The organism is Pantoea dispersa (assembly GCF_035783935.1).
Classification (GTDB): domain Bacteria; phylum Pseudomonadota; class Gammaproteobacteria; order Enterobacterales; family Enterobacteriaceae; genus Pantoea; species Pantoea dispersa_C.
The window spans coordinates 1-47042 of record NZ_JALKOV010000016.1 but is presented as its reverse complement, the minus strand read 5'-3'; the positions used below and the strand labels follow the sequence as shown (position 1 = coordinate 47042).

Sequence of the window (47042 nt, the reverse complement as noted above, 5' to 3'; positions counted from 1 at the left end):
ATCTACGAAGCAGGCTTTATGCCCAGGGGGCGCCCCCATCTCACCAGCAACTTCCCGATGATCAGTCGGGGATCATCATACCCGGAGGAGAATGATCGGGATATAAGGGGCGCCATTTATGGCGACCTGGTTACAGGGCGCCCTGGTTCAGGGCGACCGCCACCATCACTCGCGCAGTTTCGCCATGACGATAATGTCGTGGTACTCGCCCTCGCGCAGGCAGGCTTTGCGCTTCACGCCTTCCTGCTCAAAGCCCAGGCGCTGATACAAGCGCAGCGCGCGCTGGTTGTCGTGAAACACCTCCAGCTCAACGCGGATCACGCCCAGCCAGTTAAAGGCATAGTCGATGCCGGTGCGGATCAACCGCTCGCCGATGCCGCGCCCGCTAAACGCCGGATCGACGCCAATACCAAAGCTGAGGCTGTGGCGTGTACGCGGTCGCTGTTCGGTAAACAGCGTCAGTTCGCCCACCATCTGTCCGTCGATCTCCGCCACAAAGCCGATGAAGCCTTCACTGTCCATCCGCTCGAATTTTTTCTGCCAGGTGGCGACGCTGGGAAACGGCAGCTGCGTGGTCCAGCGATACACCTCAGGATGACTGTATAAACGTTGATAGGCGGCGGCATCGCCCGGCTCACGTCCGCGAATCTGCAAATCCATGTCGATAATCCCTGTTCAGTTGCACTAAGCTGTTAACTCTCACCGATCGGAAAGAGTGGCCTTATGTTGTATCGTCGTTTTGAACGTTTTATCAATATTTTTCAGGATGCCCCCACCGATTCCCCACCCGCCAGCGTGTGGCCGTTTTACCTCTATTATCTGCGTCAGGTGTGGCCGAGTTTTGTCGCGCTGCTGATTGTCGGACTGGCGCAGGCGCTGATCGAAGTGGCGCTGTTCAGCTACCTCAGCCGTATTATCGATCTGGTCAATCACACCACGCCCGCCACGCTGTTCAGCGATAACTGGCCGATTCTGCTGTGGATGGCGGCGGTGGCGCTGATTCTGCGGCCGGTGGTGATCGCCCTGCACGATATGCTGGTGCATCAAAGCATTAACCCCAGCATGACCAGCATGATCCGCTGGCAGCATCATAACTATGTGCTGCGGCAGAGCCTCAATTTCTTCCAGAATGATTTTGCCGGCCGTATCGCTCAGCGCATCATGCAAACCGGTAACTCGCTGCGTGACTCGGCGGTCCAGCTGGTGGATGCGATCTGGCACGTGGTGATTTACGCCGTGACCTCACTGGTGCTGTTCGCGGAAGCCGACTGGCGGCTGATGATTCCGCTGATCGTCTGGATTGTGGCGTACAGTCTGTCGCTGCGCTTCTTTGTGCCGCGCGTCAAGCAGCGCTCGGTGGTGTCATCCGAGGCGCGATCGAAGCTGATGGGCACCATCGTTGACGGTTACACCAACATCGCCACCCTGAAACTGTTTGCCCATAACGATCTGGAAAAACGCTACGCGCGCGACGCTATTCAGGAGCAGACCGACAAAACCCAGCATGCCAGCCGCATGGTGACCAGCATGGATATCACGCTGTCGACGCTCAATGGCCTGCTGATTGTCAGTACCTCCGGCCTCGCGCTGTGGCTGTGGAGCCAGTCGCTGATCAGCGTAGGTGCCATCGCGCTGGCCACCGGGCTGGTGATTCGCCTGGTGAACATGTCCGGCTGGATCATGTGGGTGGTGAACGGCATCTTCGAAAACATCGGCATGGTGCAGGATGGCCTGAACACCATTGCGCAACCGCTCAGCGTGCAGGATGCGCCGCAGGCGAAAAAGCTGCAGGTGACGCGCGGCCAGATTCGCTTTGAGGATGTGCGCTTTGACTACGGCGGCGGTCGCCAGGTGATTAACCGCCTGAATCTCAACATCAAGCCTGGCGAGAAAATCGGTCTGATTGGTCCGTCCGGCGCCGGTAAATCGACGCTGGTAAACCTGCTGCTGCGGCTGTATGACATCAACGGCGGGCGCATCCTGATTGACGATCAGGACATCGCGCAGGTCACGCAAACCAGCCTGCGCGGTCAGATTGGTATGATCACCCAGGATACCTCGCTGCTGCACCGCTCGATTCGCGAAAACCTGCTGTACGGTCGCCCGGACGCCAGCGAAGCCGAACTGCAGGCGGCGATTGTACGCGCGCGCGCCGACGAGTTTATCCCGCTGCTCTCTGATCCGCAGGGCCGCACCGGGCTGGATGCGCACGTCGGCGAGCGCGGCGTCAAACTCTCTGGCGGCCAGCGCCAGCGTATTGCCATCGCCCGCGTGCTGCTGAAAGATGCGCCGGTTCTGATTATGGATGAAGCCACATCGGCGCTTGACTCGGAAGTGGAAGCGGCGATTCAGGAGAGTCTGGAGACGCTGATGCAGGGCAAAACGGTGATCGCCATCGCCCACCGCCTGTCGACCATTGCAAAAATGGACCGGCTGGTGGTGCTGGAGAACGGCGGCATTGTTGAGATGGGTAACCATCGCGAACTGCTGGCGCACGGCGGGCTGTACGCGCGCCTGTGGCAGCATCAGACCGGCGGATTTGTCGGCGTCGATTAATCGCCGCGCCGGTAAGGCAGGGCGTCGCGCGCTTCCTGTGCCCAGGCGCGCACCCCTGCCCGTTCCTGCTGCAGAAAATCCCCGACCGCGTCACGCAGCCCCGGATGACACAGATAGTGCCAGGAGTGAGTGATGTGCGGTTCAAAGCCGCGCACCAGCTTGTGCTCGCCCTGCGCACCGGCATCAAAGCGTTGCAGCCCTTCAGCGATGGCGAAATCCATGCCCTGATAGAAACAGGTCTCGAAGTGCAGCCGGTCGAACTCCGCCAGACAGCCCCAGTAGCGGCCATACAGCGTGTCGTCATCCACCAGACAGAAGGCCATGGCGGCGGGCTGCTGCTGTAGCGTGGCGATCACCACGCGAATCGCCTGCGGCATCCGCTCCGCCAGCAGGCTGAAGAAGGAGCGTGTCAGATAGGGACGCTGGCCGCGCACCGCGTAAGTATTGGCGTAGCAGGTATAGACAAAATCCCACTGATCTTCACGCAGCTCATCGCCGCGATACCAGTTAAACGCAAAGCCGCTGCTGGCCACCTGCTCGCGCTCTTTGCGCAGCTGCTTGCGTTTGCGCGACATCAGCGTGTCGAGAAAGTCGTGAAAATCGCGGTAGCCGCGATTGTGCCAGTGATACTGCACGCCGAGACGCGCCAGCCAGTCCGGCTGGGTTGCCAGCAGCGCGTTGGCGTGCGGCGTGGTGAAGTTGATATGCGCCCCGCTTAAGCCGTGCCGCTGCAACGCATCGGGCAGCGCTTCCAGCATCGGAATAATGGCCGTCTCGTCACCCAGCAGACGCGCGCCGGTCACCGGGCTGAACGGAATGGCGCCGAGCCATTTGGGGTAATAGGCGATGCCGGCACGCTGGCAGGCATCAGCCCACGCGTGGTCGAACACATATTCGCCCCACGAGTTGCGTTTACGGTAGCCCGGCAGCGCCGCCCGCAGCCGGCCGCCTTCGCGCCACAGCAGGTGATCCGGCTGCCAGCCGTTTTCCGCGCGCACGCTGCCACTCTCTTCCAGCGATAACAGGAAGGCGTGACGCAGAAAAGGTTGATTGTCAGGTAATAGCGCATCCCATTCGGCAGCGGTAATCTCCGCCAGCGATGACAGGTGAAGCAAAGGCATTGGTGGCTCCCGGCCAGCTTGAGGCGAATGCCTAGTTCAGCAGGTTTTGCCGCCGTGCGAAAGGTGCAGCGCACTGAATGTAAAGCGGGTCGTTGCGCCATCCAGCGCACGTTGCTGTCGCGGTGCGTGCCACGATTTTTCACTTCGCCTGTGTATACTCACCCTTTTCCCTTGCAGGAAATGCCATGGATCGTCTTGATTGTGATCGCATGTTTGTCGCGGTACTGGAAGTCGGCAGCTTTGCCGGTGCCGCCGCCCGGCTCGGTACCAGCAGCGGCCAGGCGTCGAAGCTGGTGTCACGTCTGGAGCAGCAGCTTGGCGTGCAGCTGTTTAAGCGCAGCACGCGGGCGCTGTCGCCCACCGAGATCGGCCGCGCCTATTACGAACGGGTGAAAACCCTGCTGGAGGCGTTCGACGCGCTGGATGCCACGGTGCAGGAGAATGCCCGCTCGCCTACCGGCCGCCTGAAGATCAGCGCACCCGGCACCTTTGGCACCGCGGTGCTGGCCAGCGTGCTGGTGGCGTTCGCGCGTCACTATCCACTGATTGAGCTGGACGTCAACTTCTCCGACCGCGCCGTGAATATCGTCGATGAAGGCTTCGATATGGCGATCCGCATCGGCAAGCTGGATGACAGCAGCCTGATTGCGCGCCGTCTGGGCGAGGTGCCGATTCGCCTCGCCGCCGCGCCCGGCTATCTGCTGCAGCACGGCACGCCGCAGCACTGGCGCGATCTGGCGACGCATCAGTGCATCAGCGATACCAACTTTCGCGATCCGTGGCACTGGCCGTTCGTCACGCCGTGCGGCGACAGCGTCAGCATGCCGATTCGCGGCCGCCTGTGCTTCTCCAACACCGAAGCCTGCCTGCAGGCGGCGCTGGCTGGCCTCGGCATTGCGCGCCTGCCCGGTTTTATCGCTGCGCCGGCGCTGCAGCGGGGCGAAATCGTTACGCTGCTGGAGGACTTTGCGCCGCCAGCGATGGGCCTGTTTGCGCTGTATCCGCCCGCGCGCCATCTGGCACAGAAAACCCGCCTGCTGATCGATTTTCTCGCCGAGCACTTCCGCCTGCATCCGCCCGGCTGATTCCTTCCATTCTGGAAACAATCAAAGCCGTTTTGCCCGGATTATCAGCATAACGGCAGCACGGTAAGCTGCTGACATCACTTCAGAGGAGCAGAGCGATGTTGGTAAACGGTAAGTGGAGCGCAGAGTGGCATCCGGTTCAGGCCACCGATAAACAGGGCGGCTTTGTGCGCCAGACTTCCAGCTTTCGTCACTGGATCAGTGCCGATGGCAGCAGCGAATTTGCCGCCGAGCCGGATCGCTATCACCTGTACGTCGCGCTGATTTGCCCGTGGGCCTCGCGCACGCTCATCGCGCGCAGCCTGAAAGGGCTGGAGCAGATCGTCAGCGTGTCGGTGGTTGAGCCGCAGCTTGGCGCGCAGGGCTGGCGCTTCGGCGATTATCCCGGTGCCGATCGCGACCCGCTGAACAACGCTGACTATCTCCACCAGCTGTATACCCGCGCCGACGCCGACTTTACCGGGCGCGCCACCGTGCCGGTGCTGTGGGATAAAAAAACCCAGACCATCGTTAACAATGAGTCGGCGGATATTCTGCGCATGTTCAACAGCGGCTTTGGCGATCTGGCAGACAACCGGCTCGATCTCTATCCTGAGGATCTGCACCCGGAGATCGACGCGCTGAACGCAACGATCTATCCGCGCCTCAACAATGGCGTCTACCGCACCGGTTTCGCTACTACCCAGCTGAGCTATCAGCAGGCGTTCAGTGAGGTGTTTGAGCAGCTGGATGAACTGGAGCTGCGGCTGAAAGATGGTCGCACTTTCCTGCTGGGCGAACGGCTGACCGAAGCCGATATCCGCCTGTTCGTCACCCTGATACGCTTTGACGTCGCCTATCACGGCCTGTTCAAATGCAACCTGCGCCGCCTGCGCGATTACCCGCTGCTCGATCGTTACCTGAAGAGTGTGCTGGCAGTGTCCGGCGTGCGGCAAACGGTGAACATCGACCACATCAAACAGGGCTATTATTCGATTAAAGCGCTGAATCCCAACGGCATCGTGCCGGCCGGACCGGATATGGCGGACTATGGTTTTTAAGGAGCAGGGCAATGGCAAAAGCGTTAGTGGTGTTTTTACATGGCGTCGGCAGTAACGGCGCGGATTTGGCGGTGCTGGGGCAACACTGGTCAGCGCTGCTGCCCGACGTGGCATTTGCCGCGCCTGATGCGCCCTTTCCGTTTGAGCACGCCATGGGCTATCAGTGGTTCAGCCTGACCGGCATCACGCCGGAAAACCGTCCGGCGCGGGTACGGGCTGCGCGCGACGCCTTTGACGCGACGCTGCAGCAGCTGATGGCGCAGCACGCGATGACTGGCGCGTGGCAAAAGGTGATTCTGGTAGGGTTCTCGCAGGGTTCGATCATGGCGCTGGATGCGCTGGCCTCCGGACGCTATCCGCTGGCTGGCGTGGTGGCTTTCTCCGGTCGCCTGGCCTTTGACGAGGCGCTGACGCCGCCGCCGCATGCCTCCGCGCTGCTGATTCACGGCAAAGCCGATGAGGTGATTCCGTTCAGCGAAACCGTCTCCGCCGCGCAGCGCCTGCAGAGCGCGGGCGTGGCGGTCACCGCCCAGTATGAACCGACCACCGGCCACACCATTTCCAGCCACGGCGCGATGCAGGCAGCGGCCTACATCGCCCAGTGCCTGCAGGATTAAGGCCAGTAGCGCTGCAGCGCCTGCCACGCCTGACGCGCGGCCGCTTCCGGCGGCTGTGCTTTAAGGCGATCGTTAAACACTTCGATGCCCACCGGACCACGATAGCCCGCGCTTTTCAGCTTATCGACAAAGCGTTCCACTTCAATGATGCCGTCGCCGGGCAGTAAGCGCTGATGGCGCGCATAGTCGCTCAGCGCCTGCTTTTCCTGCGGAGGCATCTGCGCCATATCGCACAACTGCACTTCATAAATACGGTCGGCCGGAATACCGTCGAGCTGAGAGGCATCGCCACCGCGTGCGCAGATGTGGAACAGATCGACCACTAGCCCGATATTGGGCTGATCCAGCCGCTGCAAACGCTGCCACGCCAGCGGCAGCGTATTGTCGACGCTGCACCACGCCATCGGTTCATACATGATACGCATGTTATAGCGCGCGGCTTCCGAGGCCAGCCAGCGCAGATCCTCATCAATACGCTCTGCAACGCAGTCTTCGCGCGTGGTCGCCGGCGCCTGAATAGTATCGCAGCCCAGCGATTGCGCGACGCGAATGAAATCACGCAGTTCGGCGCGCTTTTGCAGCCGTTCGCTGTCCGGCGCGCCGGTAAAATCACGCAGTACCTGCAGATTGGTAAAGCCCAGATTCAGCTGCGCGGCCAGGCCCGCCGTGTGCTCCGTGACCTCTTCCCGCCACATTTCAACCTGATCGAACCCGGCGGCGCGCGCCGCCTGCAGCTTATGCGCCGATTCACCGTTTAACAGCACCAGGTTAAGGAATTTCGGGTTAGCAGACATCAACGGCTCCTTAATCGTCCGGATAAAGCGGTGATAAATGCTGTGCGCCACCCGCACAGCATGCTGATCAGTATCCCCCTCTTCAGGGTGATTTCAAGCGTGTCGTTTATCCCAGCAGGTTCACCACGGCGAAACCGGCAAAGGTCATCAGCAATGAACCGATGACATGCACCATCACGCTCGACATTGCCCACAGGTATTTTCCGGATTGCAGCAACATCACGATCTCGGCCGAGAAGGTCGAAAACGTCGTCAGCCCGCCGCACAGGCCAGTAATAATCAGCAGCTTCCACGTGGGATCGATGTGCGGATTGCGTACAAACCACGCCATCGCCGCGCCGATAATAAAGCCACCGACCAGATTGACGATCAGCGTACCTGGCGGCAGATTAGGAAATAACGTATTGAAACGTAATGAGATAAGCCAGCGCAGCGTGCAACCGATGGCACCACCGATCATGACCGCGAACAGCGACTTCAACATAGTCTGGAGCTCCTGAATTGGGTTACGCGCAGGGCCGCGGCAGGACAGAAAAATACACCTGACACACCGCCGTCTCCCGCGCAGGGATAAGCAAGTTGTCAGGCGTCATCAGCCGTCTGTGACCAGAAGGCGGTTGGGTAAGGTGGCACGCCATCACCTCAGAGGCACGATAATACGCTGGCGCATCGGAGGTGACAATATTGACCTGCCGCCAGCGTATCGCCGCGCAAGATTATGCTTTAACGTGGCAGACATCATCAGCAAGGAGATTCCGATGCGTACCCTGATTTTTGATACTGATATCGGCGTGGATGACGCCTTTGCGCTGGCGTATGCGGCGCGCACGCAGCGGCTGCTGGGCATCACCACGGTGTTTGGCAATGTCGCGGTTGGCCAGGCGGTAAAAAATGCCCGGCTGTTCTGTGCAAAGATGAACATCAGCGCACCGGTGTATCGCGGCTGTTCGCGTCCGCTGGCGCTGGCCCCTTCCGCACCGGCGAGCCTGCACGGCGCAGACGGTCTCGGCGATGCCTTCGACAACCCGTATAGCGATGCTGCCGACAGCGCGGTGCAGTTCATCATCGACAGCGTACGCGCGCAGCCGCACGCGATTACCCTGGTGGCAATCGGGCCGCTGACCAACATCGCCTGCGCCATCAACCAGGCGCCGGATATCATTCCGCTGGTGAAAGAGCTGGTGATCATGGGCGGCGCGTTTGGCACCGACGGCCACGCCGGTAACGTGACGCCGTTCGCCGAGTTTAATATCTGGAAAGATCCGCATGCCGCCGATCAGGTGCTGGCCTCGGCGCTGCCGGTGGTGATGCTGCCGCTGGATGTGACGCACAAGGTGCTGATCAGCGGTGAAGAAGTGCGCCAGCTGAATCAGCCAGTATTGAGTGCCATCTGCCGGCCTTATCTGGCTTACAGCCTGCAAAAAGAAGGATTCGATGGCATGGCGCTGCACGATACCCTGACGCTGTCGTGGCTGGCGCTGCCGCAGGCGTTCCGCGTGACAACAGCGCCGGTGCGCGTGGTGACCGACGGCATCAGCCGCGGCCAGACGCTGCAGCGCGTGAGCACCCTCGCCTCGCGCGATGATCCGTTCGCCGGCCTGCGCGCCCAGCGGTTGTGCCTGGGCGTCGACGCCGACGCGGTACGGCAACATTTTTTTGCCACGCTGCGCGCCTGACGGCATTCCTATCGGGCGAAATGGATGACGCCTTTGATCAGCTCGCGGTTGTTGATCACCTCCGGCTCAAAAGTCTCGGCCAGCGTCGAAAAGTCATAATGGCGGTTGAGCATCATGTCGGCCCGCAGCTGACCGCTGGCCATCAGGGCGCGCACTTTATCGAAGTCCTCGCGCGTGGCGTTGCGGCTGCCCAGCAGCGTGGTCTCCTTTTTGTGAAACTCGGTGTCAGGGATCACCAGATCGCCTTTGTGCAGGCCGACAAACACGATGGTGCCGCCGTGACGAATCAGCTGCACGGCGCTGTTCATCGCCGCCGGGCTGCCGGTGGCATCAATCACTTTGCCGGCCAGCCGTCCGCCAAACTCTGCGCGCAGCGTGGCCGTAAAATCCGCCGCCAGCGGATCGATCGTCGCCAGCTGCAGCTGCTGCGCAACGTGCGTGCGCCGCTGAGCGCTGGTATCGGCGACCACCACCTGCGCACCGGCTGCGGCAGCAATTGCCGCGACGCCCAGGCCAATCGGTCCGGCCCCGACCACCAGCACCTGCTCATCGGCGACCAGCGCCGCGCGCCGCACCGCATGGGCGCTGATGGCAAAGGGCTCGATCAGCGCCGCTGCTTCGGGCGCCACATCGTCAACTGCCAGCAAATTAGTATCCGGCACGCTGAGAAACTCGCAAAAACCGCCGTCCTGATGCACACCAATCACTGAAATCTGTTCACAGCAGTTGGTTTTGCCGCTTAAGCAGGCGTCGCAGCGCTGACAGGCCACGTAAGGGATCAGCGCCACGCGCTGCCCCGGCTGAAAACCCTGTGCCGCCGCCCCCAGCGCCACCACTTCACCGCACAGCTCATGACCGAGTACGCGCGGATAGGAGAAAAACGGCTGATTGCCAGCCCAGGCGTGAATATCGGTGCCGCAAATGCCGGCGGCAATCGGTTTGATCAGGACTTCGTGCGCGGCAGGCGTCGGTACGCTGCGCTGCTGCCACACCATGCTGCGCGGTTCAGCGACCACCAGCGTTTTCATGTTCGTCATCGTTTCCTCCTGGGCTGTTCCCGCAGTTATGGCGAAAATCGACCACGACGGGAGGTTGCGCTGTACGAAGTGTGAGTCAGCGCGATTTTTTTGGGCTTTGTGTGGTTTTTAATGCATAAAAAACCGGAGGGCTGTATGAGCCGAAGCCAGAATCTGCGTCAGAACGTCATCAATCAAATGCTGGAAGCCATTGCCCGCCGCCATGTGCGCTCGCCGCTGCCCCCGCAGGCGGCGCTGGCCGAGATGTTTAATATCAGCCGCACCACGGTGCGCCACACGCTGCAGCATCTGCATCAGCGCGGCGTGCTGGAAAAAGTGGCTGAAACCTACGTGATCGTGCGCGATCCCTGCGAGGAAGATGGGTTTAGCGTGCTCAGCCCGCCGATCGACCAGCAGGCGGTGCAGTTTGAGCAGGCGTTTTTCAACCTGATTAACCAGCGTTTGCTGATGCCGGGCGACAGCTTTACCGAGCTGCAGCTGGCGCAGCAGGTGCGGGTCAGCCCGGTGGTGGTGCGCGAGTTCCTGCTGCGCTTTATGCGTTATAACCTGCTGGAGCCGGTTAAGCGCGGCCACTGGCGGATGAAGAAATTCGATCAGGAGTACGCCGAAAAGCTGTTTGAACTGCGCGAGATGCTGGAAACGCACGCGCTGACCCGCTTTCTTAACCTCGCCGCCGGTGATGAGCGCTGGGTGCAGGCGCGCGATCTGCTGGATCGTCATCGCGCGCTGCGCGACACCATCGCCAGCAACTATCGCCAGTTTGCCGCGCTGGATAAAGAGATGCACACGCTGATCCTCTCCGCCGCTAACAACCCGTTTTTCAATCAGTCACTGGAAATTATCTCCGTGATTTTTCACTCGCATTATCAGTGGGATGAAAGCGACCTCAAGCAGCGCAACATCGTCGCGCTGGAGGAGCATATGGCGATTCTCACCGCGCTCATCAGCTGCCAGGATGTGGACGCGCTGTGTGCGCTGCATGCACATCTCAGAACCGCCAAACACTCAATGATCCGCTCTATCCGGCAGTACAATTAAAAACCGATTAAAAACCACAAAGCATAAGCGCCCGCACGAATCAGAAACATGTTTGCAACATCTCCCGCGGTTTACTTCTAGTCTCGAAGGCAGCCCCTTAGGGCAGCCCGTTTCGCTGCCGCAGGAACCCCAAGACTGATAACGATAAGTACCCGAACCTGGGAGGTTGCAATGGAAAATACATCAACGCGCGGCGGCACCAACGCGCCAGCACCCGAGCACGCCGGGCAGGATTATGTGCCGGCGCGCGCGGACGTGGTGCGCTCACCGCGCATCCGTAAGATTCAAATCACCGCCATGCTGCTGCTGCTGTTCGCCGCCATCATTAACTATCTTGACCGCAGCTCGCTGTCGGTAGCCAACATGACCATCCGCGAGGAGCTGGGCTTATCGGCCACCGAGATTGGCGTGCTGCTGTCGGCGTTTTCGCTGGCTTACGGTTTAGCCCAGCTGCCGTGCGGCGCGCTGCTCGACCGCAAAGGCCCGCGCATCATGCTGGCCATCGGCATGTTCTTCTGGTCACTGTTTCAGGCGGCGGCCGGGCTGGTGCATAACTTCACCCAGTTTGTGCTGGTGCGCATCGGGCTGGGCATTGGCGAAGCGCCGATGAACCCGTGCGGCGTCAAGGTGATCAACGACTGGTTCAACATCAAAGATCGCGGTATGCCGATGGGGATGTTTAACGCGGCGTCGATGATTGGTCTGTCGGTGGCACCGCCGATTCTGGCGGCGATGATGCTGGTGATGGGCTGGCGCGGCATGTTTGTCACCATCGGCGTGCTGGGCATGTTTCTCGCCATTGGCTGGTATCTCACCTATCGCGACCGGGATAACAACAAGCTGAGCGGTGAAGAGATTCACTATCTGCAGGCGGGCAGCGTGGCGTCACGCAAAGAGCCGCTGAGTTTCGCCGAATGGCGCGGGCTGTTTAAGCAGCGCACCATGTGGGGCATGATGATTGGCTTTAGCGGCATCAACTACACCGCGTGGCTGTACATCGCCTGGCTGCCGGGCTATCTGCAGACCACCTATCATCTGGACCTGAAAAGCACCGGTCTGCTGGCCGCCATTCCTTTCCTGTTCGGTGCGGCGGGCATGCTGCTCAACGGTTACGTGGTGGATGCGCTGGTGCGGCGCGGCTTCGACGCGGTGAAAGTGCGCAAGGTGTCGATTGTCAGCGGCATGCTGCTCTCCGCGGCCTTTACCACCTTTGTGACGCGCGCCACCGAAACCAGCAGCGCGGTGACGCTGATTGGTATGGCGCTGTTCTGCATTCACTTTGCCGGGACCTCATGCTGGGGCCTGATCCACGCTAACGTCACGGCGCGCATGACGGCGTCAGTGGGCAGTATCCAGAACTTTGCCAGCTTCGTTTTCGCCTCTTTTGCGCCGATAATTACCGGCTGGGTGCTGGATACCACCAAATCGTTCAGCCTCGCGCTGATGATTTGTGCTGGCGTCACGGTGGTCGGCGCGCTGGCTTACCTGCTGCTGGTCAGAAAGCCGATTACCGATGGGGTGTAAATCCTCTTTCCCCGCTTAATATTCGTTCTCCGGGTGCGCAGGCCATGCGCACCCTTTCTTTATCCGCCCGCCAATACGTTTCCGCCTCTGCGTTATCGCCTGATCACTCGTCCTGCCGGATGAATTAAACGGCATAATGACGATAAATAATCAGAACGATTAGGCCATAAATAGGGAAATTATCGCGTTCAGCATGCTGGTTATAGTTATTAATTCAAGACAAAACTTAAAGACGGATATTATTAATTAAAGCCCGAAATCCGTTATTAGCAATAAATGCATTAGCGAAGATGAATTAATTAGCAGTAGTAAACTTTTGTGGATTAGATCAAAGTTTAACCGGATAATTTAACTTACCGTTCAGTCACTGTTAATGTTCAGGTATGAGCGTGGTGACCAAATGGATTTACAACGCAAGGCCCTTTTTATCTCTTTTGATGCCGTGGCATTATCGGGTATTACGGTAGAAGCCACTAAAATCGCCGTTCGTTTACGCGAGCAGGGAATTACCGCCTTTCTTGATATCGGCTACGACATAAAAATAGATAAAGGAAACTTCGGACGGCCCTATTCCGAAAATGAAATCAATTCGCTGCAGCACCATTTTACCTTAGTCCGGCACGATGAAATTCGTCAGGTTGACGGTTATAACCCAGCCTTTCTGCAATATGTTCATGACGTACTGATTAATCATAGCCAGACGCTGGATGCCGCGGCAGAAAAAATTCTGGTGCAGCGGACGGAGAAAATGGCGCAGGCAGTGGCCAGCGCGCTGTGCGCAAAATGGCAGGCACTGGATATCAATTATTTAATCATTGAGAACGGGACGCTGCCGGATAATATTATTTTTACCCGCGCGCTCTATCTGGCGATTGCACAATACGGTGCCGCAAAACAGCTCGGCCGGTTTGTGTTGTGGCGCGACCATGACCTGATGTGGAACAGCGAATCCACCTCATCGCGCTACGGCAGCGCGCCCTGGCCACATGCGGTCCGCCCGCAGCCCTCGCCGCATATCACTTATGTCACGCTGAACCAGGCCCTGGCCTCACAGCTGGCAGCCTGGTGCGAACATCAGGTCGAAATCGAGGTGATGCGTAATACCTATCCTTTTGACCCGAGCCATCCGCGCAAAGATTTACGCCGCCAGTTTGGCTTGCTGGCGCAGGACAAGGTGATTGCCCGCACTACGCGAATTATTCCGGCTAAGCGGCTCGATCGCGATATTCACCTGTTGCATGCGCTGAACAGTGAACTTGTTGCGCAGCATCAGCCGCAGCGCGTTTATTTAATGGTGGCCGGCGATCCGCTGGAAGACAGCGTACATTACCACGCGTTAAAGCAGTTAATTAGCCAGTTTCAGCTGGAACGCTACGTCATCTTTTTTGGCGCGTTAAATCACGACTTTATGGAGCGCAATCCACACGCCACCACCATTCAGGATCTTTATCACGCCTGCGATGTGGTGTCGTTTTTAACCGCATGGGATTACGACAGCTACGGTAATCCGATTGGCGAGGCGATTAGCCATCAGCGATGCTATATCGCCACCCGCTATGAATATTATCAAGAGGTGTATGGCCAGTACGGTTTTGAAGGTGAATTGATGGCTATTTCCGCTCACCATGATGGCCTGCCCGATGCCGGGTTTATTCAGCGCGTCAATGCGTTGTTACGGGATGACGCACGCCGCGACGCCATCGCCATGCGCAATTATCAGAAAGGCAAATCCCTGCTGTCGGATCACATCTTCCGGCAGATATTTAATGTGTAGTTAAGGAGTGACTATGGATAACCGTTGTTTTATTTCGGTGGTGCTGCCGGTTTATAACGAGGCGGCGCGTATTAACGCGGTGCTGGAATCAATATTGCAGCAGCGTTCGCCCGGCGGATTGTTTAATTTTGATAATCTGGAAGTGATCATGGTGGATAATAATTCCACCGATAACTCGGTCGCGCTGATCGAGGCCTTTGCCGCGCAGCATCCGCAGTTGACGATTCATCAGTTGCAGGAAACAGTGCAGGGCGTCTCTTCGGCGCGGAAAAAAGGCATGGATTTCGCCTCGCAGCGCGCGGGACTGCGCGACGAAGCCAGCGGTTTTCAGCGCAAACATTACATTCTCTCCGCTGATGCAGACTGCACGGTTGACGCACTGTGGATCGACGAACTGGTCGGCACCATGATTGCGCAAAACGGCGATCTGGGCACCTGTAACTACTACTACGAAACGGCAGATTTCCACGAGCGTCCACGGCTGTATGCGGAAATTGATAAGACATTGCGCTGCCGCCACGCTTCCTTCTCCCTGTTTGGTGGCTTCCCGGATGGCAAAGGCTTTGGCGTTGAAAAGCAGCTGTACGATGACGTCGGCGGCATCGAGATTTTTTATCAGCTGAAAAACGGTGAGTTTGTTGAACATCTGTCAGACGACTGGGATTTTGGCATCAAGGTGATCGCGGCCGGCGGTAAGCCGGTGTATGCGCCCAACTCCCGTGTGCAGATTAACAGCCGCCGGGTAGATAACCTGCTGCACGAAGTGATTGAAGGCGTGGCCTACGGCCATAACGGCACCATCATCATGAAAGATGTGCGCCCGGCGCTCACCGCACTGACGCCGTTTACCGATGTCAGCGCAGTGCAGGCGCAGCAGGCGTGGGAATACTCGATTAAAGATTACGTGCCGAAAAATCTGGTGCTGCCGGTGCTACTCAACCCGTCGCTGCTGCGCGACGATGCCGCAGTGATTGATTTCTTCACGCCAGAAGTGGCTGAACGCCTGTTCGCCCGCATCCACAGCATGATGCTGGAGATGAGTGTGACCGATTTCCTGCCGATCCACAGCTATAAAACCCCGGCGTTTCGCCTCTATTTTGAATTTCGCCATGCGCTGTTCGCCGCGCTCCGGCGCGCCGTCGGCGCAGAGATTGGCGAGCCACCGCCGCTGCCGGCCTGCTTTGCTCAGGTGAAGGAAAAGGATTTCGCCCGCTTTGTCTGGTATTACTGCGAAGATCGCGAATCCGGTGAGGCGCATAACTACTTTGCAAATGGCGGGGTGTTCTGATGCGTGCTGCCTGGCTGCAATCCCTGCAGGATATCGATCGTCACTATCCTCGCCCGGCCATATGCGAGGTGCTTAGCCGGCCGGAAAACGCTGATTTGCTCGAATACGTGGTGCACGATCCGTTCGGCTGCCATGTGTTTCCCGGCGATATCGACGATTTTCCGCTGCCGAACTTTTTCCGTGCCATGCAGCACAGCCTGAGCCACGCGCCGCAAATTCATCTGTGGGCTTACATCCCTACCTGCCGCTACAAGTGTCACTTCTGCCAGTTCCCAACGGTGATTGTGAATCCGCAGTCAACGCGCGCGCCTGAGCTGTTCCGCAATATCGTCGATCACAACATTCAGGAGGCAAAACTGTGGCTGGCGCAGCTGCCGGCGCTGGGTGAAGTGCCGGTGGGTGAATTTAACCTGTTCGGCGGTACGCCCTCGCTGTTGCCGCCCGATGAGCTGCGGCGCCTGATGGATTTTTACCGCAACCATTTCAACTTCCGTGAGGCCACGCTGCGCTTTGAAGGTGAGCCCGGCACGCTGACGCGCGAGTTTCTGGCGCAGCTGCGTGAGCTCGGCTTCAGCAAACTGTCGTTTGGCGCGCAGTCATTCTCGGACCGCCTGATCAAAGGCTGTGGTCGCCTGCACAGCGCAGATGCCTGCTACAAGGTAATTCGCGCTGGTCAGCGTCGACCTGATGTACGGCCTGCTGGGACAAACGGTGGACGACGTGCGTGACGATTTGCAGCAGGCGCGCGCGCTCGATCTGTCGCATCTGGTGTTTACCAAGCTGCACATGAAGCCGTTCGCTGAAAGCCGCACCGGCGTGTCGGCGGAGGGAGAAAATGCCTGGCAGCGTAAGAACGCGGCGATGCCGAGTCTGGGTCAGCAGTATCAGATGCGCGCGCTGGCCGAGCAGTGGCTGGATGGTGATTACCTTGAGCATCCCACCATGTATTTCCACCATCGCAGCGCACCGCCGGAGAAGTGGAAAGCGATCATTACCGACCTCGACCAGCAGGCACCGGAAGTGGCGATTGGCCTTGGCGGCAGCTCCAAGTGTGCCGGCGCCGAGCTAATCAACCTGACCGATTACGCCGACTATCAGCGCGCGCTGGATAACGGTGAACTGCCGATCGCTTCGGTGCGCGGCATGTCGCCGGATCAGCAGGCCATCAACGGCTGCAAAATGGCGCTGTCGACGCTGATTCCGCTCGACGATGTGCTGTTTCAGCAGAAGTTTGGCGTCAGTCTGTTTGACCAGCCGACCATCGCCCGGGCGCTGCGTGAGCTGCAGCAGCGCGAGTTAGTGCACAGCGATGGCCGCTACGTCACGCTCACGCCTGCCGGCCGCGTGCTGGTGGAAGCCATCATCAATACCCAGTTCGATTAAACCTCTTTGATCCCGCAACGGCACGCGACGGCGTGCCTGGAGCCTGTTATGTCCCAGTCTGTTTATAGCTTTTTTTATATCGCCATCGACACCGAAGCGGGCGTCACCCCTGAACAGTTTGAAAGCTTCGTACGGGAAAAAGGCGTGCACCTGCCCTGCTATCCCGGCTGGCGCTGGACGCTGTTTCGCGGTCTGCGCGGTGAGCGCGTCGATCAATACCTGATGCTGTTTGAAATGAAAGATGCGGCACAGCGCGCACGCTTTATGCAGGATGACGGTGAGCTCACCGCCGAGGCAGAGCACTTCTGGCATCTGCACCCGGAAGCAGACGCGCTGCTGAGCGAATGGCGTCAGCTGGCCACCTTTGCGCGGCGCCCGACGATTTTCACCCATTTCGATCTGCTGGCCGAAAATCCCCACAGTACGCTGCCGGGCGGCCCGCGCTTTGACGCCCACAGCGGCACCGCTCGCATTCTCGGTACGCACTATCTGGCGTTGCGCCCGGGCGTGCAGCCGCAGGAGTTTGAGCAATTTATCATGCAGAATGCCGCGCGCATTGTGGATTATCCCGGCTGGAAGTTTCATCTGCTAAAAGGCCACAGCGGCAACCGGCTGGACGGCTATGTAGTAATGATGGAGATTGAGAGTGAAGCGGCGCTGAATGTGTTTTATCCGCAGCCGGATATCGCCACCGCCAGCGCGGCAGATTTTGCCCGCGCGCACCGGGATACCAAACAGATGTATGAAGAGTGGAAGCAGCTGGCGTCCTTTTCCGGTTCGCCGCAGCTATACACCGATTACCTTGCCGTGGCGGAATGCGGCACGCTGAAGTAACGCCTTCGGCGCGCTCCACAGATCGCTGAAGCGCGCCATCCGGTTTCTCCGTTACGACTGGTAGTAATACACCGCCTCAAAAGGCCGCAGGTGCGTCAGCGCACCAGGCTGCGATACCTCACCGTAATGACTCATCAGCACCTGCCAGTTGCCCTCAATTTCCGGCAGCAGCAGCGGCTGCGTGTTGTGAGTCAGGTTCGCCACCACCAGCAGGCTTTCACGCGGCGAATTGCGGCGATAACACCAGATGTGCGGCGCTTCCGGTGCCAGATCCTGATAATCCCCGTCGGTGAATATCGCGTAACGCTTGCGCAGCCGAATCAGCGTTTGGTAGCCGTAGAACACTGAGTTGCTGTCGAGCAGCGCGTTGGCGGCGTTGATCAGCGTATAGTTATCCGCCACGCCGATCCACGGTTCACCTCGCGTGAAGCCGGCATTGGCGCTGTTGTCCCACAGCATCGGCGAGCGGCTGTTATCCCGCGATTTGCTGGCGAGAATCGCCATGATCGCCGCTTCCGGTTTACCCTGCGCCAGCCATGCCGCATGGATGTTATGGCTCTCGATGTCCTGATACTGCTCAATACGGGTGAAATGCGGATTGGTCATCCCCAGCTCTTCGCCCTGATAGATATAGGGCGTGCCCTGCATACCGTGCAGCAGCATCGCAAAGCATTTTGCCGAGGCGACGCGCAGCGCGCCTTCATCACCAAAGCGCGTGACGATGCGCGGCTGATCGTGGTTACACCAGAACAGCGCATTCCACGCCACGTTGTGCATCCCGCGCTGCCACTCTGCAAAGATTGCTTTGAGCTGAACGAAGTCCGGTGCCGCCAGTGTCCATTTGTCGCCCTGCGGATAATCCACCTTGAGATGGTGGAAATTGAAGGTCATCGACAACTCGGTGTGCGCCAGCGACGCATAGCGCTGGCAGCTGGCCAGCGTGGTCGAGGACATTTCCCCCACCGTCATCAGCCCGCGCGGCGTAAACACATCGCGGTTAAACTCCTGCAGATAATCATGGATGCGCGGGCCATCGGTGTAGAATCGCCGTCCGTCGTGACCGGGCAGATCGTCGCTGAAATCCTGGTGCTTTGACACCAGGTTGATCACGTCGAGCCGCAGCCCGTCGACGCCTTTGTCCGCCCAGAAGTGGCACACCTGCTTTAACGCCTCGCGCACCGCCGGATTTTCCCAGTTGAGATCGGCCTGCTCCGGCGCGTACAGATGCAGATAGTACTGCTGACGCCGTTCATTCCACGCCCAGGCGCTGCCGCCAAACTTGGACTGCCAGTTATTGGGCGGCGTGCCGGGCACACCGTCGCGCCAGATATAGTAATCAACATACGGCTGTTCACCGGCTTCGGCACGTTTAAACCAGGCGTGTTCCGTCGAGGTGTGGTTGAACACCATATCCAGCACCATGCGCATGCCGCGCCGGTGCGTCTCCGCCAGCAGGCGGTCAAAGTCGGCCATGGTGCCGTAGGCGGGATCGATGGCGGTGTAATCCGCCACGTCGTAACCGTTATCAATCTGCGGCGACACATAGATCGGCGTCAGCCACAGCGCATCAACGCCCAGCTGCTGCAGATAATCCAGCCGCTGGATCACACCGTTGAGATCGCCGGTACCGCGCGCCCCGCTGTCCTGAAAGCTTTTGGGATAGATTTGGTAGATCACCGCCTGGCGCCACCAGGGATATTCAGCGTGCCTGTTCATGTTGCACCTCTGCCTGGCTGATGATGGCGGTTGCCGCTTTGCGTTTAGTGATAATGATGGTCAGCAGCAGCGGAACGATAATCGCCACCAGAATCGCCAGCGAGTAAACCGTCCAGAACTGCGGCTGAATCGAAAGAATGCCCGGTAAACCGCCGACGCCGATGCCGTTGGCCATCACGCCGTTGAGGCCGCACAGCAGCGCCGCCAGCGCAGAGCCAATCATCGCGCACAGCATAGGGTAGCGGTACTTGAGGTTGACGCCGTACATCGCCGGCTCGGTTACGCCGAGCCACGCCGAAATGGCGGCCGGCACGGTGAGATCGCGTTCAGCGCGATCTTTGTTCGCGATGATGATGCCGACGACCGCCGCGCCCTGCGCAATATTGGACAGCGCAATCAGCGGCCACACCGGCGTGCCGCCCATGCTCTGAATCATCTGCAGATCGACAGCCAGCGTGGTCTGATGTACGCCAGTAATCACCATCGGCGCATACAGGAAGCCAAACAGCGCGGCACCGATCGGCGCGAAGCTGCCGGTCATCAGATGACGCACCCCAAAGGCAATGCCGTCGCCAATCAGGCGGCCAAACGGACCAATCAGGCTATGGGCGAGGAAGACCGCCAGCAGCAGCGCACATACCGGCACCACCACCAGCGTCAGATAGGCAGGTACGATACGTTTGAGCGCCAGTTCAATTTTCGCCAGCGCCAGCCCGGCCAGCAGTGCCGGAATCACCTGCGCCTGATAGCCGACCCGATCGATGGTGAACCAGCCGAAGTTCCACACTTCCGGCACCTGGCTGCCAATCAGATACGCATTCATCAGCTGCGGCGATACCAGCGTAATGCCCAGCACAATGCCGAGAATCGGCGTGCCACCCAGCTTACGCACCACCGACCAGCAAATCCCTACCGGCAAATAGAAGAAGATCGCTTCACCAATCAACCAGAGAAAATCATACAGGCCTTTCACGCCCGGATAGAGCTGCACCAGCGTTTTATCGTCGGCGACGACAATATCGCCGAGCACGTTACGAAAACCGAGAATTAAACCGCCGCTAATTAACGCGGGTAATAACGGAAAAAATATCTCAGCAAAGTGGGATAATAATGACTCGTGCCATTTCATCTGGCTGCGCGCTGCGGATTTAATCTGTTCCTTTGAGGTTTCGCTAATATTTAGCGTTTCAACTAACGCGTTATAATAAGAGTCAACTTCGGTTCCAATAATTACCTGAAACTGTCCGGCCGCGTTAAAACATCCTTTAACGCCCGGCGTGGCGCGGATGGCTTCCGGATCGGCCTTGCCGACATCCTGCAGCACAAAGCGCAAACGGGTAATACAGTGTGAAAGTGACAGAATATTTTCCCGACCGCCCACGCGGTCAATGAGATCGTTAATGATCTCGCGACTGATGGTTTTCATTATCATCCCTTATTTCCATGCCGGAATCGGCAGTGGACGATAATACGCCGCTGGTTTTAATTTTAACTATGGCAAAGCGAGGGAATTAGTTGGCGATCACAAAAATATTTACTCTATACATAGCAGGAAAATTAACTTAACAATAATTATTTAACCTGATAACTAAATCTGCGCTATCTCAAAATAAATTCGGGACATTTCGTATTGTTGAATATTTATTTAACCGGTAATGCACGGTGGCTGTGCTGCAGCAGCCACCGTGCAACGCTGGCGTCAGACAATGCGGTGGCGCAGACGACCAATCTTCTCAATTTCCACTTCGATCTCATCGCCCGGGAACATAAACAGCGGTGGCGTTCGCTTTTTCCCCACGCCGCCCGGTGAGCCGGTAATGATCACATCGCCCGGTGACAGCGGACTGAACGCCGAGATGTATTCAATGATTTTGGCTACCGGATGTACCATGCTGGCCGTGGTATCGTTCTGCACTTCGCGCTGATTCAGCCAGGTTTTAATCGCCAGCTGTTGCGGGTCCGGAATGTCGTCAGCGGTGGTCATCCACGGGCCAAAGCCGCCGGTCTGCTGCCAGTTCTTGCCGGCGGTAAACCAGGTGAACTGCATGTCGCGTACGGTGGCATCCATAAAGCAGCTGTAGCCCGCCACATGCTGCAGCGCATCGGCGGCTTTTACCTGATAAGCCGCTTTGCCGATGATCACCGCCAGCTCACCTTCATAATCAAATTCAGCCGTGGTGGCCGGTTTCAGCAGCGGCTGCTGGTGCGCGGCCAGCGAATCGGCGAAGCGCACAAACAGCGTCGGTGCGTCGAGCGTGGCGGCAAACTCCTGACGCTTGTCGGCATAGTTCATGCCGACGCAAAAGACTTTGCCTGGGTTTTCCACCACCGGCAGGAAGCGAATCGCGCTGAAGGCATAATCCACCGGCTCGTCCAGGTACGCCTGCAGGTCGTTCAGGCCACCGCGCTGCAGCAGAGTTTTCAAATCCGGACAGCTGTCGCCCAGCCGCGCCCCGAGATCGATCACGCCTGCGGGTTGCACGATGCCATAACTTTTTCTTGCCTGGTCAATAAGAGAAAAACTGCACAGCTGCATGATGACCTCAATGTTAGAGAAAATTTGCGCGCAGGTTATCAAAAGCCAGACGGAAAAGCGGTATGACCTGAGGGTAAAGTAATTAATGTTTGTGAGTTTTGGTGACAGGAAAAAGCAGAGCGGAACAGCGCAGGATGATAACCACAGGTCGATCCCTGACCGCGATTATCGAGGGTTTCTGGCAGAGCGCTTAGTTAAGAGCGCCCGGCGGCACGTGTTTGAAGGTCTCAACATAAGAACGAAACACGGAGCGGAAAAAACGTTTCATGGTGCACCTGATACAAAAATTGTTGAAGAATTACGCGAAAAGTATAATGTCCGCGCGTTTTTCACGCAATTATTTTTGAACCAGATCACAAAAACGCGCCTGACTCATCGTGCCAGGCGTTAACGGAACAGCCCTAAGTGCTCAATCAAAATGGTACAGCCAATGCTGATCAGCACCACGCCGCCCAATACTTCCGCCCATTTGCCCATCACCGGACCGATAAAACGGCCGACCAGCACACCGGTGGTGGCCATGATGGTGGTAGCTGCACCGATGGTGAGCGCGGTCAGCACAATGTTGACCTGCAGAAACGCCAGGCCAACGCCCACCGCCAGCGCATCGAGGCTGGTTGCCACCGCCGTCAGCGCCAGCACCATAAAACCGTGGCGCTGCGGCGCTTCACACGGCTCATCGGCCGTCTGGCGAAAGCCTTCCATGATCATCCGGCCGCCAAGAATACCCAGCAGACCGAACGCCACCCAGTGATCCCACGCCATAATGTAGTGGCTGGCGGCGAGTCCGATAGCCCAGCCCACCAGCGGCGTCAGCATCTCTATGACGCCAAAAATCAGCCCTGTGCGTAATGCTTCTTTGAAGCCCGGACGATACAGTGATGCGCCTTTGCCCAATGCTGCAGCGAAAGCGTCCATCGACATACCAAAGGCCAGAATCAGGGTTGCGATAAATGTCATGGTTTTCAGTCAATGCGGTGAAATAAGCCGATTAAGCCTGCACTTTGTCCGCATATCAGGTTCAGTAATGAAAAAGTGCGCGCAGTCTAGCACGGGAAATCATCAAAAAAAAGACAACAAAATCATGGGTTTAAGTATAGCAAAGGCTATAACTCTTAACTGGCGCTATTTTTGACGCTAAGTGAATGGAATAGAAGAAATTTCTGAGTGCGCGCCGCTGCGGGGATTGCACCGCGTCGCGGTTTTATGCGCTAATGCCCGCGCTAACTGATTTGGAATGATGCGATGAAAAACCCGTTTGAAACGCTGATCATCCCGGGCGGCATTCTGCTGCTGGGCTTTCTTTCGGCACTGCTGCTGCCCGCCCCTTCGTTTGGCGTGGCGCTGGCGAAACAGTTGCAGCAGAGTCTGCATCTGCAGGATGTGAATCAGCTCTATACCATTGTGTTCTGCGTCTGGTTTTTGCTGCTCGGCACCCTTGAGTTTTTCATTATTCGCTTTATCTGGCGCCGCTGGTTTCAGGTGCGCTGAGCGGTGCGCATGATGCATTTTTCTTCTGACGGGCGCCTGACGCTGCGCCCAAATTCAGATTCACACAAATGTAACATTATTTTTACACGATCTGGCGAAACATCAGGCAACATAAAATCCGCATAAAAAATCAATTCTGCTCAAATCCATTATTTTCAATCAGTTAATTTGTGATCCATCTCACCGTATGAAGCTTACCCATTCTTTTCCCCTCACATCGATGCAACAACTGCGTTACTATAACTGTCTGATTAGGGGATAAAAATCCCTTATGACAGCGCCGCCGGCCTGATTAATTCTTATGCTGAATCATTTCTGCATTTAAAAAATAAACAAACGTTTAATTCCGATACGAGAATGTTATATTCGAATGCATATGCATAACGTGCAGTTAACCGTTATCACACCTATGGCTTAAACCTGAGTCTTAACCTTTGAGAGATAGCGCAACGCGCTTGCAAAAAGCGTGGCTGTTTCGCCTGCGAACCTGTTGAGCTTCAGGGCAACAGAGAGGAGATGTCGCCTCATGAGCAACACTGCGGTAAATCTGGCGCTAGCCGCCGCTGGCATGGAAAGCACACACCTTCAGGAACGAAAAGACGTGGATGTCCTGCTGATCGGCGCGGGCGTGATGAGTGCTACCTTAGGCACCTGGCTGCAGGATCTGGAGCCAGACTGGTCGATTGAGATGGTCGAGCGGCTGGATGACGTCGCGGTCGAGTCGTCGAACGGCTGGAACAATGCCGGCACCGGCCACGCGGCGCTGGCCGAGCTGAACTATACGCCCGAAAGAGCGGATGGCAGCATCGACATTGCTAAAGCCGTAGCGATTAACGAATCCTTCCAGATTTCCCGTCAGTTCTGGGCGTATCACGTGCAGAAAGGCAACCTGCGCAATCCAGCCAGCTTTATCCACAGCACGCCACACATGAGTTTTGTCTGGGGTGATGCCAACGTGGACTTCCTGCGCAAACGCTTCCAGGCGCTGCAGAAAAGCACCCTGTTCCGCGGCATGAACTATTCCGAAGACCGTGACCAGATTGCTCAGTGGATTCCGCTGGTGATGAACGGGCGCGACCGCAAACAGAAGGTGGCCGCCACCTGGACCGACATGGGCACCGACGTCAACTTCGGTGAGGTGACGCGTCAGCTGATTGCCGCGCTGGAGAAGAAAGCGCATTTCCGCCTGCGTCTGCGTCAGGAAGTGCGCGATATCAAGCGGCTGAGCGATGGACGCTGGCAGGTGAGCCTGCACAATCTCGCCAGCGGCGAGTCGCGCGTGCTGACCGCGCGCCAGCTGTTTATCGGTGCCGGCGGTGCGGCGCTGCCGCTGCTGCAAAAAACCGGTATCCCGGAAGTGAAAGGCTACGCCGGGTTCCCGGTCGGCGGCTCATTCCTCGTCACGGAGAATCCGGACGTGGTGGCGCAGCACATGGCGAAGGTGTACGGCAAAGCCAGCGTGGGCGCACCGCCGATGTCGGTACCGCATGTGGATACCCGCGTGCTGGATGGCAAGCAGGTGCTGCTGTTTGGCCCGTTTGCCACCTTCTCCACCAAATTCCTTAAACAGGGTTCGCTGCTGGATATGTTCGGCGCGATGAACAGCAGTAACCTGCTGCCGATGATGCAGGTTGGGCTGAAAAGCTTCGATCTGGTGAAATATCTGGTCGATCAGGTGCTGCAGAGCGATGACGATCGTATGGAAGCGCTGCGCGCTTATGTGCCGCAGGCTAAACAGGAAGACTGGAAGCTGGTCACGGCCGGTCAGCGCGTGCAAATCATAAAAAATGATGAGAAAGAGGGCGGCGTGCTGCGTCTCGGCACCGAAGTGGTGACCTCAGCCGACGGCTCGATCTCTGCGCTGCTGGGCGCGTCACCGGGTGCATCCACCGCAGCGCCGATTATGCTCGAGCTGATGGCGAAGGTGTTCCCGGAGCAGATGCGCTCGCCTGAGTGGCAAACCAAAATCCGTGCGGTGATTCCGTCCTGGGGCCGCAAACTGAACGGCGACGTGGCGCTGACCGAGAAAGTGCTGGCCGAAACCAGTCGCGTGCTGCAGCTGGATTACGCGCCGGTCATCACGCCGGAAGCCGCGAACGACGAAGGCCGTGAAACCGCCCATGTGGTCGGCAAGTAAACGGCGACGCCCGCCCCTTCACCGTTGATGACTAACCTGCATGAGGCCGCAATAGCGGCCTCTTTTTTTTGATTACGGTGTCGCCTTTTGGCTGACGCAATCCCTGACGGTTAAGCCTGGAATTTATTCACCAGGAAGCGCACGTTTGTTAGCGGCACAATACATTGCACATTGCGCGATAAATCGCGCCGCTACATCAGGGTGCGTCTTACGGCTTCGTTAACTGACCAGCCCCCTATATGGTGCCCGTGCTTACCGTGCCATCAAACGCCGTAATCAGCTTCACAGCAGCGCGTCATACAGCATCCAGCCGGTGGTTGCCACCAGCGACAGCGCCATCAGGGTGTTAAACGCCTGGCGTTTCCACGCAATCTGCAGGTGATGGCGCAGCCGGTCGCCCAGCGCTGCCCAGATCAAAATGCACGGCAGGTTGAGGGCGGCAAAGCCGAGCAGCACCGCCAGCACGCCGTTGCTGTTGGCGTACATCAGCGCCACGTTGGTGACCATCAGCCAGGCTTTGGGATTCACCGCCTGGAAACACACACCGCCCAGCAGGGTCATCGGACGCGGACGTTCGCGCAGCTGCGGCGCACCGGCGCGGAAGATTTTCCACGACAGCCACAGCAGATAGCTGCATCCCACCACCGTCAGCGGCAACCGCACAGACGCCATCCAGTGCAACAGCATTTCCAGCGCCACGCTTGCCAGCAGCATCTGTAGCGCACAGCCGAGCAGGATGCCAAACAGCATCGGTAGCGTGCGCCGGAAGCCAAAATTCACGCCGGACGTCGCCAGTAACAGATTGTTAGGACCCGGCGTAATCGACATGACTGTGACATAGCTAAAGAAGGATGGATCGAGCATGGTGCGTTTCCCTGAGAATCAACGAAGCTCCATGCTAGTGCGCAAATTACAATGGAAACAGAGACACAAAATCACTATTGTGATGGATACAGTTGAAGTAATTTTAAATTGTACCTATCGCGCGCGGAGGCTTTTGTGTCCCTTCCTCTTTCATCCGGCCAGACGCTGTACCAGCAGCTGGCGGACAGCTTTGCCGAATCAATCCATCAGGGCACGCTGAAGCCGGGAAAACGCCTGCCGGCTATCCGGCGCGTGGCGCAGTCGCATCAGGTCAGCATCAATACCGTGCTGAGCGCCTGGCATATTCTTGAAGATCGCGGCCTGATTGAGGCTCGTCCGCAGTCTGGCTACTACGTGCGCGGCGTGCTGCCGGCGGTGACGCAGCCGCTTAAGCCAATGAGCGCCAGAATCAATGATCCCAGCACGCAGAAACTGGAACTGATTGAGCAGGTGTTCGCCGCGCAGCATCATCCCGATTACACCAATATTTCGCTGGCCTGCCCGCAGGATAGCGAGCTGTTCCCGGCAGCGAAGCTGGGGCGCATTACCGCCTCCATTATTCGTCGCGATAATGACATCATTGGTCGCTACGCGCTTCCGCCGGGTAGTGAGCGCTTACGGGAGGAGATTGCGCGCCGTAGCCTGCACACCGGCCTGAACCTGACTGTCGCGGATATCACCCTGACCCACGGCTGCATGGAGGCGCTGCAGCTGGCGCTGCGGGCGGTGACGAAGCCGGGCGACTGCGTCGGGCTGGAATCGCCGACCTACTTCTTCCTGTTTCCGCTGCTGGCCTCGCTCGGGCTGAAGGCGCTGGAAATCCCTACCGATCCGCAAAACGGCCTGTCGCTGGACGCGCTGGAGATGCTGCTGCAGGAGCAGCGCATTCAGGCGCTGATCGCCATGCCGGGCGCGCAGAATCCGCTGGGCTACGTGATGCCGCTGGAGAATAAAAAGCGTCTGGCGAAGTTAGTGAATACTTACCACGTTCCGCTGCTGGAAGATGGGCTGTATGATGAATTGCAGTTTGACTGGCCGCTGTCGCCGCCAGTTAAAGCCTTTGATCATGATGGCTGGGTGATTTACTGCACCAGCTTCACCAAAACCGTCGCGCCCGATTTCCGCGTGGGCTGGACGGCGGCCGGCCGCTTCCACCCGGCGATTGCGCGGCTGAAGGCGGTATCGTCGATGACCGAATCAAAACTGCTGAGCGAAACGCTGGCCGAATTTCTCGCCAGCGGCGGTTACGATCACCATCTGCGTTCGCTGCGCCGTCGCTACGCTGCCAATCTGGATGCGGCGCGCGGCATCATCGCCCGCCACTTCCCGCAGGGCACGCGCGCTACCCTGCCGCGCGGCGGCTTTGTGTTTTGGGTCGAACTGCCGGGCAAAGTAGACACGGTTGAGATGTTCCATCGCCTGTTGCAGGAGCAGATTTGCGTCACGCCGGGCGCGCTCTATTCGCTGAGCGACCGCTATCGCCACGCGCTGCGTCTCTCCTGCTGTTATCCGTTTGATGAGCGTTATACCTGGGCGCTGAAACGCACCGGCGCGCTGGCCTGTGAAATCACCGGTATCGCGCCGGGCCAGGATCAGGGCTTACCGTTGCGGCCCCAGGTGGTGTAGCCCTCGCGTTCCGTCAGGCGCTCGTAATAGGTTTGCACGGCGGGGAAATCCGGATGGTCGAGCGGGGTTTCAAACCAGCGGTTCACCGCCAGGCCAACCGGAATATCCGCCAGGGTAAAATTACGGCCCGCGACGTAGCGCCCGGTTTTTTCCAGCTGCTGGTTAAGAATACCCATGGTGTGGCTCCAGCCTTTAATGGCGGCAGCCAGCAGGCGCGGATCCTGATGGGCTGGCGAATTGCGCACCAGCGACATAAAAGCATAGCGCCATGAGGTATTGAGCTCGGTCGCCTGCCAGTCCATCCACTGATCGACCGGCGCGCGCGCGCGTGGATTATCCGGATAGAGCCATTCCCCGCCGTTGCTGTTGGCGAGGTAGCGCAGAATCGCGTTCGATTCCCACATCACGAAGTCATCTTCGATGATCACCGGCACCATCGCGTTGGGATTGAGCGCCATAAACTGCGGCGAGTGCAGCGACTGCGGGTCTTCGCCCCACGGCTCGTGCTCCCAGGCAATATCCAGCTCTGAACAGAGCCACAGTACTTTACGGACGTTAATTGACGAGTTACGGCCCAGAATTTTTAACATAGCGGACTCCGCTGGCAGAATTGTTAATCTATTCATAGTCCTGTTAGACGCCTTAAGCAATCAGCAGGATGTAAATCCGGATTTCAGACAACCTCAACGAGGAAGGAGCGAACATGCAGGTGGCGTTTAAACAAGTGGATGTGTTTTCCACTGGCGCGTTCAGCGGTAATCCGCTGGCGGTGATTATGGATGCCCGGGGCCTGAGCGATGCACAACTGGCGGCCATCGCGCGATGGACCAATCTGTCGGAAACCACCTTCGTGCTGCCCCCACAGGATGCCACAGCCGACTATCGCGTGCGCATCTTTACCCCTGGAGGTGAACTGCCGTTTGCCGGACACCCCACGCTTGGCACAGCGCATGCCTTGCTGGCAGCGGGCTGGCCCGTGAAAACAGCGGGTAAGATCGTACAGGAGTGCGGCGTGGGCCTGGTTGAGGTACAGATTGGCGCTGACGGCACGCTGGCCTTTGCCGCGCCGGACGCCAGTCTGACGCCGTTCAGTGATGCGCTGATGAGCAGCGCACTGCACAGCGACGCGTTCGATCTCAGCCAGACGCCAGCCGTGGCGGATATGGGGATTCGCTGGCTGTTGATCCCGATGAGCAGCGCACAGGCGGTGCTGGAGGTGGTCACGCAGGCGGACGATCTACTGCGCCTGCAGCAGCATGCGGGTGTGAATGGCGTCGCGCTGTTTGGTCCGCTGCCGCAGGACGCAGAGGCGCAGTACGAGGTGCGCGCGCTACTGGTCGAGAACGGTAGCCTGGTCGAAGATCCGGTCACCGGCAGCGCCAACGCCTGTCTGGCACGCTATCTGGCGGCGCAGGGCCAGCAGCAGGATTACTGCGCGCGTCAGGGCAGCGCCATCCAGCGCGCCGGCCGCATTATGGTGCGTTTTGCCGGTGAGACGATCTGGATTGGCGGGCAAACCCGGACCCTGATTGATGGCACGATTGAGGTGTAAAACGGGCGCTGCTCCGTTAATTCGGTCGCAGCGCGATGTTTTTACAGTGCCTGGCCGCCGGATGCCTCAATGCGCTGGGCGGTAATCCAGCCGGTTTCCTCGCTCAGGATCGCGCTGATGGCATCACCGATGTCATCCGGCAGACCAACGCGGCCCAGCGCGGTCACTGAAGCGATATGTGCGTTCAGATCTTGCGTGTCGCGCACGCGGCCGCCGCCAAAGTCGGTTTCAATCGCGCCCGGCGCCAGAATGTTGACGCGAATGCGGCGCTCGCCCAGCTCCTTCGCCTGATAGCGCGTCAGCACTTCCATCGCCCCTTTCATGGCGGCGTAAGTGCCTGAACCCGGCAGCGTCATGCGCGTCAGACCGCTGGAGATATTCAGGATGCGTCCACCATCGGCGATCAGCGGCAGCAGTTTCTGCGTCAGGAAATACGGCCCTTTGAAATGCACATTCACCAGCGCATCAAACTCCTCTTCACTGGTTTCAGCCAGCAGCTTGTAATGACCATGGCCAGCGTTGTTCACTAAATAATCAAAGCTGTCGCGCTGCCAGGTCTCCTGCAGCGTTGTTTTGACCCGCGCCGCAAAGTCATCAAACTGCTGACTGTCGCCCACATCCAGCTGCAGCGCCACCGCACGCGCGCCCAGCGCCTCAATTTCCTTCACGACCGCCTGCGCTTCTTCAGCATGACCGCGCCAGGTAAACAGAATATCGACGCCTTTGGCAGCCAGTTTTAGCGCGCCATTCTTGCCCAGACCGCGGTTACCGCCGGTAATCAATGCAATTTTATGAGACATGTTTCGCTCCGGTTGGAAAATTGAACACGGATTAAGGATATTCGCGAATAATTGATCTATAAACGCAAGGGAATACACAGCACTGTTTCACTAACAACAACAATCGGTGAACAACATGGATAAAATTCACGCTATGCAGGTGTTTGTGCGGGTGGCAGAAATGGGCAGTTTTACCCGCGCGGCTGAGAGTCTGGGTTTACCGAAGGGCAGCGTTTCCCGCCAGCTGCAGGCGCTGGAAAATCAGATGGGCACGCGCCTGCTGCATCGCACCACGCGTCGCGTGCACCTGACTCAGGATGGGCTGGTGTATTACGATCGCTGCCTGGATTTGCTGTCGATGCTCGACGATATGGACAGCCTGTTCCAGCACGATCCCGCCACGCTGAGCGGCAAGCTGCGCGTCGATATGTCGGTAGCAATGGCGACCGGTTTTATCCTGCCGCGCCTGCCGGAGTTTTTGCAGCACTATCCGGGCGTGGAGATTGAGCTGAGCAGCAGCGATCGCCAGGTTGACGTGATTCGCGAGGGCTTTGATTGCGTGTTGCGCGTCGGCGAACTGAAAGATTCCGGCCTGATTGCGCGGAAAATTGGCTCATACGCCTTGATCAACTGCGCCAGCCCTGGCTACCTTTCCCGCTTCGGCATGCCGGTACGGCTGGACGATCTCGGCCAGCACGCCATGGTGCACTATACCCAACAGCTGGGGCAGCCTTCGCCGGGCTTTGAGTACTTTGATGGCAAACAGTGCCATTACGTGCAAACCGGCGGCGTGGTGACGGTTAACAGCACCGAAACCTATCGCGCCGCCTGTATCGCCGGGCTGGGCATTATTCAGGTGCCGGCGATTGGCGTGCAGCCGCTGCTGGAATCCGGCCAGCTGGTCGAAGTGCTGCACCACTTCCCGGCCAAACCGATGCCGATTTCCCTGCTCTATCCTCACCGTCGCAACGTGGCGCGCCGCGTGCGGGTGTTTATGGAGTGGCTGAGTCAGGTGCTGCAGGAATACGTGACCTGAACGGGCAGGCTATAATTTTATTTTCGCTGTGAACAGGATGCAGAAGGTCTATGACGGACAAAACCACAAAAGTGCCAGCGGCAGAAACTAAGCCGCTGATTGACATTAAAACCGGTAACAAAACCGTGGATGGCTCGATCCGGCGCGTCTCACGCTTTGCCGCCTGGTTCCAGGCGATCCCGGCGGTGGCGCACTTTCTGCGCGCGCTGGAACGCTTTAACGATCGCCTCGGCAGCCAGTTTGGCGCGGCGATCACCTATTTTTCGTTTCTTTCACTGATACCGATTTTGATGGTCTCCTTTGCGGCGGTCGGCTTTGTGCTGGCCTCGAATCAGGACCTGCTTTCCGAGTTGATCAACAAAATCGTTAACAGCATCAGCGATCCGACGCTGGCGACCACGCTGAAAAATACCGTGAATACCGCGATTCAGCAGCGCGCGACCGTCGGCCTGACCGGCTTGCTGCTGGCGCTCTACTCCGGCATCAACTGGATGGGTAACCTGCGCGAAGCGGTGCGCGCCCAGTCGCGTGACGTGTGGGAACGCACGCCCGATGACCAGGAGAAGTGGTGGAAGAAGTATCTGCGCGACCTGGTTTCGCTGCTGGGCCTGATGCTGGCGCTGGTGATTACGCTGTCGCTGACCTCAATTGCCGGCGCAGCGCAGGCGGCAATCGTGAATGCGCTGGGGCTGGGCGATATCGAGTGGCTGCGGCCGGCGATGACCATCATTGCGCTGTCGATCTCCATCTTCGCCAACTATCTGCTGTTCCTGTGGATTTTCTGGATCCTGCCGCGCCACAAGCCGCGCAAAAAAGCGCTGCTGCGCGGTACGCTGCTGGCGGCGATCGGCTTCGAGGTGATCAAGTTTGTCATGACGCTAACGCTGCCGAAGCTGGCGACATCGCCCTCCGGTGCCGCCTTCGGTTCGGTGCTGGGGCTGATGGCCTTCTTCTACTTCTTTGCCCGTCTGACGCTGTTCTGCGCCGCGTGGATCGCCACCGCAAAATATAAAGACGATCCCGAGCTGCCGCAGCCGCATCAATCTGCCCGAGGCGACAATTAAGTTACATTTGCCGCAACAGCAAAAAATGTTTCCTTCTGGCTACTAAAGCAGCAAAAACCAGCAGGAAACGCTAGAGGGTCACTTTTATTTGGCCCTTTTGCAGAGAATCACGCCAGAAAAGCCGCGCTTCCCCTTCCCATCCGCCGCCGATTGCCATAACTCAGACATTATCCTCTTTTTCGCCGCCGAAGCCCGGTGTGACGCGGTTTTTCGTCATTGAATGCGGCAAAACAGGTGCGTAAGATTCTTTGTTTACATTTACAATTAAGAAACAGTTATGCAAGCCTCCATCTCCGAAACATCCGACCAACCACACGACGGCACACCGGTTAACTCACGCAGTAAAGTGGTAGTTGCCTCGCTGGTTGGCACTGCGATCGAATTCTTCGATTTCTATATCTATGCCACCGCGGCGGTCATCGTTTTTCCGCATATCTTCTTCCCGCAGGGTGATGCTACGGTTGCGACGCTGCAGTCGCTGGCGACCTTCGCTATCGCTTTCGTTGCGCGCCCTATTGGCTCCGCGCTGTTTGGTCACTTTGGTGACCGCGTGGGCCGTAAAGCGACGCTGGTTGCCTCGCTGCTGACCATGGGCGTTTCTACCGTACTGATCGGCCTGCTGCCGGGTTATCAGACCATTGGCGTGGCGGCACCGCTGCTGCTGGCGCTGGCGCGTTTTGGTCAGGGCCTGGGACTGGGTGGTGAATGGGGCGGCGCGGCGCTGCTGGCCACCGAGAACGCCCCGGCGAAGAAGCGCGCGCTGTACGGCTCATTCCCGCAGCTGGGCGCACCGATTGGCTTCTTCTTTGCCAACGGCACGTTCCTGCTGCTGTCGTGGCTGCTGACCGATGAGCAGTTCATGAACTGGGGCTGGCGCGTGCCGTTTGTGCTCTCGGCGGTGTTGGTGATTATCGGTCTGTATGTGCGCGTGTCGCTGCATGAGAGCCCGGTGTTTGCCAAAGTGCAGAAAGAGAAGAAGCAGGTGCGCATTCCCATCGGCACGCTGCTCAGTAAACATATGACGGCGACTATCCTCGGCACGTTTATCATGCTGGCGACCTATACGCTGTTTTACATCATGACGGTGTATTCGATGAGCTACGGCACCGCGCCGGCACCGGTCGGCCTCGGTTATTCGCGCAACAGCTTCCTGTGGATGCTGATGGTGGCGGTCATTGGTTTTGGCGTGATGGTGCCGATTGCCGGCCTGCTGGCGGACCGTTTTGGCCGTCGCAAAACCATGATTACCATTACGCTGATGATCATCGCCTTTGCGCTGATGTTCCCGCTGCTGCTCGGCTCCGGCTCGCAGATTCTGGTGATGGGCTTCCTGCTGCTCGGCCTGAGTATTATGGGTCTGACGTTCGGCCCGATGGGCGCGCTGCTGCCTGAACTGTTCCCTACCGAAGTACGCTATACCGGCGCGTCGTTCTCATACAACCTGTCGTCGATTCTTGGCGCCTCGGTGGCGCCTTATATCGCGACCTGGCTGAATGCGAACTACGGCTTGCAGGCGGTGGGATTCTATCTGGCCTCCATGGCGGTGCTGACACTGATTGCGCTGATCGCCTGTAAAGAGACGCGCCACCAGACGCTGTACGAAGCGGTGTGATGGATGGCGTGTTGACAGAACCCGGCTCCGGCCGGGTTTTTTATTGGCGGTGTGAGGGGTGGTGCGGTGTGTCCCTCACCCTGGCCCTCACCCCGGCCCTCTCCCGCTGGCGGGAGAGGGAGCGTCCGCGCGATGTTGATAGATAAGTGTAGAAACATCAGCCCGCACCCTAGCCCTCTCCCGCCAGCGGGAGAGGGCTAGGGTGAGGGAAATAGTGAGAAAAACCCTTCTGCACCCAGACATAAGGCATAAAAAAACCCCGGCAGGCCGGGGTTTGAGTGTGCTGAAAACGGTGTCGCGCGTGCCTTAGCCAGCAACAGCGATGCGTTTCATATCGGTCATGTAGCCACGCAGTTTGCGGCCAACGGCTTCGATTGGGTGCTGGCGAATCGCTTCATTCACGTCGCGCAGCTGCGCGTTATCCACCTGCGTACCTTCTACCGCTTTGCCCAGGTCGCCAGGCTGCAGCGTGGTCATGAACTCTTTCAGCAGCGGAACGGCCGCGAAGGAGAACAGGTAGTTACCGTATTCTGCGGTATCGGAAATCACCACGTTCATTTCATACAGACGCTTACGGGCGATGGTGTTGGCAATCAGCGGCAGCTCGTGCAGCGATTCATAGTAAGCCGACTCTTCGATGATGCCCGCGTCAACCATGGTTTCGAACGCCAGCTCAACGCCCGCTTTCACCATTGCAACCATCACCACGCCTTTGTCGTAGTACTCCTGCTCGTCGATTTTACCTTCGAACTGCGGCGCGTTTTCGAACGCGGTTTTACCGGTCTCTTCACGCCAGGTCAGCAGGTTTTTATCGTCGTTCGCCCAGTCAGCCATCATACCGGAAGAGAATTCACCTGAGATGATGTCATCCATGTGCTTCTGGAACAGCGGGGCCATGATGGTTTTCAGCTGCTCAGACAGCGCGTAAGCGCGGATTTTTGCCGGATTCGACAGACGATCCATCATCAGCGTGATGCCGCCAAACTTCAGCGATTCGGTGATGGTTTCCCAGCCGAACTGAATCAGTTTTTCGGTGTAAGCCACGTCGTGACCTTCGGCCACCAGCTTATCGAAGCACAGCAGTGAACCGGCCTGCAGCATACCGCACAGAATGGTCTGCTCGCCCATCAGGTCTGATTTTACTTCTGCCACGAAAGACGATTCCAGCACGCCTGCACGGTCGCCACCGGTGGCGGCAGCCCAGGCTTTGGCAATCGCCATGCCTTCGCCTTTTGGATCGTTTTCCGGGTGAACAGCGATCAGCGTTGGAACGCCGAAGCCACGTTTGTACTCTTCACGCACTTCGGTACCCGGGCACTTCGGTGCCACCATCACCACGGTGATGTCTTTACGGATGGTCTCGCCCACTTCAACGATGTTGAAGCCGTGAGAGTAACCCAGCGCGGCGCCGTCTTTCATCAGCGGCTGAACGGCCTGCACAACGGCAGAGTGCTGCTTGTCCGGCGTCAGGTTAACCACCAGATCCGCCTGCGGGATCAGCTCTTCGTAAGTCCCCACTTTAAAACCGTTTTCAGTGGCTTTACGGAACGACGCACGCTTCTCAGCGATGGCTTCAGCGCGCAGTGCGTAAGACACATCGAGGCCAGAGTCACGCATGTTCAGACCCTGGTTCAGGCCCTGTGCGCCACAGCCGACGATGACCACTTTCTTACCTTTCAGGAAGCTGGCACCATCGGCGAATTCATCGCGCGACATGAAGCGACATTTGCCTAACTGCGCTAACTGATTGCGCAGATTCAATGTGTTGAAGTAGTTAGCCATGGGTACTCCGCTCAGATGTTGTGTTTGCTTTTGTTTGGTAACGGTGCCGGGTTCAGCGCCGCGAATGACCCCATCATATGACAGGAAATCCGTTGCTTAAATTGATATATTAACAACGCTACATTGCAGAATTTGCAACATCACGCTGAGGGCAAAACGCGCATGGATTTACGAGACCTGAAACTGTTTCTTCACCTGGCGGAAAGCTGCCATTTTGGCCGCACCGCGCGCGCCATGCACGTCAGCCCGTCGACGCTGTCGCGCCAGATTCAGCGGCTGGAAGAGGATGTCGGACACGCGCTGTTCCTGCGCGACAACCGCACCGTGACGCTGACCGAAGCCGGGGAGCGGCTGCGCCAGTTCGCCCAGCAAACCCTGCTTCAGTATCAGCAGCTGCGCCACGTGATGGACCTGAACGGCCCGTCGCTGAGCGGTGAGCTGCGCCTGTTCTGTTCGGTGACCGCCGCCTACAGCCATCTGCCGCCGATTCTGGACCGCTTCCGCGCGGAGCACCCGCAGGTAGAAATCAAACTCACCACCGGCGACGCCGCCGATGCCATTGAAATGGTGCAGTCCGGCGAAGCGGATCTGGCGATCGCCGGCCGCCCGGAGTCGCTGCCCGCCAGCATCGACTTTACGCCGCTGGGTTTGATCCCGCTGGTGCTGATCGCCCCGGCGCTGCCCTGCCCGGTGCGCAGCCAGGCGACGCAGGAACAGCCGGACTGGTCGCAGATTCCGTTCATCCTGCCGGATCAGGGTCCGGCGCGGCGCGGCATTGATTTATGGTTTCGCCGCCACCGCATTGCCAACCCGCAGATCTACGCCACGGTGTCGGGCCATGAGGCGATTGTGTCGATGGTGGCGCTGGGCTGCGGCATCGCGCTGCTGCCGGATGTGGTGCTGGAAAACAGCCCGGAGCCGGTGCGCAACCGCGTGCTGACGCTGGAGAATGTCGAGTCGGTGGCGCCGCTGGAGCTCGGCGTATGCGTACAAAAAAAGCGGCTCGGAGAGCCGCTGATCAATGCTTTCTGGCACCTGCTGTAGTCGTTAGCCAGCGAGGAAGAAGCGAAAGGCCGGATTGCTGGCCTCATCGTGCCACTCGTAGCCGAGCGCGTTGAGCTGGGTTTCGAAATCCGGCTCTTTGTCGTTGATCTCAAACGCCGCCAGCACGCGACCAAAATCGGTGCCGTGGCTGCGATAGTGGAACAGCGAAATATTCCAGTGCGCACCCAGCGTCTGCAGGAACTTCAGCAGCGCGCCCGGCGCTTCCGGAAATTCGAAACTGAACAGCCGCTCGCGCAGCGGCTTCGATGGACGTCCGCCCACCATGTAGCGCACGTGCAGCTTCGCCATCTCATCGTCCGACAAATCCACCACCTGATAGCCGCCTTCAGTCAGCTGGCTGATGATTTCACTGCGCTCTTCAAGGCCGCGCGTTAAACGCACGCCAACGAAGATGCAGGCATTGTCGGCATCGGCATAACGGTAGTTGAACTCGGTCACCGCGCGCCCGCCCAGCGTCTGGCAGAAGCGCAGGAAACTGCCCTGCTGCTCAGGAATGGTCACCGCCAGCAGCGCTTCACGCTGTTCACCCAGTTCACAGCGCTCAGAGACATAACGCAGACCGTGGAAGTTGACGTTCGCGCCCGACAGCACGTGCGCCAGCCGCTCGCCTTTGATGTCGTGCTGCTGGATATACTTCTTCATGCCCGCCAGCGCCAGCGCGCCGGAAGGCTCCGCCACCGCACGCACATCCTCAAACAGATCCTTCATTGCCGCGCAGATGGCATCGCTGTCTACGGTGACGATGTCGTCGAGGTATTCTTTGCACAGGCGGAAGGTTTCGCTGCCGATACGCTTGACCGCCACACCTTCAGCAAACAGCCCGACGCGCGGTAAATCCACCGGCTCGCCGGCATCGAGCGCGGCTTTCAGGCAGGCGGAGTCCTGCGACTCCACGGCGATGACCTTGATTTGCGGCATCAGCTGCTTAATCAGCACCGCCACACCCGCCGCCAGGCCGCCGCCGCCCACTGGCACAAATACGCGATCGAGATGCGCATCCTGCTGCAGCAGCTCCATCGCCAGCGTGCCCTGACCCGCAATTACCGCCGGATGATCAAACGGCGGCACAAAGGTGTAACCCTGCTGCTCCGCCAGCTCAATCGCTTTGGCTTTGGCTTCGTCAAAGTTGGCTCCGAACAGGTAAGCCTCACCGCCAAATGCGCGCACTGCATCAACCTTGATGTCCGCCGTCGCCACGGGCATCACAATCAGTGACTTGATGCCGAGCGTGCTGGCCGAGAGCGCCACGCCCTGCGCGTGGTTGCCCGCCGACGCGGTAACCACGCCGCGCGCTTTCTGCTCTTCCGTCAGGCCGGCAATCATGGCGTAGGCACCGCGCAGCTTGAAGCTGTGCACCGGCTGGCGATCTTCACGCTTCACCAGAACCGTGTTGCCGAGACGCGACGAAATTTTTTCCATTTTTTGCAGCGGCGTCACCTGAGCAATTTCGTACACAGGCGCACGCAGCACCGCGCGCAGATACTCCGCGCCATTGGGCGACGCGGAAAGCGGTTGAGACTCAGCCATCAGAGATTAGCCTCCCAGCTTAGACTTATCGCGCACCGCGCCCTTGTCAGCGCTGGTGGCGAGCGATGCATAAGCACGCAGCGCGAGGGAAACCTGACGCACACGGCCGTGCGGCGTATATGCCGCTTCGCCACGCGCTTCTTCTTCCTCACGACGGGCATGCAGTTCGTTATCCGGCACCGCCAGCTTAATGCCGCGATTCGGGATATCGATTTCGATGATGTCGCCATCTTTTACCAGCGCGATGGTGCCGCCGCTGGCGGCTTCCGGCGAGGCGTGGCCAATGGAAAGGCCCGAGGTACCGCCTGAGAAGCGTCCATCGGTGATCAGCGCACAGCTTTTGCCAAGGCCCATCGATTTCAGATAAGTGGTCGGATAGAGCATTTCCTGCATGCCCGGCCCGCCTTTCGGCCCTTCGTAGCGGATCACCACCACGTCACCGGCCACCACTTTGCCGCCGAGAATCGCTTCCACCGCATCGTCCTGACTTTCATACACTTTCGCCGGGCCTTTGAAGGTGAGGATCTCTTTATCGACGCCGGCAGTTTTCACGATGCAGCCATCTTCCGCCATGTTGCCGTACAGCACTGCCAGACCGCCATCCTGGGAAAACGCGTGTTCGCGCGTGCGGATACAGCCTTCCTGACGATCGTCATCCAGCGTGTCCCAGCGGCAATCCTGCGAGAACGCCTGGGTAGTACGGATGCCCGCCGGGCCGGCGCGGAACATCTTCTTCACCGCTTCGTCTTTGGTCAGCATGATGTCGTACTGATCGAGGGTTTCGCGCAGGTTGAGACCCAGCACGTTGCGCACGTCGGTGTGCAGCAGGCCAGCGCGATCCAGCTCACCAAGAATACCAATGACCCCGCCCGCGCGGTGCACATCTTCCATGTGATATTTCTGCGTGCTCGGGGCCACTTTGCACAGGTGCGGCACTTTACGTGACAGGCGATCGATGTCGGAGATGTTGAAATCGATCTCGCCTTCCTGTGCCGCGGCCAGCAGGTGCAGCACGGTATTGGTGGATCCGCCCATGGCGATATCCAGCGTCATGGCGTTTTCAAACGCGGCTTTGCTGGCGATGTTACGCGGCAGCACGCGCGCATCATCCTGCTCGTAATACTGTTTGGTCAGGTTAACAATGCGCTTGCCCGCGTTGAGGAACAGGTCTTTACGATCGGCATGGGTGGCCAGCAGCGAGCCGTTGCCCGGCTGCGACAGACCCAGCGCTTCGGTCAGACAGTTCATGGAGTTGGCGGTGAACATACCGGAGCAGGAGCCACAGGTCGGACAGGCGGAACGCTCAATCTGTTCGCTTTCGGCATCGCTGACGTTCGGGTTAGCACCCTGAATCATCGCGTCCACCAGATCCAGCTTGATGATTTTGTCTGACAGCTTGGTTTTACCGGCTTCCATCGGACCGCCGGAGACAAAGATCACCGGAATGTTGAGGCGCAGCGAGGCCATCAGCATGCCAGGGGTGATTTTGTCGCAGTTGGAGATACACACCATGGCGTCGGCGCAGTGGGCGTTCACCATATATTCCACGGAGTCAGCGATCAGCTCACGCGAAGGCAGTGAATACAGCATGCCGCCATGACCCATGGCGATACCGTCATCCACCGCGATGGTGTTGAACTCTTTGGCCACACCACCCGCAGCTTCGATTTGCTCAGCGACTAATTTACCGAGGTCGCGCAGGTGCACGTGGCCCGGTACGAATTGGGTGAAGGAGTTAACCACGGCGATAATCGGCTTACCGAAATCGTCGTCGGTCATTCCTGTGGCGCGCCACAGGGCTCGTGCACCCGCCATGTTACGGCCATGGGTGGTGGTGGCGGAACGGTACTTAGGCATGCTCTATTTACTCCAGTCTGAAAAATGACGCGGGCGCTGCTGCACCCGCGTTACTGTCTTGTTATGGATTCACCTGATCCAGCCAGCCGTACTTGTCTTCGGTCTCGCCCGTGAACAGGCCAAAGAACGCCTGCTGGATTTTGGTGGTCACCGGACCGCGTTTGCCCTCACCCACCTGGATGCCGTCCACGCTGCGTACCGGCGTGATTTCTGCGGCAGTACCGGACATGAACACTTCATCCGCCAGGTACAGTGATTCGCGTGACAGCACCTGCTCGCGCACTTCGATACCGAGATCTTTCGCCAGCTTGATGATCGCATCGCGGGTGATGCCCGGCAGCGCCGAAGAGGTGAATGGCGGGGTGAACAGGATGCCGTCTTTCACTTCAAACAGGTTTTCGCCAGCACCTTCGGAGATATAACCCTGGGTATCCAGCGCGATACCTTCCTGATAGCCGTGGCGGCGTGCTTCGCTGCCAACCAGCAGGGAAGAGAGATAGTTACCGCCCGCTTTCGCCGCGGTTGGCAGAGTGTTTGGTGCCACGCGATTCCAGGAAGAAACCATGGCGTTGATGCCCTGCTCCAGCGCTTCGGCACCCAGGTAAGCCCCCCACGGGAACGCGGCGATGATCACATCGGTGGTGAAGCCGTCTGGCGGGTTAACGCCAAGGCCCACGTCGCCAACAAAGGCCAGCGGACGAATGTAGGCACTCTTCAGTTTATTGACGCGGATGACTTCGCGGCACGCTTCCATCAACTCATCCACGCTGGCTTTAATCGGGAAACGGTAAATTTTGGCGGAGTCGTGCAGACGCTGCATGTGTTCACGGTGACGGAACACCACCGGACCTTTGTGTGAGTCGTAGCAGCGAACGCCTTCGAACACAGAGGTGCCGTAATGCAGTGCGTGAGACATAACGCTAACCTTGGCGTCTTCCCACTTAACCATCTCCCCATTGAACCAGATAAAGTCTGCTTTCTTCGTACTCATTGTTATTTCCTTTGGCGACTAGGCGCGGATTTGTTGTGTTGTCTGTTGCTGGATCTCGACACAGGCGACATCCATAAGTTTGCTTAACTGCGAAGACAGTAAATCGACAGAGCGCTGGCTGGCAACGGTCATTTCGATATTAATGTTCTCCGCATTGACGGCGGACGCCATATTCATCGCGCAGACCTGGAAGCCACGGTGACGCACGACGCGCAAAATGCGCTCCAATATTTCAGGGCGAAAGCGGGCTTCGATAGACAATTGATGCTGGTTCATACGGTTTTCTCCATCATGTTTGCGTTGCTGGCACCCGGCGGTACCAGTGGCCAGACGTTTTCATGCTCATCAATCGCAACATGCAGGAAGTAAGGACCTTCACTGTTCAGCAGAGCATCAATTGCGGCGTCGACCTGATCTTTACGGCTAATGCGCTGGCCCGGAATATCAAAGGCGCTGGCCAGCGTGAGGAAATCGGGGTTATCGGTGAGGATGGTTTCGCTGTAGCGACCATCAAAGAACAGCTGTTGCCACTGGCGAACCATGCCAAGACGTTGATTATCCAGCAGCAGGATTTTTACCGGCAGCTGCTTACGCTTGATGGTGCCCAGCTCCTGAATATTCATCATGATCGACCCGTCACCGGACACGCAGATGACGGTGTCATCCGGACGGGCAACCTGCGCGCCAACCGCAGCCGGCAGGCCAAAGCCCATGGTGCCCAGACCGCTGGAGGTGATGAAGTTTTCCGGCGCGCTGAAGCGCATGTGCTGCGCCGCCCACATCTGGTGCTGGCCAACATCGGTGGTTACCACCGCGCTGTCAGGTTTACGATCTGACAACTGCTTCAGCAGCAGCGGCGCGTAGATCGCCTCACCGGGATGGTCGTAGCGCCACGCGAACTCCGCGTTCATCGCTTTAACTTCAGTACGCCAGCCGTCGATCTGCAGCGGCATGCTCAGCGCCGGCAACACCTGGTTGAGATTGCCCTGCAGCGAAACGTGAGCGCGCCGCAGTTTGTTCAGCTCGGCCGGATCGATATCGATATGGATGACGCTGGCGTGTGGCGCGAAGGTATCCAGCTTACCGGTGACGCGATCGTCAAAGCGCGCGCCGACGGCAATCAGCAAATCACAGGATTGCACTGCCAGGTTGGCCGCTTTGGTGCCGTGCATGCCGAGCATACCGAGATAGAGATCGCTGCTGGCTTCGGCGCTGCCCAGCCCTTTCAGGGTTGAGACCATCGGGATGCCGGTCTCCTGCGCCATCGCCCGCAGCGCCGGAACCGCCTGCGCCATGCCGACACCGCCGCCGATGTACAGCATCGGTTTGTGCGCCTGCGCCATCAGCGCACGCGCTTCGGCAATGTGCTGTGGCGAGTGGCTCAGCGCCTCTTCAACCGGCAGCAGGTGCGGCGTCAGCTCACCGCTGGCGATCTGAATATCTTTAGGAATATCGACCAGCACCGGACCCGGACGGCCGGACTGTGCAATGGCGAAGGCTTCCGCCAGCACCGAGGGTAAATCCTCCAGCGATTCAACGAGGAAGCTGTGTTTAGTGCAGGCTAATGACAGGCCAAGAACATCGATCTCCTGGAAGGCGTCGGTGCCGATAAACGCTGAAGAGACCTGCCCGGTGATGGCGACAACCGGAACGGAATCCATCATCGCATCGGCCAGCCCGGTGATCAGGTTGGTGGCGCCCGGTCCGGAGGTGGCGATGCAAACCCCGGTTTTGCCGGTCGCACGCGCATAACCGATCGCTGCCATCACCGCACCTTGTTCATGACGACACAGTAGATGTTCCACGCCGCCATCGTAGAGCGCATCGTACACTGGCATGATTGCTCCGCCAGGATAACCAAACACTGTGTCGACACCCTGCGCGCGTAAAGCCTGAACTACCCACTGTGCACCTGTCATGGTTATTCTCCTGTATTCCTGCTGGAACAACAGAATTTTATGCTACTGCTCATAATCTGTTCCTCGCTGATTCGCTAATATTTCATCTGGTCGAAAAAAAACCCCCGGACCTTACGGTGCGGGGGTTTTTCGAATTCCAGGCTTGATTTTTAAGCCTTTCTTTCTCCAAGCGTAGCCCCGCACGGTGGGTTAATAATCACCACCACGCTAATCACGACTAGGCTAATCACTTGTAGAAGGGCTTTCATGTGCTGTCTGTTTTTTCGTTTGTTCGAAGTAATACCTACAGAGTTACCATAGTTAGCCGGGGATTTACAATAATTTTCATCAGAAATTTTTATGACGCGCGCAGCCAACGTGCGTTATCGCTTTGTAAGTAAAAGGTTATTCGCATTTGTGATAATTATTCATTACGCCCGCGACGCAACCGCTATTTTGCTTTTACGATCTGCCTGCGAAAATTAATGAACGCGATGAAAACGGCAGCGATTTTCCTGAATACCACTCCAGGATGATAGTTTCAGCGGTCGTCGTGTGGATTTTTTTCAGCAAGGATAAAGGCAACAAGGAGCAGTTATGTCTTTATCGAAAGTATTAACGCGCGCGGCGCTCGGAGTGCAGGCTCCACTGGTGACGATTGAAGTGCATATCAGCAACGGTCTGCCGGCACTGACACTGGTTGGTCTGCCGGAAACCACGGTTAAAGAAGCCCGGGAACGCGTGCGCAGCGCCATTATCAATAGCGGCTTCACCTTTCCGGCGAAGCGCGTCACCATCAACCTGGCGCCTGCCGATCTGCCTAAAGAAGGTGGGCGCTATGACCTGCCGATCGCTATCGCCATTCTCGCGGCCTCAGAGCAGCTGCCAGGCGACAAGCTGACGCATTATGAGTTCCTGGGTGAGCTGGCGTTGAACGGCGCGCTGTGTGGCGTTCAGGCGGCTATTCCTGCCGCCATGGCGGCGCTGCAGGCCGGGCGTCAGATGATAGTAGCGGAGCAGAATCAACAGGATGTCGGCCTGATACAGCAGGGCGACACGCTGGTAGGTAAGCATCTGGTGGAGATCTGCGCTTTTCTGCATAACCAGACAGCGCTGACGGTCGCCCATTACCAGCCTGAAACGTTGCAGTACGAGCAGCAGGACCTGAGCGATATTATTGGCCAGCAGCAGGGACGGCGCGCGCTGGAAATCACCGCCGCCGGGGGCCACAACCTGCTGCTGCTGGGGCCGCCCGGCACCGGTAAAACCATGCTGGCGACCCGGCTGCCCGGCATTATGCCGCCGCTGGACGACCAGGAAGCGCTGGAGTGCGCGGCGATTGCCAGCCTGGTCAGCAGCGGCACGCTGCATCATCAGTGGCGTAAACGGCCGTTCAGAGCGCCTCACCACAGCGCCTCCCTTTATGCGCTGGTTGGCGGAGGCTCGCTACCCCGCCCTGGTGAGATTTCGCTGGCGCACAATGGGGTGCTGTTTCTTGATGAACTGCCCGAGTTTGAGCGTAAAGCGCTGGACGCGTTACGCGAGCCGATTGAGTCCGGTGAAATCGCCATTTCCCGTTCCCGCGCCAAAGTGACATTTCCCGCCCGCTTTCAGCTAATAGGCGCAATGAATCCCAGCCCGACTGGCCATTATCAGGGCAACCATAATCGCTGCACGCCGCAGCAGGTGCTGCGTTATCTCAGCCGGCTTTCTGGTCCGTTCCTGGATCGCTTCGACCTATCACTGGAGATCCCGCTGTTACCGGGCGGTACGCTCAGTAAGAAGCAGCAGCACAGCGAAACCAGCGCGGAGGTGCGCGCACGCGTACTGGCCGCCCGGGCGATACAAATGGCACGCGCCGGCAAAGTGAATGCGCAGCTGTTGAATCCAGAGATCGCGCGTGACTGTTGGTTACAGCAGCAGGATGCGGAGTGGCTGGAGGAAATACTGAATGCGCTGGGATTGTCGGTGCGCGCGTGGCAACGCATCTTAAAAGTGGCGAGAACTATCGCAGATTTAGCGGGTGAGCAGCAGATTACGCGTCAGCATCTGCAGGAGGCGGTGGGATATCGCAGTATCGATCGTTTGCTGATTTACCTGCATAAAAGCCTGGAATGACAACGGGGCTGAAATCAGCCCCGTTATGTTAATCGTCGCTATCGCTGAAGTCTTCTACCGTGTCCATCTGCGGTTTGCCGCCGGACAAGGTATGAAAACGTTTCGGACGCTTGATACGTGCGGTGTACTTTGACCAGACACGTTCAGCCTCGGTCTGCGGCTCACGCAGACCACGACAGACTTCAATAAACAGACGCTCTTCCTCGGTTTCCGGATCGCGCTTAGCGAGGTCCAGCTCGTTGAAAGCGTATCCGTGGCGTTCGAGAAGTTGAGCTTCTTTAATGGTGAAGTCACCATGACGCGAAAAACCACGTGGGTAATGTTTGTTATCAAAGAAACGATTAGTTGTTGCGAAGCTGTTCGCCATCTTACACGCTCCTGAATCTCTTATGGCCGTGCTATTTATGGCGCGGAGTATTAGATAGGCTTGACAGAGTGTAAAACAAAACATTTAAATCAGTACGACAAACATTTTTTGGGAGAATGCTGTGGATACGGAATTACTGAAAACTTTCCTCGAAGTGAGCAGAACGCGTCATTTCGGGCGTGCTGCTGAAGCGCTTTACCTCACGCAATCTGCCGTTAGTTTTCGCATCCGTCAGCTGGAAAATCAGCTGGGCGTTAATCTGTTTACCCGTCACCGTAATAATATCCGGCTGACTTCAGCAGGCGAGCGCTTATTGCCCTATGCCGAGAGCCTGATGAGTACCTGGCTGATGGCAAAAAAGGAGGTTTCGCATACCCAGCAGCATCACGAGCTGTCTATTGGTGCCAGCGCATCACTATGGGAAGCCTATCTTACGCCCTGGCTGCAGACGCTCTACGAGAACCGGGAGAGCCTGCATCTGGAAGCACGTATTGCTCAGCGCCATTTGCTGGTCAAGCAGTTACATGAACGTCAGCTTGATCTGCTGATCACCACCGAAGCGCCAAAAATGGATGAGCTCACCAGTCAGCAGATCGGTCATATTTCACTCGCGCTTTTTCGCGCACGTAAAACAGAAAAACGTGAAAAATATGATTACATCAAACTCGAGTGGGGCGCGGATTTCCATCAGCATGAAAGTTATCTCTCCAGTGATGACGTACCGGTATTAACTACCACTTCCGCGCACGTGACCCGCGAATTGCTGCATACCACTGGGGCCTGCGCTTTTTTACCCGATTTCTGGCACGGAATTTACAGCGATTTGATGGTTATTCCAGACACACCCGTCGCCGTGCGGCCGTTATATGCGGTATGGCTGCAGAATAGCGATCAACAGGCACACATTCGTCAGCTGCTTAAATATCCGGTTTTGACTCACTGAAGCAATAAATGAACGAGTTTGAGTGGAAGAAATGAAACTCAGGCTCTTGCCTGCGCCGAATTTCAGGCAAAAAAAATCCTTTGCCGAAGCAAAGGATTATTTTCTGGCAGGGGCGGAGGGACTCGAACCCCCAACACCCGGTTTTGGAGACCGGTGCTCTACCAATTGAACTACGCCCCTAATTAGGGTGGCGGAACGGACGGGGCTCGAACCCGCGACCCCCTGCGTGACAGGCAGGTATTCTAACCAACTGAACTACCGCTCCACCGATTCTGTACTGATATCAGACTGTCGCTGATTTCAGGTGTTTCGCC

Annotated in this window: 43 protein-coding genes, 2 tRNA genes and 1 riboswitch; of the genes, 22 read left to right on the top strand and 23 right to left on the bottom strand. The window is 58.0% G+C overall.

The window, feature by feature from the left end; all coding sequences use genetic code 11:
• Positions 1–165 precede the first annotated feature (165 nt).
• Entirely contained in the window at positions 166–660 is a 495-nt protein-coding gene (locus MXF20_RS22300) for a GNAT family N-acetyltransferase (RefSeq protein ID WP_325971533.1), read from the bottom strand.
• Between the two features lie 63 nt (positions 661–723).
• On the opposite strand from MXF20_RS22300, the gene MXF20_RS22295 reads away from it, so the two are divergent.
• Positions 724–2556: an ABC transporter ATP-binding protein gene (locus MXF20_RS22295; RefSeq protein ID WP_325971532.1), complete on the top strand. Its 1833-nt coding sequence runs from the start codon at positions 724–726 to the stop codon at positions 2554–2556.
• Here MXF20_RS22295 and MXF20_RS22290 read toward each other — a convergent pair.
• Positions 2553–3677: a GNAT family N-acetyltransferase gene (locus MXF20_RS22290; protein WP_325971531.1), complete on the bottom strand. Its 1125-nt coding sequence runs from the start codon at positions 3675–3677 to the stop codon at positions 2553–2555. The genes MXF20_RS22295 and MXF20_RS22290 overlap by 4 nt on opposite strands.
• Before the next feature lie 185 nt (positions 3678–3862).
• Between MXF20_RS22290 and MXF20_RS22285 the strand changes: the two genes are divergently transcribed.
• The 3 genes from MXF20_RS22285 (at position 3863) to MXF20_RS22275 (ending at position 6419) form a co-directional block, all read left to right on the top strand.
• Complete coding sequence (locus MXF20_RS22285; RefSeq protein WP_058759361.1) at positions 3863–4762, top strand: LysR family transcriptional regulator; 900 nt, start codon at positions 3863–3865, stop codon at positions 4760–4762.
• A gap of 98 nt (positions 4763–4860) precedes the next feature.
• On the top strand, positions 4861–5802 hold the full coding sequence (locus MXF20_RS22280) for a glutathione S-transferase family protein (protein WP_325971530.1): 942 nt from the start codon (positions 4861–4863) through the stop codon (positions 5800–5802).
• An 11-nt stretch (positions 5803–5813) separates the two neighbouring features.
• A complete protein-coding gene (locus MXF20_RS22275) occupies positions 5814–6419 on the top strand; it encodes an alpha/beta hydrolase (protein WP_325971529.1) in 606 nt (201 codons plus the stop codon).
• On the opposite strand, the gene MXF20_RS22270 is transcribed toward MXF20_RS22275, so the two are convergent.
• Positions 6416–7213, bottom strand: a complete 798-nt coding sequence (locus MXF20_RS22270; protein WP_058770917.1) for a sugar phosphate isomerase/epimerase family protein — start codon at positions 7211–7213, stop codon at positions 6416–6418. The genes MXF20_RS22275 and MXF20_RS22270 overlap by 4 nt on opposite strands.
• 106 nt (positions 7214–7319) lie before the next feature.
• Positions 7320–7697, bottom strand: a complete 378-nt coding sequence (gene crcB, locus MXF20_RS22265) for a fluoride efflux transporter CrcB (RefSeq protein ID WP_325971528.1) — start codon at positions 7695–7697, stop codon at positions 7320–7322.
• A gap of 92 nt (positions 7698–7789) precedes the next feature.
• Positions 7790–7864, bottom strand: a riboswitch (Fluoride riboswitch).
• Between the two features lie 107 nt (positions 7865–7971).
• Here crcB and MXF20_RS22260 point away from each other — a divergent pair.
• Complete coding sequence (locus tag MXF20_RS22260; RefSeq protein WP_325971527.1) at positions 7972–8889, top strand: nucleoside hydrolase; 918 nt, start codon at positions 7972–7974, stop codon at positions 8887–8889.
• An 8-nt stretch (positions 8890–8897) separates the two neighbouring features.
• On the opposite strand, the gene MXF20_RS22255 is transcribed toward MXF20_RS22260, so the two are convergent.
• Entirely contained in the window at positions 8898–9926 is a 1029-nt protein-coding gene (locus MXF20_RS22255; RefSeq protein ID WP_325971526.1) for a zinc-binding alcohol dehydrogenase family protein, read from the bottom strand.
• A 135-nt stretch (positions 9927–10061) separates the two neighbouring features.
• Between MXF20_RS22255 and MXF20_RS22250 the strand changes: the two genes are divergently transcribed.
• The 7 genes from MXF20_RS22250 (at position 10062) to MXF20_RS22220 (ending at position 17767) form a co-directional block, all read left to right on the top strand.
• Positions 10062–10964, top strand: a complete 903-nt coding sequence (locus MXF20_RS22250; RefSeq protein ID WP_325971525.1) for a GntR family transcriptional regulator — start codon at positions 10062–10064, stop codon at positions 10962–10964.
• A 171-nt stretch (positions 10965–11135) separates the two neighbouring features.
• Positions 11136–12488: an MFS transporter gene (locus MXF20_RS22245; protein ID WP_325971524.1), complete on the top strand. Its 1353-nt coding sequence runs from the start codon at positions 11136–11138 to the stop codon at positions 12486–12488.
• 400 nt (positions 12489–12888) lie between these two features.
• On the top strand, positions 12889–14262 hold the full coding sequence (locus MXF20_RS22240; protein WP_325971523.1) for a glycosyl transferase family 2: 1374 nt from the start codon (positions 12889–12891) through the stop codon (positions 14260–14262).
• Positions 14263–14275: 13 nt separating this feature from the next.
• Complete coding sequence (locus MXF20_RS22235) at positions 14276–15550, top strand: glycosyltransferase (RefSeq protein ID WP_325971522.1); 1275 nt, start codon at positions 14276–14278, stop codon at positions 15548–15550.
• Positions 15550–16278, top strand: a complete 729-nt coding sequence (locus MXF20_RS22230; protein ID WP_325971521.1) for a radical SAM protein — start codon at positions 15550–15552, stop codon at positions 16276–16278. The genes MXF20_RS22235 and MXF20_RS22230 overlap by 1 nt, the downstream gene beginning before the upstream one ends.
• The gene (locus tag MXF20_RS22225; protein WP_325971520.1) at positions 16238–16933 is read left to right on the top strand and encodes a hypothetical protein; all 696 of its coding nucleotides are present in this window, start codon (positions 16238–16240) and stop codon (positions 16931–16933) included. The genes MXF20_RS22230 and MXF20_RS22225 overlap by 41 nt, the downstream gene beginning before the upstream one ends.
• 48 nt (positions 16934–16981) lie before the next feature.
• Positions 16982–17767, top strand: a complete 786-nt coding sequence (locus tag MXF20_RS22220; RefSeq protein WP_325971519.1) for a hypothetical protein — start codon at positions 16982–16984, stop codon at positions 17765–17767.
• Positions 17768–17818: 51 nt separating this feature from the next.
• On the opposite strand, the gene treC is transcribed toward MXF20_RS22220, so the two are convergent.
• The 5 genes from treC to mntP all read right to left on the bottom strand — a co-directional run bounded on the left by treC (position 17819) and on the right by mntP (position 22979).
• Entirely contained in the window at positions 17819–19483 is a 1665-nt protein-coding gene (treC, locus tag MXF20_RS22215) for an alpha,alpha-phosphotrehalase (protein WP_325971518.1), read from the bottom strand.
• Positions 19467–20909, bottom strand: a complete 1443-nt coding sequence (treB, locus tag MXF20_RS22210; RefSeq protein WP_325971517.1) for a PTS trehalose transporter subunit IIBC — start codon at positions 20907–20909, stop codon at positions 19467–19469. Before treB ends, treC begins: the two co-directional genes overlap by 17 nt.
• Positions 20910–21182: 273 nt before the next feature.
• Positions 21183–22019, bottom strand: coding sequence for a fumarylacetoacetate hydrolase family protein (locus MXF20_RS22205; RefSeq protein WP_325971516.1), 837 nt, complete (start codon positions 22017–22019; stop codon positions 21183–21185).
• A gap of 190 nt (positions 22020–22209) precedes the next feature.
• Entirely contained in the window at positions 22210–22287 is a 78-nt protein-coding gene (azuC, locus tag MXF20_RS23470; protein WP_125310475.1) for a stress response protein AzuC, read from the bottom strand.
• Between the two features lie 119 nt (positions 22288–22406).
• Complete coding sequence (mntP, locus tag MXF20_RS22195) at positions 22407–22979, bottom strand: manganese efflux pump MntP (protein WP_021507902.1); 573 nt, start codon at positions 22977–22979, stop codon at positions 22407–22409.
• Between the two features lie 285 nt (positions 22980–23264).
• On the opposite strand from mntP, the gene MXF20_RS22190 reads away from it, so the two are divergent.
• Both MXF20_RS22190 and MXF20_RS22185 read left to right on the top strand, forming a co-directional pair.
• Positions 23265–23510 carry a DUF1158 domain-containing protein gene (locus MXF20_RS22190; protein WP_325971514.1) on the top strand — a complete coding sequence of 82 codons (246 nt, stop codon included), beginning with the start codon at positions 23265–23267 and terminating at the stop codon, positions 23508–23510.
• Between the two features lie 526 nt (positions 23511–24036).
• Positions 24037–25647: a malate:quinone oxidoreductase gene (locus MXF20_RS22185; RefSeq protein WP_125310459.1), complete on the top strand. Its 1611-nt coding sequence runs from the start codon at positions 24037–24039 to the stop codon at positions 25645–25647.
• 282 nt (positions 25648–25929) lie between these two features.
• Here the strand turns inward: MXF20_RS22185 and MXF20_RS22180 are convergent, their stop codons facing one another.
• The gene (locus MXF20_RS22180; protein ID WP_325971513.1) at positions 25930–26511 is read right to left on the bottom strand and encodes a LysE family translocator; all 582 of its coding nucleotides are present in this window, start codon (positions 26509–26511) and stop codon (positions 25930–25932) included.
• Positions 26512–26646: 135 nt separating this feature from the next.
• On the opposite strand from MXF20_RS22180, the gene MXF20_RS22175 reads away from it, so the two are divergent.
• Positions 26647–28137: a PLP-dependent aminotransferase family protein gene (locus MXF20_RS22175; protein WP_325971512.1), complete on the top strand. Its 1491-nt coding sequence runs from the start codon at positions 26647–26649 to the stop codon at positions 28135–28137.
• Here MXF20_RS22175 and MXF20_RS22170 read toward each other — a convergent pair.
• The gene (locus MXF20_RS22170; RefSeq protein ID WP_021507906.1) at positions 28104–28727 is read right to left on the bottom strand and encodes a glutathione S-transferase family protein; all 624 of its coding nucleotides are present in this window, start codon (positions 28725–28727) and stop codon (positions 28104–28106) included. The genes MXF20_RS22175 and MXF20_RS22170 overlap by 34 nt on opposite strands.
• Positions 28728–28840: 113 nt before the next feature.
• Between MXF20_RS22170 and MXF20_RS22165 the strand changes: the two genes are divergently transcribed.
• Entirely contained in the window at positions 28841–29689 is an 849-nt protein-coding gene (locus MXF20_RS22165; RefSeq protein ID WP_325971511.1) for a PhzF family phenazine biosynthesis protein, read from the top strand.
• Positions 29690–29730: 41 nt separating this feature from the next.
• Here MXF20_RS22165 and MXF20_RS22160 read toward each other — a convergent pair whose 3' ends face one another.
• Positions 29731–30489: an SDR family NAD(P)-dependent oxidoreductase gene (locus tag MXF20_RS22160; RefSeq protein ID WP_325971510.1), complete on the bottom strand. Its 759-nt coding sequence runs from the start codon at positions 30487–30489 to the stop codon at positions 29731–29733.
• A gap of 115 nt (positions 30490–30604) precedes the next feature.
• Between MXF20_RS22160 and MXF20_RS22155 the strand changes: the two genes are divergently transcribed.
• The 3 genes from MXF20_RS22155 to MXF20_RS22145 all read left to right on the top strand — a co-directional run bounded on the left by MXF20_RS22155 (position 30605) and on the right by MXF20_RS22145 (position 34180).
• Complete coding sequence (locus MXF20_RS22155; protein ID WP_058775177.1) at positions 30605–31504, top strand: LysR family transcriptional regulator; 900 nt, start codon at positions 30605–30607, stop codon at positions 31502–31504.
• A 50-nt stretch (positions 31505–31554) separates the two neighbouring features.
• A complete protein-coding gene (gene yhjD, locus MXF20_RS22150; protein ID WP_325971509.1) occupies positions 31555–32568 on the top strand; it encodes an inner membrane protein YhjD in 1014 nt (337 codons plus the stop codon).
• 277 nt (positions 32569–32845) lie between these two features.
• Positions 32846–34180: an MFS transporter gene (locus MXF20_RS22145; protein WP_166720082.1), complete on the top strand. Its 1335-nt coding sequence runs from the start codon at positions 32846–32848 to the stop codon at positions 34178–34180.
• Between the two features lie 306 nt (positions 34181–34486).
• Here the strand turns inward: MXF20_RS22145 and ilvC are convergent, their stop codons facing one another.
• Positions 34487–35962 (bottom strand): ketol-acid reductoisomerase, encoded by a 1476-nt coding sequence (gene ilvC, locus MXF20_RS22140; RefSeq protein WP_325971508.1) that lies wholly within the window; start codon positions 35960–35962, stop codon positions 34487–34489.
• Positions 35963–36124: 162 nt separating this feature from the next.
• Here ilvC and ilvY point away from each other — a divergent pair, with 162 nt between their 5' ends.
• Positions 36125–37006 carry an HTH-type transcriptional activator IlvY gene (gene ilvY / locus MXF20_RS22135; protein ID WP_021507913.1) on the top strand — a complete coding sequence of 294 codons (882 nt, stop codon included), beginning with the start codon at positions 36125–36127 and terminating at the stop codon, positions 37004–37006.
• A gap of 3 nt (positions 37007–37009) precedes the next feature.
• Here ilvY and ilvA read toward each other — a convergent pair whose 3' ends face one another.
• From ilvA to ilvL, 6 genes are all read right to left on the bottom strand, one after another.
• A complete protein-coding gene (gene ilvA / locus MXF20_RS22130) occupies positions 37010–38554 on the bottom strand; it encodes a threonine ammonia-lyase, biosynthetic (RefSeq protein WP_325971507.1) in 1545 nt (514 codons plus the stop codon).
• Between the two features lie 6 nt (positions 38555–38560).
• Positions 38561–40411 (bottom strand): dihydroxy-acid dehydratase, encoded by a 1851-nt coding sequence (gene ilvD / locus MXF20_RS22125; protein WP_325971506.1) that lies wholly within the window; start codon positions 40409–40411, stop codon positions 38561–38563.
• A gap of 61 nt (positions 40412–40472) precedes the next feature.
• Positions 40473–41402 (bottom strand): branched-chain amino acid transaminase, encoded by a 930-nt coding sequence (locus MXF20_RS22120; RefSeq protein WP_021507916.1) that lies wholly within the window; start codon positions 41400–41402, stop codon positions 40473–40475.
• Between the two features lie 18 nt (positions 41403–41420).
• Positions 41421–41678, bottom strand: a complete 258-nt coding sequence (ilvM, locus tag MXF20_RS22115) for an acetolactate synthase 2 small subunit (protein ID WP_008106624.1) — start codon at positions 41676–41678, stop codon at positions 41421–41423.
• Positions 41675–43321, bottom strand: coding sequence for an acetolactate synthase 2 catalytic subunit (gene ilvG, locus MXF20_RS22110; RefSeq protein WP_325971505.1), 1647 nt, complete (start codon positions 43319–43321; stop codon positions 41675–41677). Before ilvG ends, ilvM begins: the two co-directional genes overlap by 4 nt.
• Before the next feature lie 149 nt (positions 43322–43470).
• Complete coding sequence (gene ilvL / locus MXF20_RS22105) at positions 43471–43569, bottom strand: ilv operon leader peptide (RefSeq protein ID WP_071813600.1); 99 nt, start codon at positions 43567–43569, stop codon at positions 43471–43473.
• 328 nt (positions 43570–43897) lie between these two features.
• On the opposite strand from ilvL, the gene MXF20_RS22100 reads away from it, so the two are divergent.
• A complete protein-coding gene (locus MXF20_RS22100) occupies positions 43898–45418 on the top strand; it encodes a YifB family Mg chelatase-like AAA ATPase (protein ID WP_325971504.1) in 1521 nt (506 codons plus the stop codon).
• A 28-nt stretch (positions 45419–45446) separates the two neighbouring features.
• Here MXF20_RS22100 and MXF20_RS22095 read toward each other — a convergent pair whose 3' ends face one another.
• Entirely contained in the window at positions 45447–45785 is a 339-nt protein-coding gene (locus tag MXF20_RS22095) for a DUF413 domain-containing protein (RefSeq protein WP_325971503.1), read from the bottom strand.
• A 121-nt stretch (positions 45786–45906) separates the two neighbouring features.
• Between MXF20_RS22095 and hdfR the strand changes: the two genes are divergently transcribed.
• Complete coding sequence (gene hdfR / locus MXF20_RS22090) at positions 45907–46728, top strand: HTH-type transcriptional regulator HdfR (RefSeq protein ID WP_031279770.1); 822 nt, start codon at positions 45907–45909, stop codon at positions 46726–46728.
• A 104-nt stretch (positions 46729–46832) separates the two neighbouring features.
• Here the strand turns inward: hdfR and MXF20_RS22085 are convergent.
• Together MXF20_RS22085 and MXF20_RS22080 are read right to left on the bottom strand one after the other, a co-directional pair.
• Positions 46833–46908, bottom strand: a tRNA-Trp gene (locus MXF20_RS22085).
• Positions 46909–46916: 8 nt separating this feature from the next.
• Positions 46917–46993 (bottom strand) — tRNA-Asp (locus MXF20_RS22080).
• Positions 46994–47042 lie beyond the last annotated feature (49 nt).

Bases quoted from the DNA above. Each gene is read 5' to 3' on its own strand.
- MXF20_RS22300 (WP_325971533.1), bottom strand. From the start codon at position 660: ATGGATTTGCAGATTCGCGGACGTGAGCCGGGCGATGCCGCCGCCTAT.
- MXF20_RS22295 (WP_325971532.1), top strand. From the start codon at position 724: ATGTTGTATCGTCGTTTTGAACGTTTTATCAATATTTTTCAGGATGCC.
- MXF20_RS22290 (WP_325971531.1), bottom strand. From the start codon at position 3,677: ATGCCTTTGCTTCACCTGTCATCGCTGGCGGAGATTACCGCTGCCGAA.
- MXF20_RS22285 (WP_058759361.1), top strand. From the start codon at position 3,863: ATGGATCGTCTTGATTGTGATCGCATGTTTGTCGCGGTACTGGAAGTC.
- MXF20_RS22280 (WP_325971530.1), top strand. From the start codon at position 4,861: ATGTTGGTAAACGGTAAGTGGAGCGCAGAGTGGCATCCGGTTCAGGCC.
- MXF20_RS22275 (WP_325971529.1), top strand. From the start codon at position 5,814: ATGGCAAAAGCGTTAGTGGTGTTTTTACATGGCGTCGGCAGTAACGGC.
- MXF20_RS22270 (WP_058770917.1), bottom strand. From the start codon at position 7,213: ATGTCTGCTAACCCGAAATTCCTTAACCTGGTGCTGTTAAACGGTGAA.
- crcB (WP_325971528.1), bottom strand. From the start codon at position 7,697: ATGTTGAAGTCGCTGTTCGCGGTCATGATCGGTGGTGCCATCGGTTGC.
- MXF20_RS22260 (WP_325971527.1), top strand. From the start codon at position 7,972: ATGCGTACCCTGATTTTTGATACTGATATCGGCGTGGATGACGCCTTT.
- MXF20_RS22255 (WP_325971526.1), bottom strand. From the start codon at position 9,926: ATGACGAACATGAAAACGCTGGTGGTCGCTGAACCGCGCAGCATGGTG.
- MXF20_RS22250 (WP_325971525.1), top strand. From the start codon at position 10,062: ATGAGCCGAAGCCAGAATCTGCGTCAGAACGTCATCAATCAAATGCTG.
- MXF20_RS22245 (WP_325971524.1), top strand. From the start codon at position 11,136: ATGGAAAATACATCAACGCGCGGCGGCACCAACGCGCCAGCACCCGAG.
- MXF20_RS22240 (WP_325971523.1), top strand. From the start codon at position 12,889: ATGGATTTACAACGCAAGGCCCTTTTTATCTCTTTTGATGCCGTGGCA.
- MXF20_RS22235 (WP_325971522.1), top strand. From the start codon at position 14,276: ATGGATAACCGTTGTTTTATTTCGGTGGTGCTGCCGGTTTATAACGAG.
- MXF20_RS22230 (WP_325971521.1), top strand. From the start codon at position 15,550: ATGCGTGCTGCCTGGCTGCAATCCCTGCAGGATATCGATCGTCACTAT.
- MXF20_RS22225 (WP_325971520.1), top strand. From the start codon at position 16,238: ATGTACGGCCTGCTGGGACAAACGGTGGACGACGTGCGTGACGATTTG.
- MXF20_RS22220 (WP_325971519.1), top strand. From the start codon at position 16,982: ATGTCCCAGTCTGTTTATAGCTTTTTTTATATCGCCATCGACACCGAA.
- treC (WP_325971518.1), bottom strand. From the start codon at position 19,483: ATGAACAGGCACGCTGAATATCCCTGGTGGCGCCAGGCGGTGATCTAC.
- treB (WP_325971517.1), bottom strand. From the start codon at position 20,909: ATGAAAACCATCAGTCGCGAGATCATTAACGATCTCATTGACCGCGTG.
- MXF20_RS22205 (WP_325971516.1), bottom strand. From the start codon at position 22,019: ATGCAGCTGTGCAGTTTTTCTCTTATTGACCAGGCAAGAAAAAGTTAT.
- azuC (WP_125310475.1), bottom strand. From the start codon at position 22,287: ATGAAACGTTTTTTCCGCTCCGTGTTTCGTTCTTATGTTGAGACCTTC.
- mntP (WP_021507902.1), bottom strand. From the start codon at position 22,979: ATGACATTTATCGCAACCCTGATTCTGGCCTTTGGTATGTCGATGGAC.
- MXF20_RS22190 (WP_325971514.1), top strand. From the start codon at position 23,265: ATGAAAAACCCGTTTGAAACGCTGATCATCCCGGGCGGCATTCTGCTG.
- MXF20_RS22185 (WP_125310459.1), top strand. From the start codon at position 24,037: ATGAGCAACACTGCGGTAAATCTGGCGCTAGCCGCCGCTGGCATGGAA.
- MXF20_RS22180 (WP_325971513.1), bottom strand. From the start codon at position 26,511: ATGCTCGATCCATCCTTCTTTAGCTATGTCACAGTCATGTCGATTACG.
- MXF20_RS22170 (WP_021507906.1), bottom strand. From the start codon at position 28,727: ATGTTAAAAATTCTGGGCCGTAACTCGTCAATTAACGTCCGTAAAGTA.
- MXF20_RS22165 (WP_325971511.1), top strand. From the start codon at position 28,841: ATGCAGGTGGCGTTTAAACAAGTGGATGTGTTTTCCACTGGCGCGTTC.
- MXF20_RS22160 (WP_325971510.1), bottom strand. From the start codon at position 30,489: ATGTCTCATAAAATTGCATTGATTACCGGCGGTAACCGCGGTCTGGGC.
- MXF20_RS22155 (WP_058775177.1), top strand. From the start codon at position 30,605: ATGGATAAAATTCACGCTATGCAGGTGTTTGTGCGGGTGGCAGAAATG.
- yhjD (WP_325971509.1), top strand. From the start codon at position 31,555: ATGACGGACAAAACCACAAAAGTGCCAGCGGCAGAAACTAAGCCGCTG.
- MXF20_RS22145 (WP_166720082.1), top strand. From the start codon at position 32,846: ATGCAAGCCTCCATCTCCGAAACATCCGACCAACCACACGACGGCACA.
- ilvC (WP_325971508.1), bottom strand. From the start codon at position 35,962: ATGGCTAACTACTTCAACACATTGAATCTGCGCAATCAGTTAGCGCAG.
- ilvY (WP_021507913.1), top strand. From the start codon at position 36,125: ATGGATTTACGAGACCTGAAACTGTTTCTTCACCTGGCGGAAAGCTGC.
- ilvA (WP_325971507.1), bottom strand. From the start codon at position 38,554: ATGGCTGAGTCTCAACCGCTTTCCGCGTCGCCCAATGGCGCGGAGTAT.
- ilvD (WP_325971506.1), bottom strand. From the start codon at position 40,411: ATGCCTAAGTACCGTTCCGCCACCACCACCCATGGCCGTAACATGGCG.
- MXF20_RS22120 (WP_021507916.1), bottom strand. From the start codon at position 41,402: ATGAGTACGAAGAAAGCAGACTTTATCTGGTTCAATGGGGAGATGGTT.
- ilvM (WP_008106624.1), bottom strand. From the start codon at position 41,678: ATGAACCAGCATCAATTGTCTATCGAAGCCCGCTTTCGCCCTGAAATA.
- ilvG (WP_325971505.1), bottom strand. From the start codon at position 43,321: ATGACAGGTGCACAGTGGGTAGTTCAGGCTTTACGCGCGCAGGGTGTC.
- ilvL (WP_071813600.1), bottom strand. From the start codon at position 43,569: ATGAAAGCCCTTCTACAAGTGATTAGCCTAGTCGTGATTAGCGTGGTG.
- MXF20_RS22100 (WP_325971504.1), top strand. From the start codon at position 43,898: ATGTCTTTATCGAAAGTATTAACGCGCGCGGCGCTCGGAGTGCAGGCT.
- MXF20_RS22095 (WP_325971503.1), bottom strand. From the start codon at position 45,785: ATGGCGAACAGCTTCGCAACAACTAATCGTTTCTTTGATAACAAACAT.